Genomic DNA, 57671 nt, shown 5'->3' on the forward strand with positions numbered 1-57671 from the left:
GCTGTGGACCGTTTGTTCCGGTAGCCATTCGGTTACGTAGTTGTCATGATAACACCCGGACATAGGCGCTGGATCGCCAGCCCGGTCGGGCTACATTAGCGCACTAACACCTCATCGATAAAGCCATATTCCCTGGCTTCTTCGGCTTTCATCCAATAGTCACGATCGGCCCGGCGTTCGAGTTCTTCAGCTGACTGGCCGCTATGAAGGGCCATGATTTCGTACAGCTCAGTTCTAAGCTTGACTATTTCGCGGGCTGTGATTTCGATGTCTACCGATTGGCCCTGTGCGCCACCGTGTGGCTGGTGAATCATGACGCGGGCGTGAGGGAGAGCCGACCGTTTACCGGCCGCACCGGCGCACAACAAGACCGCGCCGAATGATAAGGCAATGCCGGTGCAGATAGTCGCCACGTCGGGCCGGATATATTGCATGGTGTCGTAAATGCCCAACCCAGCATAAACCGAACCACCCGGACTGTTAATGTACATCAGGATGTCTTTCCTAGCATCGACCGACTCCAGGAACAGCAACTGCGCGATGATGATATTGGCTATGTTGTCGTCAACGGCTGCGCCCATGAACACAATCCGGTCAGCCATCAGCCGCGAAAAGACATCGACCTCCCGGAAGTTCATCGGGCGTTCTTCAATGACCGACCGGGTCATGTTGTCGACTTGGTGTAGATACCGGTCGACCGTAAGGCCGTTCAGATGTTGATGATATACGGCAAACCGGCGGAACTCACTGCGGCTAAACTCTGGGTAATACATAAGGCAGGAAACTAAACAGGGGATGAAAATTGATTCCTGAAAAGACAGTCGATTCAGGGCAATACGAAGCTCGATGGCTCGTAAAAAGCCATTGTGCTCTCTCAAACAGTTGGGTAATTGCGTTATCCGAACAGGCGGACGTGGATGGCTTCTAACTCCGCGCGGAGTTGCCGACGGCCAAATAGACGCAGCGTCTTATAAGCCAGTTGCTGGTTGGCCAGCTTCTGTTGTACGTCCTGATCCCATAGCAAGCGAATTTCTACGTCGAGTTGCTGGTCTTCGGGTAAAGTGCCTTTGAGGTAGTTCTCCAACAGTTGCACTTCAGTTAACAGAGGACGCATGGGCTTTAGCTTTATAATTTGAATTGGTCGACAGACAGATGACTTACAGCTTTGCGCAGCCGTTCCAGGCACTTAAATTTCTGCACTGTAGCTGAGCGCACACTGCGGTAACCGCGCTGCTCAGCGATCTGCTCTAACCGATGACCGAAGTAATAGAAGTTGACCAGAATCGATCGACAGGTTTCGCCCAATTGCTCAACGAAGGCCATTAGCGTTGCGGTTGGCTGCTCGTCGTCTACCGCAACCTCTTCGCCGACTTCATCAACTGGTGCATCCATTAACCCTATTTTGCGGGCTCGCTTGCCCAACTCCTGCCGCCAGAGATTCTTGCAAATGCCCATCAGGTAAGTGCTCACTGATGATGTTAACGTCAGTTTGTCGTATACTACCTTCTCATAATAGGTGATGAGTGCTTCCTGAAAGATATCCTTAGCATCCTCGTCCGTGCCCCTATTTTCCTTCACATAATGCCGCACCATCGGATACGTTTTCGCATAGATCCGTTCCAGCGTTCGCTCCCGGTCGATCAGCAAGGCTGCGTCCATAGACAGTCTTTGTGTTGACATCATACGTTTACGCTTTTTATGGTTTATCGGAATTACGTGCAACTATCACCCAAGAAGAATAAAAAAATTTCCAACGTAGCCAGATAGAATCTGGTTACTTCTAGGTACGCAACCAAATCAATAGTACCTAAATAGGACCACCTCAGCTTTCCTACTAACTACTAAAAAGATCTGATCGGCTCAGATACGTACTTGTTTACGGGTTTCTGCAGACGGGTTTAGCCCCACAAGCTCATTGTAGTAAAAAATGTAAATTTGATTATAACCTGACAGAGCCTACTTCTAAAGTAAAGTCATTAATGTAAAAACTGATTCAGTAAACGCCCATTGTATGAGGTCAAAACAGCGAATCTCTCCCACCGCTGCTTTGCGATATACCCTATCTCAAACTGCCAGCTCATAACTCTATGTCTCATTTACAAAACCATGCCTGAGTATGTGAGGCATAGGATAGTTATTTGGGAAAACTGATCTTGCCCATCGATACCGTCGGAACGCCCTGCCGATCACCAAATGAGGTATGTCCACCAGCCAGACTTTCGTTTGCCAGTACCGCAAACAGTACAGCCTCTTTCGCATCACCATCTATACCCAGATCATCGGTGCGACCAAATGTACAATCAGGCAGTAATTGCCGTAAGGTTTTGGTTAGTACCGGGTTGTGCATCCCTCCGCCACTCATGTAAATACGATAGGTTTCGCCGGGAACAATAACCCGTTTGATTGAATCGACAATCGTTTCGGCACTAAACTGAACAAGCGTAGCCATCAGATCAGCCTCAGATAGACCTGTGGTTTGGCTACGAACCTGCGCATCCTCTACATAAGGCACATTAAAAACTTCTGGCCCGGTCGTTTTAGGAAAGGGGGCATCGAAAAACGGGTTCTCTTTTAAGGCGTCAATCAGGGCTATATTTACCTGCCCCTGTGCGGCTAACTGCCCATCTTCATCATACGGCCGATTGAGAAACTTCCGGGCATAGGCATCCAGCAGGGTGTTCCCCGGCCCTGTGTCAGTCGTAAAAACGGCATTGGCATCACCATTGGCCGGGAGATAGGTAAAATTGGCGATGCCGCCCATATTTAACAGAATTCGGTTTTCACCAGCCTTTGTGAACATGAAGTAATCGCCATATACTGCTAATGGAGCTCCCTCGCCCCCAAGAGCAATATGCTTTTGCCGAAAATCGCTCAAGGTAATAACGCCGGTTGTGGCTGCAACATGATCGCCATCACCAATTTGCAGGGTAGCATTTGGGAACTTATCACGTCTGTGCTGACTTTTGGGGGCATGATATACCGTTTGGCCGTGGCTGGCGACAATATCGATCTCGGCCGGCTGGATGCCCCAACTCTGAAGACAATCCAACACCATCTGACCATGCAACCGTCCAATAAACGGATTTAGCAAACAGAGTTTTTCAAAATCGATAACTGATTTCGCAAAAATAGTCCGAATATGGGCCTTAAGCTCCTCTGGATACGGTACCGTAGCAAATCGTTCTACGGAAACAGTAGTAGCTAGTCCACTTCCAGCAATACGGCATAATGCTACGTCGAGACCGTCGAGTGAGGTTCCTGACATAAGTCCGATAATCCTACGCTCATTTTTTTGAGCAATAGTATATAAGTGCTGTATTTGATCGTTCATAGTTAGGTAACTATCCACTAATTTTGGTTAATTCGTAAGAACGGCTGTTAATAAATGGAATTCTGGGGTAACGAACAATTTACCTTCTTCGAAAGCATTCTATTTTCGGCATTGGGTAAACCGGTTGATGTTTTGGAAACCCAGTTTCTATCTGGGGGCAATATTAACACCGCAGCCCGTGTATTTTCGACTGAAGGTGTTTTCTTCATTAAATGGAATCAAAGCGATGGCCATCTCGAACAGGATATGTTCGAGGTAGAAGCTATTGGGCTTGATTTACTCCGCCAGACCCATACGTTCCCCATTCCCGAAGTGGTTAGCTGTGGGCATTTTCAGGGCAAATCATATCTGATTCTGGAATACATTGACTTCGGCAAACGCCCCAAAAACTATTGGGAAACACTAGCCCAGCGATTGGCGGCATTACACGCAAATACCCAGGCACAATTTGGGCTTCATTTTAATAATTACATAGGCTCTCTACCCCAGGCCAATCCACTTACTGAAAACGGCTACGATTTCTTTTTTGAACAGCGATTGCTCCCTCAGGCAGGTCTGGCGCTCTACAAAGAATTACTCTCCAAGCAAACCTACGACGCGTTGCTGCGACTTCGCGACCAGTTGCCCAATTTACTTCCTAATGAACCGCCTGCCCTCTTGCATGGCGATTTATGGTCAGGTAATGTACTGGTTAATGAAGATGGCCTGCCCGTTCTGATCGATCCCGCCGTTTATTACGGTTTCCGGGAAGCCGAACTGGCCTTTACGAAACTCTTTGCCGGATTCGATGAGCGCTTTTACGATGCATACGATGAAGCCTTTCCGATGGTAAGTGGCTTCAACCAACGTGTAGCCATCTACAATTTATACCCATTACTCGTTCATGTGAATCTGTTTGGCTCTGGTTACGTTAGTGGCGTAGAACGAATATTGAAACAGTTTTAAAGTCGTTAGTCGCTGGCCATCAATTAATCGTGGTTATTGAAATTACAGTTGACCCATGATTAGCGATTAACGACTGATAATGTTTATGGACATTACTTCTTTTGAGCAGTTCGACCTGAACCGCCAACTACTGAATGCGGTGGCTGAACTAGGCTATACAGAGCCCACGCCTATTCAACAAAAAACGATTCCCTTAAGTCTGGGCAATCATGATGTGTTGGGTATTGCCCAAACGGGTACGGGCAAAACAGCAGCCTATTTGTTACCTCTGCTGATGAAAATCAAGTATCCGCAGGGGTCAAACCCCAGAGCCTTGATTCTGGCCCCCACGCGCGAACTGGTCATTCAGATCAATCAGGCTATCAGCGAACTTGGCAAATACACAGGCTTACGCCATCTCGCTTTATATGGTGGACTTGGCCCCAAAACACAGATTGAAACCCTCCAGCAGGGTGTTGATGTGCTGGTGGCTACTCCTGGCCGATTCATGGATCTGTACCGAATGGGCGAAATTGCCACGAAAGATATTCGGACAATGGTCCTCGACGAAGCCGATAAAATGATGGACATGGGCTTCATGCCTCAGATTCGATCTATTTTGGAAGTGATTCCCACAAAACGACAGAATCTGCTGTTTTCGGCTACATTTGGCGGGCGAGTAGAGCGGCTTTCGGCCGAATTTCTGGAAGCCCCTATTAAAGTAGAGGTCACTCCGCAGGCCTCTACAGCCGATATGGTGACCCAGGTGCTCTACGAAGTCCCCAATTTTCGCACTAAAATCAACCTGTTGGATTACCTGATTAGCAAGGACGCGTTTCAGCGCGTTATCATCTTTGCCCGTACCAAGGGAACTGCCGAGAACATCTATAAATTTCTGGCACGCAAAGTGATAGAGTCTGATAAGATTCGGGTTATCCATGCCAACAAAGGTCAGAATACACGCATCAATGCTATGGAAGCCTTCAAAGAGGGAAATATCCAGGTGTTGGTGGCTACTGATGTGGCAGCAAGAGGGATCGACGTTGCCGAAGTTAGCCATGTCATCAATTTCGACCTGCCATTAATCTATGAAGATTATGTGCATCGAATTGGTCGTACAGGGCGAGCAAACCGATCGGGCGAAGCCATCACCTTTTTGACAATGGCCGAGGAATATCATGTACAGAAGATCGAAAAAATCATCCGCATGACCATTCCCCGTAAACCGCTCCCTCCCGAAGTAGAGGTTACTGAAACGCCTTTCGATGAGCAGCAAGCCATGTTACGGCAGGTTGACGAACAACGTCGGAAAGAAGACCCTACTTTTCTGGGTGCTTTTCATGAAAAAAAAGCAAAAAATTTACCGGGTGGTAAAACAAAATTAATCAACAAAAGTAAACAGGGTGGAGCGAAGAAAACAGCTTTTTCGGCCAAAGGGCAAGCTTCTGGCGGCACAAAGCGCAAATCAGGGGCATCGCCAGGCCATAAAACCAGTACGGGAAAAAGCCCAGGATCTCGGGGAGGACGACGGTAATTTCCCTGTAATGTACTAACTTGGTTTCCCGTTTCGTTGTATCGTAACACATACCTGCGTGTAGTACATGCTTCCGATGAGCGTTCGCATAAAGCTGATACAGTGGACTTTACTTGGGCTACCGTTTTTGTCGGCAGCCCAACCTAAGCAGTTCATTACATCGGCACGTTCGGGCGATACGGTTCGGCAATCCAAATCCGAGCACGATCATACAGAAACACTGGCTCACCCTACCGAATCTACTTTAGATGCATCGGGAGGAGTGGCCATCAATACTATCCCTTTATTTGGCGAACGGCCTAAAACTGCCGAACAGATTAGCGAAGAAATTCACTTTTTGAACGACTGCGACCGAAATTTCGCTAACCGGTCCGAAGCCAGTGAGTTCTTTGCCAATCGCGGGTGGGACTACATCGATAAGCAACAATTAGACACAGCTGCGCACCGCTTCAACCTGGCCTGGCTGCTCAACGATAAAAATGCAGATGCTTACTGGGGCCTGGGTGTCGTTTGCTACCAGAAAAATCAATTGTCGGAAGCCATTCGGCTGATGAAGAAAGGAGTCGCTATTGACGAAAACAATACGGTGCTTATGACCGATCTGGCAACCCTGGAAATCAAGCATTACCAGGAAAAGCCGAGCGAGGAAGTACTGACGGATGCTGAAGCGAATTTACAGCGTGCGATTACCGTAAACCCAAATGCGTTATCCTATCAAAAGCTTTCGGTGGTTTATTATTTACGAGCCAATTATCCGAAAGCCTGGGATTATTTTCATCAGGCCAGTTCGCTCGATTTTTCGGCCATCGACATCAGTTACCTCAACGAGCTTCTGGCCAAGCAACCTGATCCTAAAGGAAAATTCAAGTAGGTACGCAATCCCTGATATCTATGACCGAAAGGTTCAAACAGTTTTGCATTGCTGACGTATACTAGAAGCAATTGCGCCTTTACATTAATTCTCTGTTTCCTCTTCCTGAACCACTTTTTCTTTTGAGCGTTCGTAGGTTACCTTCCCTTTTTCGTCCCACTCGGTGAGAATATAGGACTCGAATTCGGTGTCCCACTGGTTGCTGGCATGTTGCGTAAGTTTACGGCGCATTCGACGGCCACCCGGATTTATAGGATAGTATTCCGTCCAACGACCTACTTTCACTCCGTTCTCATATTTTCCTTCTTCCGCCAGTAGCCCATTCTCATGAAAGGCCATGTAGGTACCTTTAATTTTACCATACTCCATCGGGACAATCTCTTTAATCTTATGATGGGTAGAGTCATAAAAGGTCAGTTTTGATTCGGCCGGAACTCCATGATGCCAACGAGACTTATCCAGTAACATAAAATGGCTGTCGTACTTTTCCCAGCGACCATCTTTCATTCCAGCATAATAGTATCCCTCTTCTATTAGATCGCCATTCTGATAGCGTTTGTATGGCCCATGTAACAATAACCCTGAGCCTTCATCGCGTACAATCGAGTTAGTCACACGGCCCGACTTCTGGTAATACCGATAAATGTCCCGAATGTAGGGTAAAGGCTTAGCGGCATCGTTATCGCGCAATATATGAAACTCTTCTACGATGGTCCGATCACCACTACCAAACTTCGTATACGCTTTTACCATCGAAAATCCTTCATATTCAGTTTTTGACTGCTTATTTTTAGATTTCTGGTCAGCTTTTATTTTTTTTAATTGCTTAACTTTCAGACCTAAGTCGGGCATTATGCCTGACAGGTATGCATCCTTCTGTTCTTTAAGATCATTAACATAAGCATCTTTTTTCTCTTTCAATGACGACATCGTAGGCAAACCCAAGGTTGTCATCGAGGAAGGTACTGAGGAAAAAGGAGCAAAAGGGGACGATGAAGCCCCCGATGATTCGAGTACAGGCTTAGATGCGGTTGTTAAGGAAGCCGGAGCAGTTTGAGCTGGCTGCGCCCATCCAATCGATAAACTTGTTACCGAAATTACCAAATTGTATATAATTAGTTTAAATTCATTCACAATCATGGCAATTTGACTAAATGGAGACCTAAGTTTGTTAGTTTTGCAACGATTTACCTCATTGCAATATTTTATCAACCTGTCCACCAGACCTTCCGGTGGTTTATCTATAACGTATACTCGTGGAAAAACAAGCTCGTATTTATGTAGCCGGACACCGGGGGATGGTCGGTTCTGCTATTGTTCGTAAACTTCAACAGGAAGGCTATACCAACATTATCTCCCGAACCTCATCCGAACTTGACTTGCGTAATCAGGCCGCTGTTGCTGATTTTTTTGATCAGGAACGCCCTGAATATGTATTCCTGGCTGCGGCTAAGGTAGGTGGCATTATGGCTAATAACACCTATCGTGCCGAATTTTTGTACGACAATCTACTGATTGAATCAAACATTATTCACTCCGCCTATAAAACAGGTGTCAAGAAATTGTTGTTCCTTGGTTCGTCGTGCATTTACCCCAAATTAGCTCCTCAACCGCTCAAGGAGGAGTATCTGCTGAGCGGCTACCTCGAAGCGACAAACGAGCCGTATGCCATTGCCAAAATTACGGGCATCAAACTATGCGAAGCCTATCGGAGCCAATACGGTTGTAACTTCATATCGGCTATGCCAACCAATCTGTATGGCCCGAACGATAACTACGACCTACAGGGTTCGCACGTACTGCCCGCGCTAATTCGAAAATTCCACGAAGCTAAAATCAATGATCTGCCCACGGTAGAAGTTTGGGGAACCGGTTCGCCCATGCGCGAGTTTCTGCATGCCGATGATCTGGCCGATGCCTGCTTCTACTTAATGCAACATTACAGCGACGAACTGTTTGTGAATATCGGAACGGGCGAAGATGTAACCATCAAGGAATTGGCTGAGATGATTAAAGAAACAGTCGGTTACGAAGGCGAACTTCGCTGGAATACCGATAAACCCGACGGAACGCCCCGCAAACTGATGGATGTTTCGCGGCTTCATGCAATGGGCTGGAAACACAAAACCGAATTAAAACAAGGCCTTGAACTCACTTATCAGGATTTCCTGGCCAACGAGGTTTTATATGTCGAGTAGAGACGCGATCCCTCGCGTCTCCTAACCGAATGGTTTTGTTTCAAATGAATTACTGACGTATAGGAGACGCGAGGGATCGTGTCTCCTATAGTTTTGCCGCGGGATTTCCAAATACCGTTGCCCCGGCAACCACATCTTCAACAACTACAGAGCCCGCACCAATACGAGCATTTTTGCCGATTGTGATACCGGCTACAATGGTGGCGCCAGTACCAATAAAAGCCCCTTCGCCAACAGTTACTCCACTATTGATTACACTTCCTGTTCCGAGTTGAACGTAGTCGCCGATTTTAGCCTGACTTTCAACGATAGTACCCGACTGAATAATGCAGTGCTGGCCAACTTCGGCATATGGGTTGATAACAGCACGGGCAGCAATTAAATTGCCATGACCAATGCTCGCCAGTGCCGATACAATAGCTGTATCATGAATGGCATTGACGGGCTGTACTTTGCGCCGTTCGTTCAGCATCTTCACCAGGCGCTTGCGCACGCGCACATCGGCAATAGCCACAAAGGCTTCGCACTTTTGCCCAATCAGTTTCAGGAAACCGTCATCATCCGTTTCGCCTAGCACGGATACATCACCAAACTCTTTACCATGCAGGTCCTTGTTATCATCAAGTAAGCCGTAAACGACTACACTATTGCGTTGAAACAGGTCTAAAGCGGTCACGCCCAGGCTTCCTGCTCCCAAAATCAGCACTGGATTTTCCATTTACTGTGGTTTATTATGTCAATGTGAATAACTATTCTAATAGAGCACTAATCTTGTCAATTTGGTAACAATCCCATAAATCCTAAGTCATATAGCCTGGGTAACTTCGTCCATGCAACCAGGTACGCAATTCCGAACGATTGTTCTTTCCGACATTCACCTTGGCACAGCCGGTTCGAAAGCGAAAGAAGCCACTGAGTTTTTGCGCAATTACTCGTGTCAGAAGCTCATCCTCAATGGCGATATCATCGACGGCTGGCAGTTGAAACAGTATGGTACCTGGAAGAAAAAACACACTGCTTTCTTTAAAACGGTTTTAAAACAAATCGTTCACTATAATACCAAAGTTGTTTATCTACGCGGGAACCACGACGATTTTCTGGATCAGGTAATGCCCTTAAAAGTGGGCAAAAACTTCTCTATCCGCAAAGATTATATGCTCAATTCGGGCAATAAGAAATTCTACGTCACGCATGGCGACGTGTTCGATTCAATTACGTCGCAAATGAAGTGGCTGGCTTATCTGGGCGATTTAGGGTATACATTCCTGCTTTGGGTAAATAAGTTTTATAATAACTACCGTACCTGGCGCGGACTGCCTTACTATTCGCTTTCTCAGCAGGTTAAATCGCGCATTAAAAAGGCCGTCAGCTACATCTCCGATTACGAACAAAAGCTGACCGAACTAGCCCGAGCCCGTCATTGCGATGGGGTTATCTGTGGGCATATCCACCAGCCTGCCATTCGTGAGTTTGACGGAATTATGTATATGAACTCAGGCGACTGGGTTGAATCGCTTAGTGCGCTGGTCGAAGACCACGAAGGCCAGTGGAGCTTGCTTTATTATACATCTGAACTGGGCGAAGATGACGAACCGATTCAGGCTGTAAAACCTGTCGGCCAGCCCTTCCAACTCACGGTTAAGTCCATGTCGGCTTAACAACGGCCATCCTTACTCAGGCGAACTATAGAAATCAAACTACTCACAGATCGTAATTCATACTTCATGCGGGTTTTATTTTTAATACAAGGCGAAGGTCGTGGGCATTTAACACAAGCCCTTTCACTCCATCAAATGCTGAAACAGGCTGGACATGACGTTATAGGCGCCATCGTTGGTGTAACAGCCGAACGGGATGTACCTGCTTTTTTTAGTTCAGCGTTTACCGCTCCGGTTACACCAATTTTCAGCCCCGGTCTGGTGTATAATGCGAAGACGAACGCGCTTGAACCCTTCAAAACAACGCTGAAAGCCATCAGGACCATGCGCCCGTTCTGGCGTAGTCTGAAGCAGGTTCGCAACATGATCGAAACACAACAGCCTGATGTAGTCGTCAACTTTTATGAAATGCTGGGTGGTATGACGTATGCTCTGCTACGCCCGTCTGTTCCTATGGTGTGTATTGCCCATCAGTACATGGCTTTCCACACCAATTTTCAATGCCCCAAAGGGCAATGGTTTTACCGACAGGCGTTTAAAATCAATACCCGGCTCACTTGTTTTGGTGCTAATGAACTCCTGGCCCTTTCTTTCGATAAACAACCCGACGAACCCAGTCAGCGTGTGCGTGTAGTGCCTCCTCTTCTTCGGCAGGAAGTTACAGAATTAAAGCCCATCGAGGGTCATTCGCTGCTGGCTTACGTTACGCAACCCGGCCTTAAAGTTGAACTGTTAAAAGCTCACGAACAGCACCCCGGAATTCATATGGATGGTTTCCATTCGGGCACTACTCTACCTGACCAGAAAGTTGACGACACACTTACCTTTCATGCCATTGATGGGAAGCGTTTTCTGGAATTTATGGCACAGTGTAAAGCGATTGTGACAACGGCCGGGTTTGAATCGGTTTGTGAAGCTGCTTATCTTGGTAAGCCTGCTCTTATGATCCCTCAGGCAAATCACTATGAACAAGCCTGCAATGCGATCGACGGCCAACGGGCAGGCGTTGGTACAGCTTCCAGCCGATTCGACCTGGACAAACTAATCGACTATTTACCGAAGCATAATGCAGCTGTCAGCGAACAATTCCGCGCCTGGCATGCACAAGGGTATTTCATGTTTATGGCTGCTCTAAACCGGACTCAAATGCCAGCCAGTCGCCCGTCGGGTGGTTTTTTCTGGACACGAATGCGTCATCTTCTTCGGTAACTGCCTATGAGGAGATCCCATAAATTACCCCCGCTTCTATCCCGTTAGTTCGTTTTCTGGTAATAGTACTGCAACGGGTCGGGATATCGATACGGGTAGTGGATTGCCTGAATAAGCTTGGTTGGGCTAATCAGTTTGTAAGGCACCGGTTCAATAGGCTGGACAAAGATTGGTAATGTATACCCAAATTCGGCGCAGCTTTTCCGATAGATAGCTTCCCGCGTTGGATGGATAGGGGAAACAGCGTTGAACGTCCCGCCTACTTGATCATGTATAAGTTTAAGCAAAATACCCACAGCATCATCACGGTGTAGATAATTAACAGGAACATCGCCAGTATCAACGGTTCGTCCAGCGACGTATTTGCCGGGAATGCGATCGTATCCCATCAACCCGCCACAACGCAGGATCGTGACGACCCGTTCTTCAGCTTTTTCAAGTGCCTGAACAAGTTGTTCAGCCCGAACCAATCCCGGAGCGGCCGATTGCTCAGGAGAACGCACATCTTCCTCAACAACTTCACGATTTAGCTCTGGATATACAGACGTAGAGCTAACATAAACAATATGCTTTATGGAAGTACCCTGCACCGCATTGACTATATGTTGGATCTGGGCCGGATGGAACTCATCACCTAATTTCCCTGCTTTGGGCGGTATATTGATCACCAGCGTATCGGAATCCAGTAACGCACGTAAGTCCCCTATTGGCTCCGGGTTAAGCTGGAATTCATAAGTGGCAATAGCTTTTTCTTTTAACGCTGTTGCTTTTTCAGCCGACGTTGTGCTTCCCTTTACCGAAAAGCCCTCATTCAGCAAACGCTCAGCCAGTGGTAGCCCGAGCCAGCCAAGACCAATAATAGATACGCTTTTTACGAACATACTCAGAAACCTATACCAAAACTTAATGTCCGTACATCGGGTCCTTTACCAGTCTGGAAAAGCGGGCTCATATCATATTTGACAAAGAAATCCAGGCTGCGAATACCTAAATGAGCCATTAACCCATACCGAAAATTGTTCAGGTAAAAATCGGAATGGCGACGGTCTTTACTCCCATCGGCTTCTTTGATTTTCCGGTAGCTGTCCAGTCTATAATTAGCGTACCCGCCAAGACCAATATGACATACTTTTTTGCCGCTGCTGTTGTAAAAGGTTACGCGAGGCACCACAGGAATGCCGATTGTACAAACCGTCAGCTTACTTTTTTGTAAATCGCGCCCTGCATCTGGAAACTCTACGGTTGTACTTCCTTTTTGGACAATATTATTCCCTTCAAACATAAAGTTATTCCAGGCTAATTCCACGCCATAATACAGCTTGAGAGAAGCGTATTTGCCTCGAATGATCGTTGGCATAGCCCCTACTGACAACGCCACATAACGCGAACCGATGGGGCGTAAATCGTAACCATCTTCAGGGAAAGCGGTCATTGACTTCTCCTGAATAAAATTATTCAATCCAATACTAAAATTGTAGTCAAAACTTCCCTTATCCCGGTCACGTCGCTCACGACGTTCCCGTTCATAATCAGTCTCTTTCTTTGATGCTGCCTGGGTAGAATCAGTATTTCCCTTAACAATAACTGTTACGCCGTCTTTCTTCTTTGTAACTACCAGAACCGTATCTTTCAAGTAACGATCTCCATCTTGCGAAATACGCGTTTGGCCACCGGGTACGGAATCGAGCTTCATACCCATTTCCCGTACAATTTTATTCAGATCGTAATTCGACAAAGCCTGAATAGCAGCTTTATCGGGCGCATAAATAACCAGTCGGGTGCGATTGGCAAACCGAATCACCAGCGAATCGGTCGGACTCATTGGCTTCGCCTGTGCCAGCGAAGCCAGTAAGCATGCCGTTACCGTAACTAGTGCACGTAGTACTTTATTCATTGCTTACTAGATTTATCTTTATCGAGGCTGTGTTTAAGGCCGCTATAGGCTCGACCCAAAAGCCCACGGTCTTCACTGCTCGAATTATCGTTGTCGCGACGAGCAAACAGTTCACCTTCTTTAAAGCGTTTTACCTGCTGCCATAAACCGGTTGCTTTAGGATCTTTTTCCTGCTTTTCAGTAGAAGCTACAGTCGCTTTTTCTTCGCCAGAAGCTTTTGCAGCCTGACGCGCAGCAACCAAAGCTTCTGGCTCTGCAATCGTTACAACCAATACCCGCTCAGCTGGAGCCGTAGGCTTTGTTGTCGGCTTGACGTCTGCTACTTGCTCAGGCACAGTTGGCTTCTCTATCGACGGAGTAGTGTTAACATCCTGTTTAGTAGGTGCTTCAACTGGTTTGTTCTGTGCTAAAACAGGCTCTTGAGTCGTCGAGGGAATACGTTTTGTGCTGGGTTTATAGTCCTTAACAGGTTGCCGAACGGAACGATCTGCCTGTTTTACCCGAACGGCAGATTTTTCAACTAATGCTATTTGTTCTTCCTGCGTAGGCAGACTTAATTCGGTCGCCTTTTTCCCCTCCGATGTCGCTTGGCTCTCTTCTGCCTTTTGCGTTATTCCGGTCTTTGGACGCAGTTTCTGACGGCCTGTTTGGTTATGAGGTGTATTAGTTGCCACCTGATTTTCTCCACCTGTCGGTGCGGTACCAACTGGCCGGTAGAGCCACCCAAACAGACCAACCAATATCAGACAGGCGGCTGCCGCCATATACCGTTGTATGGTCGGATTTTGCCAGAATACGACCCGTGCTTCAGGTATACGTTTGCCCATACGTGCCTGTAACCGCTCAAAGCCATCGGCACTCGGCGGCAATGACATATTGCCCAGCTTCCGGGCAAATAAGTCATCGATTGGCTGCTTTTCCGACTGATTTTTCATAATATTCACGTTGCCCAGCCCATTTACCCTGAGCGGAGTCCTGTTCTAATTTCTTTATATTCGCCTGCAACAGCATTCTTGCCCGACTCAACTGCGATTTCGATGTCCCTTCCGAAATACCTAGCATTTCGGCAATTTCGGCATGACTATATCCTTCGATAGCATACAGGTTAAAAACTGTACGATAGCCGTCGGGTAATTGATTCACCATTCGTAATAAATCATTTTCATTAACGGCAGTATCGGCCCATGCGTAGTCTGGTTCAACAGTAACGTCGTCGATAGATACTTCCTGACGCCATTGCTTATTTTTCCGCAAAAACATCAGCGATTCCGTTACCATTACCCGCCGGATCCAACCCTCAAAGCTCCCATCCTCCCGAAACTGCTCAATTTTCTCAAACACGCGCATAAACCCATCGATCATGACTTCTTCGGCATCGTCCCGGTTGGCACAATAGCGTGTACATACGGCTAGCATTTTACCGGCATACCGCTCATATACGACCTTGTGGGCGCGGCTTTCCCCACGCTTTAAGGCAGCTACTAACTGCGCTTCAGTCGTAAAAAACGGTATAAGTCGGAGCATAATCGTTTAGGTTCGTTGAGAAGATGCAAATTACTCAGATGCAGGTTGCATGAGCTGACATTTTTTTCGAACTATTTTTCCTCAACCGCCCAGGTCTATTCTCTTAGCAGTTAACAAGCGCCAGTCTTTAACGTATAAAAGGGCCTTTAAAGCCCTTTTATATACTTAATCCCAGCCACGTAATGAAGCCAGATTACTCGTGATATTCGAAAATTAATTGGCGCTATGATAACCATTAAAGGGGCTATTATTGCTGCATATACCCAACCTTCAGGGTCGCCTGCCAGGTAAAATAAAAGAAAACCTACTACCAAAGCCACACCTCCGGAAATAGCGTAGCTCACATACATAGCACCGATAAAATAGCCCGGTTCTACTTCGTAACGCAAGCCACAATGTGGGCAATGCTCATACATGTCGTCGAAGCCACGCAACGAATAAAAGGGTTTTCTAAAAATTTTCCCCTTTCTACACCTGGGACATAGCCCGCTTAATGCGGCCTGCAATTTCGAGACGTCTTCCATGCTCCTGTTTACTATTCCGATACCACAGATAGCCAATCGAAGCAACAATGAGGTAAGGAGCTAATAATAAATATAAAATGCCAAAATTAAGGTTCGACGCTACAACACTCCGACCGTTACTAACCGTACTTTCAACCGTACCGCGACACATAGCGCATTGAGCCATTAAATCGGGGCTAGCCACAACAAACAGCATTGCTAGTGTAAACCAAACTTTCCAACTTTTCATTGCTTTTGCCGATTAATGAAGGTAATAAGGCTTTATCATCAAATACACAACAACCCCTGTTATACTAACGTACAGCCAGATTGGATAGGCATATTTTACAGTTTGTTTATGCTTTAAAAATCGGCCACTGAGGGCAAAGTAAACTGCCCTTAGTACAAACCACACCACTACCACTGAAAGTACGATATGGGAGATCAACAAAAAGTAATATACCGGACGTATCCAGCCCTTCCCTCCATAGGGTGTTGAGTCGTTTGTCAGGTGATATAACACATAGCTTACCAAAAACAGCGACCCAAGCGTAAAAGCCGTCAACATTGTAATCTTGTGTGCCCGTATATTTTTCTGTTTGATGAAATAAAGACCAAGCAGAAGTAATACCGACGTTATCGAATTGATAATTCCATTAATGTGTGGCAAATAAGCCGTCCAGCTACCCAGATCAATCTTCTGACGAATGCCCAGAAGTACAGCTACGGCCACAGGAATGGCAATAGCCAGCACATTAATGACTCGATTTGCTTTCTGCTCCTTAACAGGTTGCAACACTTCCATAGCCGTTAATCTTTATTATAAATATCCAGAAGTACTCGAATTTCAAGAATCAGTCGATCCACGTCTTCTTTATTAGTACCGTCATAGAACCCTCTGACAATCCCCTCTTTATCTACCAATACCAACTTTTCGCTGTGGATAAAAGTTTCGTCAGGTTTGCCCTCTTTCACACCTGCATCGACCGTTGGAAGGTAGTATCCATGCATCGCTAAATCATAGATCTTAGCCTTGTCTCCAGTTAGAAAATACCACTTCCCGGGAATAGCCTCGTATTTCTGGGCATAGGCTTTTAACTGTGCTGGCCGATCGTGTTCCGGATCAACGGTGTGCGATAAGAAAACAATAGAGGGATTCTCTCGAAAAATATCCTGAACACGAGTAAGCTGAGAGGAAATGCGTGGGCAGATAGTACCACACCGTGTGAAGAAGAAATCAGCTACGTAAATCTTACCCTTAACAATCGACTGATCGACCGTTTTACCATCCTGATCGATTAGTTGGAACGGTGGGATATGATTATAAACTGTGTCGGTCATTACGCTACCATCTGGTAACGTCACCTTACCCATTAATGGTTCTCCTTTCGTTGAGTCAATTTTGGGCAGATAGCGCGGCAAAACATAATGATTTTGCGTACCAAACCGAAGGAATAAATACAACAAAGCCGGGACCAGCAGCGTAGCGAGCAGGATCCCGGCTTTTTGATTAGTACTCATAATATCAACCGAATACTGAGATTCCTATCCAGGCTCCTTCAGTCATTAAGGCAACTAATAACCAAATAACAAAAACAATTGGAACTACAATTGCCCAGATCAGGCTCTTCACTTCATGTTTCAGGTGCATAAACTCGCCAACAATATAGAAGGCTTTCACCAATGTCATGATAACGAAGAACGATGTACGTAACCCGCCTGCTTTCATTAAATAAGCAAGGGTAAATTCGACAGCTGTGATGGCTGAAAGAATCCAGAAAGTACGCCAGATTGCCCCTGTATTTGCGGGTGGGATTTCACCAACTTCATGGGTCCCGTGTGTGTGATCAGACATGTTGAAAAGTGGTTGTTAAACCAGATAGAAGAACGTGAATACAAATACCCAAACCAGATCGACAAAGTGCCAGTAAAGACCAACCTTCTCAACCATTTCGTAATGACCCCGTCGAGCATACAGGCCAGTAGCTGCCCGGTAAAAAATCAGAATATTCAGGATAACACCACTAAATACGTGTGTACCATGGAAACCCGTGATAAAAAAGAACAGGTCAGCAAAAGCCGGAGGACCATATTGGTTTTCGACCAGATTAGCCCCAAAAATGGTACGTTGAATGGTTTGGCCATTGACAATTTCACTGATTGTAGTACCTGTTTCTGTTCCATGAATAAAGTGCGACCACTCCCAGGCCTGGCTTCCAAGGAACGTAAAACCACCTAAAATAGTCCAGAGCATGTATTTTTCAACATCAGCCTGATCCATCCGGTGACCCGCTTCCACGGCTAATACCATTGTAACACTACTAAAAATCAGGATAAATGTCATGATCCCTACGAAAATCAGCGGAGCATGAACACCATGTAAGAAGGGAACGGCTGCGTACACCATTTCAGGTGTCGGCCAGTAGAGGTTTGAAAATTTGAATACCTCTCCATAAATAGCTGGGTCCCAGGCTGGATAGCTAAACCGAATCAGACCGTACGTTACCAGCAAAGCTGAGAACGTAAACGTATCAGAGATCAGGAAGAACCACATCATCAGCTTGCCGTAGCTCACTTTCATTGGTTCAACACCACCCATCCAGGTTTTCTTATCGAAAATAGCGTCCGAGTCGGTTGTTAGGGTATCGTGTGTTACAGTAGCCGCCATGCGTCTAAGAGATTATCAATGAAAATAGACTAAAAAGAAAAACAAATACAACCACAAAATATCTAAGAAATGCCAGTACGTAGCCGCAATCTCAATTTGATTTAGGCTCTTGGCATGAATTCGGAGCCGGAACGCAGCTACCAGCGCAAACACCAGCACGATAATACCGGAGATGAGGTGGAAACCATGTAATCCTGTAAAAATGTACATAAATGAACCCGCCGGATTGCCTACGAAAAACACGTTTTCATTGACTAGATCAACCCATCCCAGGAACTGCATGTACAAAAAAATCGCTCCAAGCACAAAAGTAATAGTTATCGCAATTTTCAGATTGCCAAAGTTGTCTTTTTTTGCAGACAAGTAGGCCCAATGCATGGTCAAACTACTAAGAACCAACACAACCGAACTATAATAAAAAATAGACGGTATAGCATACTCCAGCCAATTCCCTTCTGCCCTACGAACCAGGTAAGCGCTGGTCATAGCAGCAAAGAGCATAATGATACTCACAATGAACAGCCATAAAATGAATTTACGGGGATTCATTGAGAGCGTTTCTTCCGGCTCTTCAACTAAGGTTATATTATTTACTAATTCGCTCATGATTTGTTGTTATACTTTATCTAACAGATACACAATCTGCACGATAGGCAAGTAAAGCAATGAGCCAAACATCATTTGCAGGGCTGCCTTATCCGTACAGGTTCTCATTAAATGGAACGTTTGCGCCAAAAACAAGATTCCGCCAAACATGGCTACTAATGCCGAATTAATACCAGTCATACCTAGAAAATAGGGTAGCCAGCCGATTGGAACCAGAAACAGCGTATAAATCATGATACGAAACGCTGTTTCCGTTGTTTTACCATCACCGGGCATCATCTGTATCCCTGCTTTTTTGTATTGATCGAAAGCAAGCCAGCCAATTGCCCAGAAATGCGGAAATTGCCAGAAAAATTGGATAGCAAACAGAATACCAGGCGCCCAGCCAAAATGGTTTGTTGCAGCTACCCAGCCGATCATTGGAGGAAAAGCGCCAGGTAAGGCACCTACAAATACGGCGATTTGCCCTTTCCGCTTAAGCGGAGTGTAAACAAACCCATACAGCAGCAATGATAAAACAGCTAACGCAGCTGCCCGTATATTGAAAACTTCTACAAACAGGTAACAGCCAATAGCAAACAACACGAACGCAAATGTGGCTGCTTCCCGCACTGTCAGACGTCCTGTTGGTAAAGGCCGCACTGAAGTACGCTTCATCAGCTTATCTGAATCTTTCTCGATAATCTGATTAATAATATTTGCCGAACCTGTTATAGCAATAGAAGCAATAACTAAAACGATAAGCTTTATCCAATTGACCTGACTGCTCGCTAAGCAATAGCCAAACACACCCGAGAAAACAACGGCCAGCGTTAGCTTTAACTTTATTAACTCAACGTATGCCCTTGCCTTATCGCTAAACGTACCTATCGTTACTACTCTCTCCGTATCAAGCATGTGCTACTTCCATATTTCGCTTAACAGCCTTTGGTAAACTAATACCTGGTGTTAAGGCGAGTACTGCAATGAATTGTAAGCCGACTAAAAGAATAGCCAACAATAAATGAACTGGTTGAGCTACGGCTGGCACATTTAAATAAGCCATAACAACCCCTGTCCCTATTTCTAATAAGAGACAAGCAAGTAAACCGTTCGCTACCCAGGTCATTTTTTTTAAGTTCCCTAACTTACGTAGCTGATAGACTAGGGTTAAATGCCCGGCTAATACTACCAGCGAAAACGAACGATGAACATAGAAGCGCCAATCCAGGCTACTGATCCAATTTTGGCGTTGATCATAACCCAGTTTTTTAACAACAAGATCCAGCGCTTCTCTCACTTCAGTTCCTAATACAATCTGTCCGATTGTTATGATAGTCAACCCTAAAGCCAACCAGCGTATTCCGGCTTCTTTTTGTTGTGCCAAATTAATGACTACCTGAGAAGCTCGTGAACGAACCCAGACAAAAAGTAGAGCAAAAACAACTAAGATAGCCAGCAGCATATGAATGGTAATCATATACTGGGCTAACTCCGTCGATACTACTTTAGATCCCAGCCATCCGTTTAGGCCAATTAGGAAGAAAGCAGTAAAGCTCCCCCAAACAATGACTTTGTCTTTTCGCCAAAAGGAAAGTGATGCCAATAGGGTGGCGAACACCAGGAAACCGGACAGGACACCTACTAACCGGTTTACATACTCAATCCATGTCTTTACAGGATTGAATTCAATCTCACCCTTCAACTTTGCCCCGTATATCTTCTGGTAGTTAGCTGGAAGCTGGGAAATTTCGGTTGGGGGAACCCACCGGCCAAAGCACTTTGGCCAGTCTGGACAGCCCATTCCAGAGCCAGTCCCTCTGACAATGCCGCCTGCCAAAACAAGTATGTAAATGGCAATGATTGTCAGTAAAGCTAGGCTCTGGAAGCGCCGTTCCTTTTTATTAGTGAGGCTGTTTGAACTGATCATTCAGATTTTGTGCCTCAATTTCCTTCTCTAAGCCAATCAGCTCATTTTCATGAGGCAGGTTTGATTCAGGGGTTTGTGAGTAAGGCACGTTTTGAGGAATGAAATCATCCTTAGCACCTGGCTTACTATAATCATAGGCCCAACGATAAACAGCAGGAATTTCGCCAGGCCAGTTACCATGTCCCGGATTGATTGGTGCTGTCCATTCCAATGTATTTGATTTCCATGGATTTTGCGGAGCCTTCCGACCTTTAAACATGCTATACACAAAGTTCCAGATAAAAATCCACTGGGCGGTAAATGTGAAGATAGCAGCAAGGCTAATGAAGCTATTCATATCAGCAAAGATGTTCTTCGTGAAATCATAGCTCGTAAAGGCATAATACCGACGCGGGAAGCCCGAAATTCCAATGTAGTGCATCGGGAAGAACACCAGATAGATTCCGATAAAGGTGAGCCAGAAGTGAACGTAGCCAAGCTTTTCGTTCAGCATTCGACCAAACATCTTTGGGAACCAGTGATAAACTCCGGCTAACAGACCAAATGCAGAAGCAGCACCCATAACCAGGTGGAAGTGAGCCACTACAAAGTATGTGTCGTGTAGCTGGATATCTAATGCTGAGTTACCTAAGATGATACCCGTTAAACCACCCGAAATAAAGAATGATACAAGACCGATTGAGAACAACATTGCTGGTGTAAACCGGATGTTCCCACGCCACAGTGTCGTAATGTAGTTGAACGCTTTTACAGCCGATGGAACCGCAATGATCAGTGTCAGGAACATGAAGATTGATCCCAAGAATGGATTCATCCCCGTCACGAACATATGGTGTGCCCATACGATAAAGGCTAGAAAGGCAATACCCATCATGGAGGCAATCATAGCCCGGTAGCCGAAAATAGGTTTACGCGAGTTGGTTGCAATGATCTCTGAAGTCATACCCAGAGCTGGAAGCAGTACGATATATACTTCTGGGTGACCCAGGAACCAGAACAGGTGCTGGAACAGGATTGGGCTACCTCCTACATTAGGCAGTGCTTCACCTTTAATATAGATCTCAGACAAATAGAAGCTTGTGCCGAAGCTACGGTCGAAGATCAATAACAAAGCAGCCGAAAGAAGTACTGGGAATGAAATCAAGCCGAGAACAGCTGTCAGGAAGAAAGCCCAGATCGTCAGCGGAAGTTTGCTGAACGACATACCCCGTGTACGCAGGTTGATTACAGTTGTGATGTAGTTGATACCACCTAACAACTGTGATACAATGAATAAAGCCATGCTAATCAACCATAAGGTCATTCCTAATTCAGACCCTTTATGCGCTTGTGGCAACGCGCTCAATGGTGGATAAATTACCCAACCACCAGCCGCAGGACCTGTCTCGATGAACAGTGACCCAAGCATAATCACACTGGCCAAAAAGAAGAACCAGTAAGAGAGCATGTTCAGGAAGCCTGATGCCATGTCCCGTGCGCCTACTTGTAGTGGAATCAGAAAGTTCGAGAAAGTTCCACTCAAACCAGCCGTCAATACAAAGAACACCATGATAGTTCCGTGCATTGTTACTAATGCCAAATAGAAATCTGGGTCAAGTTTACCAGTTTCGTTGATCCAGTTGCCTAGAATTGGCCGCAGGAAATCGAGCTTCATGGCAGGGAAGCCTAACTGAAGCCGGAACATTACTGACAGGCTGATACCAATAATTGACCAGAAAATCCCTGAAATCAGGTATTGCTTAGCAATCGTTTTGTGATCTTCCGAAAATATGTATGTGCGCCAAAAACTTTGTGGCTCATGGTGGTCATGCTCTTCTGCATGGGCCACAGTTGCCGAGTTAGCTGCTACAGTCGCCATAGTATTTGGTTCTTGTAAGTTTAGAAATTAACGGACTGAAGCGGTGGCTACAGTCTCTCCATTTTTAACAATTGATGCCGTAGTAGTATCAGCAGGAGCAGCCGTTTCTGGTGCTGACAGATATTTAGCCGCTTTTGCTTTCAGATTAGCTGGAATACGCGATGCCAGCTCTGGTGACGAGGAGAGTAAAGGCTTCTGCTCTTTGCACCAAGCCTGCCAAGAAGCTTCATCTTCAACAACCAGACGAATTCGCATCGAGAAGTGGCCTTGGCCACACACTTCCGTACAAGCAATCTCATACGTAAAATTCGGATTGCCTGTGATATTCTTCATTTCATCCGTTGTCTTATCAGCGGTGAACTGAAAACGAGTAGGCATACCAGGCACAGCATCCATTTTCACCCGCAAGTGAGGAATGAATACGCTATGCAAAACATCGCGAGCCCGAATTTTAAGCAGAATGGGCTTATTAACTGGAATATGCAGTTCAGAAGTTGATACGAAATCATCGAACGACGACTCATCTGTATAATCAATCCCCGTTTCGTTATTACTGTCGATCAACTTATAATTAAACGCACCCAGTTTATTATTGTCAACCCCTGGATAGCGAGCAATCCAGTTAAACTGCTTACCAACCAATTCAAAGACCTGTGCATTTTCAGGAGCTTCGGCCATAATATCACGCCATGCCCGCCATCCCGTAAATACGAGTAACGCCATCACTACAGCTGGAATGACTGTCCAGATCAACTCCAGCTTGTGGTTTTCTGGATAGTAAGACGCTTTATGCCCTGGCCGATATTGATAACGCCAGGCAAAGAAAAACAATAGGGCATTCGTTACAATAAATGCAACGGTAATGATACTCATCGACAACCAGAACAGAAAATCTGTATGACGACCATGAGGACTAGCGGCTTCAGGCAGGAAAAACTGCCGGGCGTGTAGAAATGACCAAATTGCAGCAATCAGCCCCACAACGAAGAAAACAACCATCATGCCTGCATTCAGGCGGTTACTCATACCAATTCGGTCTTCATCGACTGGACCGCTGGCAGTCTGTACCACGGAAGCCATCCGAGAAATGACCATTACTGCCAGTCCCAGAAAGATTACCGATAATATAGCAATTATATAAACCATTGTTCTGTACAGTTATTGATTAAATATCGTGGTGCAGCGTCTCTTCCAGCATTGGGTGATTCTTTGGAATCAGATTTGCCTTGGCCAGTTGAGAATAAAGCGACCAAACAAAGCCAGAAGCAAAAATCAAAATCATCCCAAACTCGATAGGACCAAATCCTGCATGTTCTCCTACTGTACCAGGCATGATATTGTTGTAAAAATCAAAGTAGTGTCCAACAATAATACACCAGGCAGCCAATTTAAGAATAATATGTGTCCGCTTCGCATCCCGCGTCATTAAGATAAGGAACGGAAAAACGAAACACAACAACAAATTTACGAGAAATGGAGCTTTGTAGATTCCTCCATATCCACTAAAACGTTCACGATAATAAATGGTTTCTTCAGGCAGGTTAGCATAGTAGATCAGCATGAACTGTGCAAACCAAACGTATGTCCAGAAGATTGTAAAGGCAAACATGAACTTACCAAGGTCATGTAAGTGGCTTTCATTAATCCATTTCAGATAACCCTGCTCCCGGAGTGTAACTACGGTTAAGGTAATAATGGCTAGCCCAGTCACGTGCCAGCTTGCAAGTGTATACCAACCGAACATGGTACTGAACCAGTGAGTATCGATCGACATGACAAAATCCCAAGCTGAAGTAGAAGAGGTTACGCCAAAAACCAACAAGAAGGCAGTACCAAACTTGATACTTTTTTCATAATAATCGGTTCCCCCGTATAAATCTTCCTGCAGCGAGAAATTACGCAACACTCGCCATAGACCGTACCATAGTACGAAATACAATACAACCCGAATGAGATAGAAAGGCGTATTTAAAAATCCTTTTTTACCATTTATAATCGGATCAAACTCAGGGCTGGCTTTGTCATATAACCCTGGGTGAGTCCAGTGGAACAGGTCATGACCAGCAATAAAAAAAACAAGCAAAACAGCGATTCCTGTAAAGGGCAGGAAAGCGGGCATTGCTTCAGGAATTCGTTTAAAAGCAACTGACCAGCCAGCCTGTGCCAAATAATTATACGACAGGAAAAACATGCCTATGACTGAAGCGCCTGTAAAGTAAATGGCATTCAGCCAAACATTGGCCCATAAGCGATTGGTCCATTTATAGGCATGATGTGCGCCCTCATGGGCTTCATGTCCACCAGCACCATGAGCCGCAACATGGGTTTCGTGTGAACCTGCACCCGAAGCCAGGAGATATGCGCCGATTGCTACCAGCACAACGCCAACTCCAAGGCTAATCATTATTCGACGCTTGGACTCTGCGGTAAATTCAAATTCTTCGTCTAAGGACGGTATTGCGTGAGCCGATGCCATTCTTAACAGTTTTCAGTTTTCAGTTTTCAGTCATCCAGTAGGTTCATCTTTTTCAAGTGCCCCCTAACCTATGAACTCAAAATTATCCTTGTTGTAATTTGTGTACGTATTGCACAATTTTCCAGCGATCTTCTGGCGTGATCTGTGACCCATGGGGCCACATCCGACCTTTACCATTCGTAATTACGTGGAAGATATGTCCATCGTTCAGCGTTTTTAAGGCATCCGATGAATAGTTAGGCACCCCCTTATACTCTTTGCCAACCAGACCATCACCTTTACCCGTTTCACCGTGGCAATGGCTGCAATAACGAGTATACAAGGTCTTACCTTCAGCCAACGATTGCTCAGTTTCTGGAATTGGATTGGTCAATACACGTTCAGCAATCTCAATGCTATCGGCTGGAATGTGATAAATCATCAAATCCGTTTTAGCATTGGCCCCTTCTCCAAAGGTTGTGTGATAGTTTGGGCGAGCAACTGTTCCTCGTGCTGGCAAACGCATATTTAACCCCTGAGGATTAATCGTATTTGGACGAATCTGACGGTATGGTTCGTAACCTACCGCATCGTACATCTGAGGTGCATATTCTACCCCGGTATTATCGTGACCTCTTTTACAGGCTGTTCCTGCAAACATCAGTCCGATAATAGCCAGCGCGGTTACACTCGTATGTTTAGTAATCATTCCCATCCTGAATATTAGAACTGCTTAACATTTACTTCAGCAGCGCCTGATTTCTTCAGAATCTGCTCAATATCACTTTCACCGATATTATTCTTGCTAAGATCAATAGCCATAGCAAACTTATTATCAGTTGTTCGGAGATCGTACATCAATGGTTTTACCGTGGGGCCGAGGCCATTCGATACGAGGAATGTACCAACCATGCCCAACGCACAGAAAAGTACTGTCAGCTCAAAAATAACAGGTACATATACAATAGGAGAATAAGAATCCTTACCCCCAACGATCATGGGCCAGTCAAATCCTTCCGTATAGAAGGTCAGCGCCAATGCGGTAAGCGTACCAGATAATCCGAATAAGAAAGCGGCAATACCCAGACGTGTACGTGGATGACCCAACGCTACGTCTAATCCGTGGATCGGGAACGGTGAATAGACTTCATGAATCCGAACACCTGCGTTTTTTACTTCTTTAACGGCCTGTAATACCACATCATCATCGTCGAAGATGCCGACCAGGAATTTGCCGTTATCGTGTGCGTCTGACATACTTTATTCGATTTACGGATTACAGTTTTCGGTAGAATGCAACCGAAAACTGTAATCCGAATAGGTTATTACTCTACGTTTTTGTTAAATGTTGGATTTGCAACGCGCTCGCCTTTCGCAACACCCGATACCGATACCGGCAATTTTTCAGACGACGATTTGATAATGGTTTTTACTTCGGCCATGTTCACTACAGGCAGGAATTTCGAGAACAGAAGGAACAGGGTAAAGAAAAGACCGAACGAGAAAATGTAGTCGCTTATGTCAAACAGAGTTGGGTGGAACATAGCCCAGCTTGAAGGCAGGTAATCGCGGTGGAGAGAAGTAACGATAATCACAAACCGCTCGAACCACATACCAATGTTCACGACTACCGACAGAACGAAAGTCCAGACAATGCTCCGGCGAATAGCCCGTGACCAGAAAAGCTGTGGTGTAATTACGTTACAGGTCATCATGGCCCAATAAGCCCACCAGTAAGGACCCGTTGCCCGGTTGATGAAGGCATAACCCTCAAATTCAACGCCCGAATACCAGGCAATGAAGAACTCTGTCAGATACGCTACCCCTACAATCGAACCAGTTAAGGTAATGACTTTATTCATCGATTCGATGTGCTCAACCGTAATGTAATCTTCCAGTTTAAACACAACCCGGATGATAAGCACCAGGTTCTGCACCATGGCGAAACCGGAGAAGATAGCACCGGCTACGAAGTAGGGCGGGAAGATGGTCGTATGCCATCCTGGAATTACCGACGTAGCAAAGTCAAAGGATACAATCGTGTGTACTGAAAGTACAAGCGGAGTAGAAAGGCCAGCCAGAATCAAGCTCATGTATTCATAACGAGCCCAGGTTTTTGCTGAACCGTTCCAGCCCATCGCGAAAGCACCATAGATGTAACGCGATACTTTACTTTTTGCCCGGTCGCGAATGGTAGCTAAGTCAGGAATAAGACCCATATACCAGAACACCAGCGATACAGTAAAGTAGGTGCTGATGGCGAATACGTCCCAAACCAGTGGCGATTTGAAGTTAACCCACAGCGAACCTAGTGTATTTGGAAGAGGCAAACACCAGTAAGCGACCCAAGGACGACCAGCGTGCATCATAATGAAGCTGGCCGCACAAATAACAGCGAAGATCGTCATGGCTTCAGCCGCCCGGTTTACAGCCGTCCGCCACTTTTGACGGAACAGAAGCAAAATAGCCGAAATCAGCGTACCTGCGTGACCGATACCTACCCACCATACGAAGTTGGTAATATCCCAGGCCCAGCCGACGGTTTTATTCAGCCCCCAAACGCCCAGACCTTCCCACCACGTCCAGAACAGACAGGCCGTTCCGTACGTGAGAACAATTACCGCAATCGTGAAGGCAATGGTCCATTCACGAGTCGGATTGCCCTCAACCTGCTTACTAATATCCTCCGTTACGTCGGCGTATGTTTTGCCACCGGTAACGAGAGGGGTTCTTACAGCTGATGTAACATGCGACATAATACTTACTGTATTTACGATTTACGATGTACGAATTACGATATCAGACGTTGAACCTGTCCACCGTAAGTCGCAATTGAGTTTATGCAGGCGTTTCCTGCTTCGCGTTTTTGTTATCTTTTGGCTCTTCGTCCTTATTCCGAATTTTCGTTAAGTACGAAATTTGCGGCCGCACGTTGATTTCTTCCAATACATGGAAAGCTCGTCCTTCCTGCTCACCCATAACCACCTTAGAAACCGTACTTTCCGGGTTGTTCAAATCGCCGAAAATAATTGCATTGGTTGGACAAGACTGGGCACAAGCGCTCTGAACTTCATCCGGCGCTAACCGACGACGCTCTTTTTTGGCGGTCAGTTTACCTTCCTGAATCCGTTGTACGCAGAAGGAACACTTCTCGATAACCCCCCGTGAACGAACCGTTACATCTGGGTTAATGACCATTTTACCCAGATCATTGTTAAAATGATAATCGAAATTATCATTATCAAAGTACTTGAACCAGTTGAATCGGCGCACTTTGTACGGACAGTTGTTCGCACAGTAACGAGTACCGATACAACGGTTGTAAGTCATCTGGTTCAGCCCTTCCGTACTGTGCGTCGTTGCTAATACCGGACATACCGTTTCACAGGGAGCATTGCTACAGTGCTGGCAAAGCATCGGCTGGAACGTTACCTCCGGATTTGCCGAAGCTACTTCCAGGGCTGTATAATCCTCGACATCGGCATCGCTACTATAGTATCGGTCGATCCGCATCCAGTGCATTTCACGACGACGAAGTACTTCTTTACGTCCAACAACCTGAATATTATTTTCAGCATTACAAGCAACTACGCAGGTACCGCAACCAATACAGGAGTTCAGGTCAATAACCATACCCCATGAATGGTTCGGCTTACCATACCCATTCCAAAGCGTAATATCGGTTGGATTAACTGGCCCCTCGGAGGTTTGTACTTTAGGTTCGTAACGACCTGCTTTCGGATTCTTCTGATAAGCGGCCAAAACCGTTTCCTGCAATACAGCCTTACGGCCCATCACTGTCTCGTGCGTCTGAGTCTGGGCAATTTCATGAGAACCGCTGGCTTTTTCTACTTTCGCGCTGAAAGCTGCATAGGTAGCATAACCGCCAGTCAGGCTAACGAATGGGAAAACATTTTTCCCAACGCCATTGGCTGATTTACCAGCCTTTTCACGGCCATATCCAATCGCAATCGACACCGTGTTATCGGCTTGTCCAGGTTGGACCAGCACAGGCAACTCGACCGACTTACCGTTAACCGTTACAGTTACCATATCATTCTGAGCAACACCCATTTCTTTCGCCGTTTTCTGGGAAAGGCATGCGTAGTTATCCCAACATGCTTTCGAAACGGGGTCTGGTAACTCCTGTAACCAGGGGTTGTTAGCCATAGCGCCGGAGCCTACACCAACTTTCTCGTAGAGAGACAACTCCATACCCGTGGTTGGCTTATACCGTTGTGCAATGGCAGCCGCAGCCTGGGCTACGTTTCCAGTGAAGGACGCACCACCTGCTGAAGCAGCTCCAACATTGGGCTCCAACACGCCGTCGTTCAGGCATTTTACCCAGAACGCGTCAAATGAACTAAAGCCCGATGCCTGCGAATAGTGATTAGCCCGCCAGTAGTTTTTCAGGTAAGCCTGATAATCGGCTGGTTTACCGGCCCATTTCAACAGGCTTGACTGATATTGACGAGTTTTGAAGATCAATGTGATCGCTGGCTGCATCAGGCTAAAGTAACCTTGCTTTGGCTCAGCATCGCCCCAGCATTCCAGATAGTGCGGAGCGGGTGTAATGTATTTGGCTAACGATGCAGTTTCATCGGCCCGATCAGCAAACGAAACCGACAGTTGAACTTTGGGTAATGCTTCGGCCAGTTCAGCACCACGAGGATGATCGTAAACAGGGTTAGCGGCAATGAAGAACGCTGCACCAACTCGTCCACCCTTGACCTCATCAATGAAGGCATTCATCTGCTGATCGTCACCCTGGCGATAATTTACCGGGGTATTGATGTCGATCGTTGTGCCATAGCTGCCCAACAGATTATTCAGTGCATTAACAATGGTCTGAACGTTCGGATCATTCGAACCAGACACAACCAATGCTTTACCACGTGAATTGGCCAGATCCGTAGCGGCCTTATCCAGATGAGCGACATCAACCGATGGTGTGCTTAACGCCCCGCCACCTACTTTAGCCGCTACCTTATTATAAAGCGCTGCAACAACTAATCCTTCTTGCGATGGCTTAATGGCTGTACGATAGTCCGCATTAGCACCCGTCATTGAAAGGCCGGTCTCAAATTGATAATGGCGCGACATGGTTTTCTTTCCACCTGCCATAGCACCAACCTGACGACCCTTTGCGTAGGCCCCCATGTATTCGATCGGAGCGATCCAGGTTCCTAAGAAATCGGCACCGACGCTAACGATGGTTTGCGCCTTGCTGAAATCATACGATGGAATGACAGCCTTACCAAACGAAGCCTGATTAGCCTGTTTGATTCCAAATACCGAGTTCGCATCGTACATGATATGACGAGCGGTTGGGTATTTCGCTACGAAATCAGCGATAACAGCTTTGGTAGCTGGGCTAAGAATCGTAGACGAAACAATACGAATGGCACTACCTTTGGCAGCTACTGAACTCAGTTGGCTAAGGATTTCGCGGTCGGCTGTATCCCAGTCAATATCAGTGTCACCACGTTTAGGGCCTTTCAGTTTATCAATATCGTAGAGTGAAAGCACCGAAGCCTGAGCCCGTGCGGTTGTTTTCCCTTTCGATATAGTTGAAGATGGGTTACCTTCTATTTTAATAGGCCGACCTTCGCGTGTTTCTACCAGAACAGAAACATAATCGCCACCCTCTACGAAGGTGGATGCGTAATAGTCAGAAATTGAAGGGAACGTAAATTCCGGTTTGTTGATATACGGGATGGCTTTATGAACCGGCGTTTCGCAGGCGGCCAGCGACACAGCAGCCATACCAAATCCCATTACTTTCAGAAAGTCACGGCGTTGGGTGTTTGAGCCACCGAGCAGACCTTCTTCCAGGTCATTCGACGATTCGCTCAGGTCGGGGTTGGCAAATTCGCTGTCAGCATTCTTAACAAATGTAGCGTCGTTGCGTAACTCCTCGAGCCCTTTCCAATACCGTTTAGATGTATTTTCCATGCGTGTTGTATGCGGTAAGTACCCTATTGGTTGAGCTGGCCTACACGGCCCGGTGGATTAATAGTGACATTTTGAACATTCAAGGCCGCCAATGTTAGCTACTTTGAGCGGCTCTTTGCTTTCTTTCCGGTGCAACGCCACCAGCTTGTCGTAGTAAGCGTTGTCTTTCGTGTTCACATCCGTCCGGCGGTGGCAATCAATACACCAGCCCATAGTTAATGATGAACGGGCTTCAACCACTTCCATTTTTTCAATTTCACCGTGGCAGGTCTGACAAGCTACATTCCCAACGTTTACGTGCTGTGCGTGGTTGAAATAAGCCAGATCAGGCAGGTTGTGAACTCGAACCCATTCGATAGGCCGATTCTCTTCAATAGCCGTATAAATCTTCTGAATTTCAGGCGACTCTTTTTTGATAACGCCATGGCAGTTCATACAGATGTTGGCGGCAGGAATAGTAGCATTCTTCCCTTTTTGTGCGCCCGTGTGGCAGTAGTTACAATCAATTTTGTACTGACCAGCATGCAATTTGTGCGAATACGCAATAGGCTGCTTAGGCGCATAACCTTGCTGAATACCTATGCTATAAGCACCATCGATGGTTTCTTTAGCAACCACTAACAGAAACAACCAGATGACAATTGAGCGAAGTGTAGGATTATTGAATGCATTCGAGAGACCTGTCTTTAACCGTTGGCCAAAGTTCGACGACTCCTCAACCCCGCCAGCTGTGGCAGGTGCTACTGCTTTCGACAGTATCGTTACGATAGCCAATAGAACCCCGAGCACAAGGAGCATAACAATCAGCAACGCAACCAGTACAAACGTGAACAGTTCCGAAGGGCCAGAAGCAGATGCAGCAGGAGCAGGATCGGTAGTACCACCGCCACCGCCACCATTCGTCACTGCAGGTTTGTTGGCTTGATCGATGTACGCCAGGATACCGTCGATGTCGGCGTCTGTTAAGCTTGGGAAGCTCGACATCTGCACTTTACCATTGGCATTGAATACCTGGTTCGCATACTGATCACCCGAAGCAATCAGAGCCGATGAATTCCGAATCCACTTGTGTAACCAGTCTTTGCCAGGTGTGCGAGACTCTACGCCTTTCAGGCCAGGCCCTACAACCTTCTCGTCTGTAACCGCGTGACACTGAGCACAGTTGTTTGTGAATAAGGTTTTCCCTTTTTCAGCATCGGCACCACCAGCAGGTGCAGCGTCCTGTGCTCTCAACTGACTATTGGAAACCAATAGCATGAGCGATAGGATCAGGGCCCCGCCAAGCTTGTATAAACGACTCATTTTATGAACTATATTAATTGAGTGAATCAACATAATCACTACCGCTTTTTATTTAGCGCCCAAAAGTACGACACGATTGCTGTATAGGCAAAAGTTGGTGTTTAGTTATTTGAGCACTCTTTTTTATTTATATTCTTTCTAATTAAGAACCTTTTATCAACTCCTACGCCCGTTTAACAAATTCTTACTTGGTTGGGAGAAAATAAAAAATACCATCCCGTGCGAGTTCAATTGAAGTCGGACAAGATGGTAAAGTTGACAATGTACTTATTGATTATGAAGAGGTTCCGAGCGGATTCGAACCGCTGTACGAGGTTTTGCAGACCACTGCCTAGCCACTCGGCCACGGAACCTTATTTCCCTTTACATGAAGAGTCATGCTTTCGGGACTGCAAACATACGATTTTATCTCGTTTTGTGAAAATTGACCCTAAAAAAAATACTCCTGCCCATGACAGGCAGGAGTATTTTTTAAACCAAAATTAATCCGTATTAGTTACGGCCTTCCATTTGTTCTTTCAGCGCAGCCAGTGCATCAAGGTCGCCCAGGGTAGCACCACGCTCAGGAGCTGATGTTGAACCGGTTTTCGAAGCAGAAGCTTTTGGTGCTTTTGGCTCTTTCACAGGCTCGTTCTTCTCCTGCCATGCTTTCGTGTGCGACAGCATGATACGCTTCTCTTCTTTCGAGAATTCGGTTACTTTGAAATCGAGCGTTTCGCCTACTTCGGCAAACGTTCCATCTTCTTTCGCCAGATTTTTCAGCGACGAGAACCCTTCGATACCGTATGGCAGCTCAAGAGTGGCCATCTTATCGTTTTTGCTCAGGATGGTACAACGGTGAATCGTACCTACTGCAAATACGGTTTCGAACGTATCCCATGGGTTCTCTTCAAGTTGCTTGTGACCCAGGGCCAGACGACGATTGTCGACGTCCAGTTCCAGAACCACTACTTCGAGTTCGTCACCAACCTTGATGAAGTCCGAAGGATGCTTGATCTTCTTCGTCCACGACAGGTCGGATACGTGTACCAGACCATCGATGCCTTCTTCCAGTTCAAGGAACAAACCGAAATTAGTTAGGTTACGGACCACGCCTTTGTGCTTTGTACCAACCGCGTATTTCGTACGCAGTTCAGGGCGAGTCCATGGATCTTCGGTCAGTTGCTTAATGCCTAACGACATTTTCCGATCGGCACGGTCGAGCGTCAGCACAACAGCCTCTACTTCGTCACCCACTTTCAGGAACTCCTGTGGGTTACGCAGGTGCTGCGACCATGACATTTCCGAAACGTGGATCAGACCTTCTACACCTGGCATGATTTCGAGGAATGCACCGTAATCGGCTACATTCACGATTTTGCCTTTCACTTTCGAGCCAACCTGAATATCTTCGGCCAGAGCATCCCATGGATGAGCCTGAAGCTGCTTCATGCCCAACGAGATACGCTTTTTGTCTTCGTCGAAGTCCAGAACCACCACGTTGACTTTCTGGTCGAGGTGCAGTACTTCTGATGGGTGGCTGATGCGGCCCCACGAAATATCCGTGATGTGCAGCAGACCATCGACGCCACCAAGATCGATGAACACACCGAAGTTGGTCATGTTCTTGATAACGCCTTCGAGTACCTGACCTTTTTCGAGGTTGTTCAGGATTTGAGCACGTTGTGCTTCGAGGTCTTTCTCGATCAGGACTTTGTGCGAAACGACTACGTTATCGTTTGCATAGTTGATCTTGACGACTTTAACCTCCATTTTCTTGCCAACGAAGATGTCGAAGTCACGAATCGGCTTCACGTCGATTTGCGAACCTGGCAAGAACGCTTCTACACTATAAATATCGACAATCAGACCACCTTTGGTCCGGCGTTTTACGAAACCATCGATTACGAGGTCTTCGTCGAGCGCACGCTGAATTTTCTGCCATGCGGTAATCACTTTCGCTTTCTTGCGCGAGAGTACCAGCTGGCCATTCGGGTCTTCCTGATTTTCTACGTAAACTTCAATTTCATCACCCATCTTCAGGTCGGGCATATCCCGGAATTCTGAAGCAGGCACCAAGCCATCCGACTTAAATCCAATGTTGAGTAATACTTCCCGGTCCGTTATCCCAACGACGGTTCCCATTACTACTTCTTTTTCTTTAACTTCCGACAGGGTATTGTCGTACAGTTCCATCATCCGGTTGCGCTCGGCATCCGAATAGCCACTCCCAAACCCTTTGTTGTCTGCGCGGTCCCAATCAAATGCCGGCAGTTCGCGTTGCTGCGTTTTGCTCATAAAAAATGTTTTCCTGACCCACTCAGTACATCAGCCCGTAGGTCAATGGCGAGCTGACTTTTGGTTATAAGTTGATTACCTGTAAAAAAGGCCTGCAAAGATAGCAATTGCTTTCAGAAAAAAGTTTCGGAAGGCGCAAAACTCTTTGAAAAAGAGGAGAAAAGCAGAACGGGACGAACAGAATGCGGGAAATGCGGTAGGCAAATCCTTTATTCTGTTCGTCCCGTTCTGCTTTTCTCTCCTCGGTTACTGGAATGCCTTCTCTTTTTTCGCCAGGAAAGGCATCCAACTTTGTTCGATAGAGCCAGAAAATTCGCGTAAAAAAACCAGAAACGTAGGTTTGAACGGTTTCTGGCGCAGTTTCATGTTAGCTTCATCAGGCGTGTAGTCACCTTTCCTCGAGTTACAGCGTTTACAAGCGGTAGCGAGGTTGTCCCAACTCGTTTTTCCTCCCCTCGACTTAGGCATTACATGATCCAGCGTCAGATCTTCAGTGGTACCGCAATACTGACAATGATTGCCATCTCGCTTGAAGATATTTTGCCGGGTGAGCATGACGCCTTTGTAAGGCAGATTGACGTATCGGTGAAGCCGGATAACGGACGGCATTGGGAACTCAGCGGAGACAGTTCGCAGGGTGAACTGCTCAGATTCGGCAACGAGTTCAGCTTTGTCTAAATAAACCAGCAAAAATGCCTTGGGAACGGAGCAAATGCTGAGAGCACTGTAATCTTGATTTAAGACTAATACTTTCCTACCCATATCGCGTTTAGATGCCTCTGTACGGTAGCAAGTTACAGAGTTATCTACATAACGACAAGAGTTTAGAAAAATTTAGTTAACAATAGGTTATCATCAGTCACCAGCCCAAAACGATGGATAGAAAGGTCACAATTGCCTGACGGCTGGTGACCATTGACTATTGATTAGTATCGCTCCCGCTGCAAATCCCGTGTTACATCGCGTTCTTTGATACTTTCGCGTTTATCGAAAAGTTTTTTACCCTTCGCTAAAGCTATTTCAATCTTGGCAAACCCTCGTTCGCTAGTAAACAACCGGACCGGAACGATAGTCAGCCCCTGATCTTTCAGTTTTTCGGTAAGCCGTTTTATTTCTCGCTTTGTCAGCAATAGTTTACGGTCACGGAGGGGTTCGTGATTGTAGTGTGTACCTTCTGTGTAGACCGAAATACTCATTTGTCGAATAAACAACTCGTCGTTATGAATCAGGCAGTAGGCGTCCTGCAAATTGACCTTGCCCTGTCGAATGGATTTTATCTCGGTACCTGTCAGGACAATACCCGCTGTATACGTTTCCAGAAACGTATACTCGAACGAAGCCCGACGGTTTCGGATATCAACCTGTTTAACAATTGAAGCAGATGCCATTATTGATATAGGATGTAGGATATATGAAGCATTAGCCTTCTGGTGAGTGAACTGCCTCAAAAATGACTTTAGTTTACCAGATCATTACTTAACCGGGTAAGACCAACAACGTTGAAATTCCTCGAGAGGTTTATACCATACAGAAAATTTCAGACTTATATGCAAAAAAACCCGACTTACTGAGGCACATGTCCAGTAAGCCGGGTTTAAAGGAACAAAAGCGTTACATCTTACTTCTTTGTCTGTCTTGCCTGGTATTCTTTGTTCAGACCATCCAGAATGGCTTTGGTCTGATCAGCCTCAGGATTAGCAAACAGGATACCGCCCCCTTTTGTATAGCCAAGAACAAATTCGTATTTGTTCTGAGCATTTATTTTTTTGAGGTAGTTGTAAATTTCGTCGTAAAGCTCTTTGTTTTTGGTCTGCTCTTCAAGCGCCAGATTTTGCGCAGCGCGATCGCGGTAGGCCAGAATATCCTGCTGTTCTTTCTGCAAAGAGGCTTCTGTTGCCCGGCCTTGCTCCTGCGTCATGGTAGCAGCTCGTTGCTGGAAGAAAGCAACTTTGTTTTGCAGGTTCCGACCCTTAGAGGCTATGTCATTTTCCAATTGAAAGCGCTTACTTTCCAGCACTTTCTGAGTGTCTTTAAAGAAATCGTATTTATTCAATAGTGAATCAACATTGACATATACGATGGCTTTGCCTTTGGCTTCAGCAGGAGTAGAAATAGCCGGGGTGCTTTCGGACTGGGGGCCTTTAAAATGCAGGTAGTACAATACAGCTACGGCAATCGTCAAAACGACGTTTAGAATTAACGAGGCATTCTTCACAGGAAATAATTCAGTTAGTTATCAGTTTATCCTACAAAGGTAGAGGGATTTACGATTTTACTAGCTACGAGCCGTGATTTGATTTTGGGTAACCTGACGAACGAAATAACCTGACAGGCCAGCCAGCCCGCCAACCAATCCACCAACAATAGCCGTTACTAGTCCGGGAAGAATAGGGCTATTTGTTTTGAAGAGTAATTCTCCCATACGCCCGGTAAATATGCCATCGGTACGTAAATGAAGCATAACGGCATACGCCAGCCATACGAATGCTACGCCATAAAACCCTGCAAAAAACGCCTGACCTGCGCTTGGGCTACGCCACAAACAAACCAGAAAGGCAACGACAGCCAAACTCCACCAGGGTAATATAAGCTGAGCCAGCAAACTCAAAATCGCAATAAGAATAATTTGAATCATGGTAGTAAGGCGGCCAGGAAGCCGCTTTTTATGTGCTTAAATCGGCGGCTTTCCAGACGCCTTACTTCAAAACAAGTTTCTGCTTAATCCGAGGTGTTTTATCCTGAGCGGTTTGCAGATAGAGCAGTTCGTTCAGTTGGCCGGTTCGCCAGGTTTCCAGCAGATCCTGATAATGCGGACTACCGGGGTTACCCGACTGCCCACCTGGGAAAACACCATAGGCTTTCGGCTGGGCGCCAAGCGCAACAACCATTCGCCAGGAAGGTCCTGCTCGCTCGCTGGTTGCATTGACAATACCACTACCACCGCCAATCTGTACATTCAGCGCACTGAACGCATCGACACCGGGTAACAAATGTCGAATTGATGTGCTTTTATGCGGCCCCCAAGCCCAAGAAGATCCGAAGACTCCATGCTTTTTAGCCAGTGTATCACAGGCCGCCTGAAAACTTTGCGTCAACACATCGGTCATGCGTTCGTGAGCGGGTGTTTTTACATTGTCGAACCAGCGCGCTTCGGGGTCGCGCTGCATCATGGTCAATGTACGATCAAAAGTAGGGTTACGCATAGGCAACGAATCGCCCATGTCGAATTCATCAGCCCAGATCGCTTCCAGTAATCGCTGGGTCCATTCCGAAAAGACTGTTGCTCCCGTTTCAGACACATCGTTATTCATTTTCCAGGCTTTCAACGAAACCAACGCTTTTTTCTGATCGGCATTTAATCGGCTGACATCAATGTTCGGTAGCATGACCGGCAAAGCGTCGGCGGCTCGCAGATTAAAATTGTCGTTTTGCAGCATCCGAAGGCTATCAACTGTAGCATGCTGCATAGCCGTCAGCCGTTGGTTGATGCGCCTTCCACGTTCAGCAGGAGCGAATTGCCAGTTGAGGTAATAGGGATACGTCCGGTCGGTAGAAAATTGGTTAGCCGAACTCACAAACCCTCTGGGCGGATTCTTCACCAATGGGTTCTGATCGGCTGGAATAAAACCTTGCCAGTCATCAGCCGGGTCGGTGCCATCCAGCAGAAACTTACCCTGGTCCATCCATTTCATCGGAAAACGCCCATTAGGGGATATGGCAATGTCGTTTTGATTACTGGCAAAGATAAAGTTCTGGGCTGGTGCAACATAAAGAGCGAGTGCCTTACGATAATCATCAAAATTTTTAGCCCGATTCAATCCATAAAAGCAGGCAAGGTCATTCGATGATTCATGCGCGATCCAGCGAGCAGCGTAACCAATTGGAATATTTTTTCGAAATGCCTTCGCACCGGGCAGATAAACAACCGGCCCATGATGGGTGTAGAATACCGTATCGACCACATCAGGCTTTCCTTTTACTTTAATGACTTCGATACGGGCGCGGGTAGGCTTCCATTTGTTATCATGCCAATATTCCCGGTGGGTAGCGTCCTTAAATTTTACCGTATAAAAATCCAGAACGTCAGCCCCTACATTTGTTACGCCCCAGGCCACATCCTTATTGAAGCCAATAATTACATTGGGAGCGCCCGGCAGAGTAGCTCCATATACATTAACTGTCGGTGAAACCAACTGCATCTGATACCAGATTGATGGCAAGCTCAGGGTAAGGTGTGGGTCATTAGCAAGGATAGGATGACCAGTAGCCGATTTTGACGAACCCACTGCCCAGTTATTCGACCCGATTTCAGGGTTAGGCCGTCGGAAACCAGCAGTAAACCAGGTAATCATGTCGTTAACAGTGGTATCATTCGGAGGAGACGGGCGGGATGATACCGGTTTGAAATTCCAGGGAGTACCGGCAGGGATGATAGGGTCTTCAAGGGTTGGATAATCCGGGAACAGATCAGCGGTAATAACGGAGCCATATTTCCGTAATATATTGGTCATCAGCAAATCATCGGCTCCACTAGCGAGGGTGCTAGTCATCTGCTTCAAAAGCAGCGCACATTTGAGCGGTGTCCAGGATTCGGGAGCGTACCCGAGAAGCTTATACTCAATAGGGTATTTCGCAGGCGACAACTGATCGATCCAGGCATTAACGCCAGCCGTGTAGGCATCGAGAGCAACCTTCGAAGCCGGGTCGGCCTGCATCCCTTTCAGCGTCTGCTCGGCTCCATAGCCCATGCCCATATGCCGGTTGTAGCGATCCAGTTCAAGCGCCCGATCGCCAACTAATTCGGATACCCGTCCAGCGGCTGCATGCGTCTGAAACTCCATTTGCCAAAGGCGATCCCGGGCGGTTAAATAGCCCTGAGCGAAAAATAAGTCATGATCATTTTGGGCAAACACGTGTGGAACCCCTTTATCATCGATCAGAACGGTTACGGGAGCTTGGGTTCCCTGTATGGCTATCTCTTCATCGGAAACGCTTGTGGATTCTGCATTTTGCCAAAACCCTACAAATGGGCTCAATAGTGGGCCAAAAGCCGGAATACCTCCCCAGGGTCTGTTTAACCCCCAGATCAGTAGCACAGTCAATAGAGAAATAACAATAGCTTTTGTATAGCGCATAGGTAAGTTAAGGAGCGTGGGCTTGTTTTTCTGCAAGTTTACTATTGCACTCAACAAATAAAAAGTATTCTTTTCTTTACCAGATTAAAAGGTTTATATTTGTACACTACAAGGCCTCGAACACCCATTTTAACGACCATTGTTTCCACTCATCTGGTGACAAAACGTATGGATCAGACCGATACAGCAGTAAGGCACCGTTTACAGAAAGAAGGCAAAACGGCGTTCGAAACTCTGTTTCGGAGTTATCATCACCATACAAATAGTGTTGCACGAGCGTATGAAAAAGACCGCTCCCAGGCCAACTACACACGTCCGCAAATTTGTTTACACGTAATGGGCACTCATGTCCATAACAGGTTTTATATAATCCGTTAACAACTATTTAGCAACAGCCATGTACCAGGTAGCAGACACCATCAGCAACGACAACCGGGAGCTTTTAGCCACCGAAGAACCGCTTGCCCTGAGTGAGTATAGCTCAGTAGTTCGTGACGGATTACGCCAACTTTCCGTTCAACGTCGATTAGTATTTACCTTACGTTCAGAACAAGGCCTTTCCAATGAGGAGGTGGCCGAGAAGCTACAGATTCCGGTTAGTTTGGTAAAGACGCAATATTATAATGCCTGCCGGTTTCTGCGCGACTACCTGCGCCAGCACGCGGGTGTAAAAGCCATGCTGGTCGTTATGACTACCTTCTGTAACTAATTTGCGGTTCTGCCTTGGTGACCAACCGATACGTCAATCGTTGGTCACCAAGGCTATACTGTCTTACTACCTTTTTTTCCTTGTTGCTTTACTACTGAGCGCCTGCTGATTGTGGGCGCTTTACTTATTTGACCACTGGTTAACTGAACAAACCGGTTTTATAGAGGTTCTAAAAGCGATTATGAATACACCCGCCAGTTTGCTATTCGTCACTCTATTGATTGCTATGGTGTTCCCTCCTCCGTCCAATTTCGATGTGCAGGGGCACCGGGGATGTCGGGGACTGATGCCCGAAAACACGGTACCCGCTTTTCTGAAAGCGTTGGATCTGGGCGTTACGACGTTGGAAATGGATGTGGTCATTAGCAAAGATAAGCAGGTAGTGGTTTCGCATGATCCGTATTTCAACGCCGATTTTAGCATCACACCCGATGGCAAACCCGTTAATAAGCGAAATCAGAAAAGTATCCTGCTGTATCAGCTCAATTATGCCGACATCCAGCAATACGACGTTGGCTCCAACGGGAATCCGGCCTTTCCCGAACAACAAAAGCTGAAAGTATACAAACCGCTTTTAAGCGAAGTTATTGATGAAGCGGAAGCGCATCGAAAAGCGAAAAATCTAGCTCCATTCGCCTATAACATCGAACTCAAAAGTGAACCGTCGGAATATAACCTAAGTCAGCCCGAACCAGCCGCCTTCTGCGAACTTGTTCAGGCCGTTCTCAAGCAGAGCCTTACCCCCGATCGAGTAACTATTCAAAGTTTTGACTTTGCCATATTACGGCAGTGGAAACGAGGAGCTGATGCTGGCAAATATCCCAAGGTGAAGTTGTCGGCGCTGGTTGAGAACCTACGAAGCCCGGAAAAAAACATTGAGGAACTGGACTTTAAACCAGACATTTACAGCCCATATTTCCGGCTCATTAATCAGGATAAAATTGCCCGACTGCATGATCAGGGTATTCAGGTCATTCCCTGGACGGTCAATCAACGTGCCGATATGATTCGGTTGAAAGAATGGGGGGTTGATGGTCTTATTACAGACTATCCCGATCGGGCCAAAGGATTATAAATCAAGCAGAATAGTTATATATTTGAAACCCCAGCCCATTCACTAAAGTTGTATTGCTTATTTTAGCCCCATGACTTTACTCAATACCACGCTTAAATGGCTTCTTCAACGGCGCATTCCGCGTATTGAAGCAATGATGCAACAGCCCGGCGTGGTGCAGCAGCAGGTATTTCGGCAACTCATCCGAGCGGGCCGTCGGACCGAATGGGGGAAAAAGCACCACTACAAGTCCATCCAAACCATACAGGACTTTCAGCGGCAGGTTCCGGTTTCCAGCTACGAAGATCTGTTCCCCTACATCGAACGGGTACTGAAAGGCGAAAATAAGGTGCTCTGGCCTTCGCCGGTTCGCTGGTTTTCTAAATCCTCTGGTACGACCAATGCTCGTAGTAAATTCATTCCCGTTACAATGGAATCGCTGGACGAAAGCCACTTTAAAGGAGGTAAGGATATGATGGCCATGTACATCGCCAACAATCCAGGCAGCCGGGCTTTTGAGGGCAAAGGGTTATCCATTGGCGGCAGTCTTCACCCAAATCCATACAGTTCTAACAGCGCGGTTGGCGACGTATCGGCTGTTGTGATGAAGAATCTTCCGAGTTGGGCACAGTACATTCGTACACCATCCCTCTCCGTTGCGCTAATGGATGAGTGGGAATCCAAGCTGGAACGGATGGCCGAAGTCACAGCTACCGAAAACGTAACCAGTATGCTGGGCGTACCTACCTGGGGGATGGTGCTGATTGATAAAGTGCTGGCCCGAACGGGCAAATCGAATATTCTGGAAGTATGGCCCAACTTTGAAGTGATGATGCACGGGGCTGTTAATTTTCAGCCTTATCGGGAATTGTTCCAACAGCAGGTTTTTCCTTCAAATCAGATTCGGTATCAGGAAATTTACAACGCTTCCGAAGGTTTTTTTGCCATTCAGGACGACTTGAGCCGTGTGGGTGAAATGCTTCTGATGCTGGATTACGGCATTTTTTACGAATTCGTCCCAATTCACGAAGCCGACCAGCCTTTCCCAAAAGCGTTGACCATTGAGCAAGTAGAGCTGGATAAAAATTACGCGCTGATCGTATCGACCAATGGGGGTCTGTGGCGCTATAAGGTTGGCGATACGGTTCGGTTTACCTCACTTTACCCCCATCGACTGAAAGTAAGTGGCCGGACAAAGCATTTTATCAATGCCTTTGGTGAGGAAGTAATTGTCGAAAATGCCGAAACAGCCATTACCAAAGCTTGTGAAGCGACGGGGGCCGTCATATCCGATTACACGGCTGGTCCGGTTTACATGGGTAACGGCAGCAATGGTTGCCATGAGTGGGTCATTGAGTTCACGCATGAGCCTACTAATCAGCAAACGTTTGAACAAATCCTCGACGAAACGCTGCGGCAAATCAATTCAGACTACGATGCCAAGCGCTACAACGATATGGTGCTCAAACGCCCGCGTATCCACGTTGTTCCACCAGGCACATTTTACGCCTGGATGAAACAACGCGGCAAATTAGGCGGTCAGCATAAAGTACCCCGGCTAGCCAATTCCCGCGAGTACCTGGACGATATTCTGGGCCAGGTACTTGAATTATAGCTCTGCCCACATCAGCGATTGGCTTCTGAAAGCCAGTGAAATTGGCGCTCTGCCAACTGAAAATGACGGTTCTGGCGTTTGAGGTCAACAATCACTGAATCAGTCCGGATTTTCCCACGAAGCAGAATGTGATTCGTATCCGGCATTGTATAGTGCATCGTAAATAGTGCTGTGGTATCAAACGAATTTTTCCTGAAGGTGATGGTATTTGTCAGCGAGTCAAGCTTGTAGTTGAAATACCCCCGTCGATAACGCTGTCGAAACAACGTATCCGCTGTTAGAATACTTCCTGATGTATTCGACTCAAACACGACATCCTGCCAGCGTAAGCTGTCGACTGGGCTTCCCTGAAACTGCTCAACGGAAAAGAATCCCGTGGCCAGTTTTTTGGCTATCGGTCCCTGAGTTGCCTCTGCACTGAATTTATAAATCGGCATGATCAGAAAGAGCAACACAAAAGTGGCTTTTAAAGCAAGCCGTGGCCGTTTCGACCATTCGCCAGGGAGACTATATTGAATGGAAGGTTGCGTAGGTCGGTTGAAAACGAAGAAATTCAGCAGTCGGTTAGCATCACCCAGCAATAAAAAATTACTGAACAAAAACAGGTGAATTGAAAACAGCTTGACGGGTATGTCGTAGCATAAGTTCATCATCATCACGTTGAGAAAGACACTGGCGGCTACAAAAGCACCTAATGTGCTGGTACGTCGGAATAAGAGCAGTAAACCCGCGACGACCTCAACGGCACCCGAAAAAAACTGATAGGGCGTAGAGTAGCCGATAAAATACCAGGAAAATCGCATGGGTAAAAAATCGCCCAGGGGAGTTGCCAGTGCACTCAACGGTGGAAAAATCATCTGCTGGCCAAACAATTTGATGATCCCGTATGTGAAGGCTACCATTGCCACATAATAGCGAACAGCTACCAGCAGCCAGTAATAAGCCTTAGTATACTGGGTTCGTTTATCGATAAGCGTCCAGACAACTGTTCCGGACAGGGCAACCAGCAAAAAAAAGCTTAGTTGTGCATATCCATAGGACGTATCGCCACTGCCATTTAAAGGAACCAGTACGTCTTTTATATGAAAGAGTGTCCTATTGGCAAGATTGACCAGCCAGCTTTCTACTTCGCCGTAGTACTTACCAAACCAACCTATACCCGCAACGACTCCCAGCCAGCTTAGGGGCGACATGTATAACAGCAGATAAATACAGCTAAATCGGAAGAGTACTTTACGCCACCAAGCCCAGTGGTCGGTAGCTTGCAAAGTCATTGATGTCATAACTGATTACGTTTATAAACGAGGTTGAACTGTAATCAAATATAACAAAAGCTCCTGACCGTAAGCGGCTAAGTCTATCATTCCTGGTTACCTTTGCACTGAACGAAGCTTCGGGCTCCACTGTTTTACATTAAACAATGCTTAAGGACAAGCGACGAGTTTTTGGATGCCTTCGCATCGCCGTTGCTTAGCTATTTTTCGCTCCATGAAATCTTTCGACATCCCTGAATATTACCGCAGCCGAATCATTACTCCTCTCAAAGAATTTCGTCGGAAGCGAGATAAACTTAAGCGTGACTTTACCCCTACTTTGCTCGATTTTGGCCCCATCCGGGTATTGCTTGCCCGCCATTTCGGCTTTTGCTACGGGGTCGAAAACGCCGTTGAAATCGCGTACAAAGCCATTGCCGAAAATCCGGGTAAACGCATTTTTTTGCTGAGCGAGATGATTCATAATCCCGATGTAAATGGGGATTTACAAAGCCGTGGAGTGCGTTTTCTGATGGATACCAAAGGGCATCAGCTTATTCCTTTCTCGGAATTGCACCCAGAGGATGTGGTTATCATTCCAGCCTTCGGAACTACCCTGGAAACCCAGCAACAGTTGGCCTCATTCGGTCTGGACGTAGTTAAATACGACACCACCTGCCCCTTTGTCGAAAAAGTATGGAACAAAGCCGGACAAATTGGTCAGAAAAATTATTCGGTTATTGTTCATGGAAAACCCAGCCACGAAGAAACACGAGCCACTTTTTCGCACAGTAAAGAAATGGCCCCAACGGTTGTGGTAAAAGACATGGCTCAAACACAGCGTCTGGCCCAATATATAACCGGAGAGCAACCTGCCGAACGCTTTTACAAAGAATTTGCCGGGCAGTATTCGATTGGTTTCGATCCTACCCGCGATCTACAGCGAATTGGTGTAGTCAACCAGACAACCATGCTGGCATCCGATACGCAAAGCATAGCCGATTACCTGAAGCAGGTTATGATTCAGCATTACGGTTTGACGGACGATTCTGTGGACGCGCACTTTGCCAATACCCGCGACACGCTCTGCTACGCCACCAATGATAATCAGGATGCTACGTATGCGTTGCTGACTAATCCAGCCGATTTTGCCGTAGTAGCTGGTGGCTATAATTCGTCCAATACATCTCATATTGTAGAATTGTGCGAAGCCAAACTGCCAACCTATTTTATTGAATCGGAGCAAAAAATCTTATCCGATAAGCTGATTTACCATTTCGATCATCATACAAAGCAGGAGGCAACGACCGAAAATTTTATCCCAGCCCATCGCCCCGTTACCGTTTTGCTGACCTGCGGAGCCTCATGTCCAGACGCTGTTGTCGAAGGTATCTTGCTGAAACTTGCTGGCTTTTTCCCTGACGGTAAATCGATTGACGAGGTACTGGAAACCATCATGCAGTAGTTAGCCATGTATCAATGGTAGGCTAATGTACTTTTATGACCATTTCCCGGCTTTCATTCCGTAGTCGATCCAGCGCCGTAATCGCATACAGATATTTCTTCTTCGGATCGGCGGTTTTATCGACAAACCGGGTCGTGCCTTCGCCAATACAGTGAGCGACAATATATCGTGGATCATCCAGTCGCAAGCGGGGGCGTCGGCCTTCAAATCGGTACACCAGATAAGCTTCGGCCCCATCGCCATCACTGGCTTCGGGCGATTGATCCCAAAATAGTTCGACACCCTCCGGCGTAATGGCTGCTTTCAGATCGCGGGGAGGCAATGGCGGAATGCTATCCAGCCAGGGCATGGGCGGTACTAGAGCTAAATGCCGATAAAAGTTGGTCTGTAATGAATCGCGAATAGCCAGCGGATTCAGTTTCAGATTCTTGGCACTAAACATAACACTGCCTTGTACAGCTTTCTGTTGCCGATTGTAGCGAAACTGATTCGGGAATTCGGTAGCCCGCCACCAGCCTGGATCCCGTTCTGAACCGCGCCCAACCCGATAGGCTCCGTGTCCTATATAGAGATGAACTTTGCCTGTATTTCGGCACCACCAGTCTACTAGTGTTTTATAAGGAACCCGCCCAAATTCTGAACTGAAATACACTTGTGGCACGATGTAATCAATTAGCCCTTCGCGTACCCACTTACGCGTGTCGGCATACTGATCATAATAGGCCTGCCCTCCGTTGGTAGCTGACCCTTCAGGATCACTAGCCTGATTCTTCCAGATACCGAATGGGCTTACACCAAATTTTATCCAGGGCTTATTCTCCCGAATTGAATCCCGCAGCTCAACAATCAGTTTATTGACATTATCTCGTCGCCAATCCGCTTTTGTCTGGCCATTGTTGTAGGCTTGATAGGTAGCATCATCACGAATCACCTGTCCAGGTTCGGCATAGGGATAAAAGTAATCGTCGAAATGAATACCATCAACATCGTACTCACGCACCACATTAGCCACAATGCCAGCAATGTAGGTTCGAACGGCCGGTATGCCCAGATTGAATAGCTTCTTGCCGCCGTAGCTCAACAGCCATTCGGGTTTCCGATGCATAATATTCGACGGCGCAATACTGGAATATTTGCTGAATGCTGCCCGATCAAGATTAAACCAGGCATGAAATTCAAGCCCACGCTGATGTGCCTGCTCGATCATGAATTCCATAGGGTCATAAAACGGGGTAGGTGCCAGGCCCTGCTGCCCCGTTAACCACTCCGACCATGGCTCCGAACTTTTAGCATAGAAAGCATCAGCCGCCGACCGCACCTGAACAATTACGGCATTTAGTCCCAGTTGCTGATACATGTCGAACATTTCCACAAGCTCACGTTGCTGGTCAGCTACAGGCAGTCCCTTTTTACTAGGCCAGTCAATATTGTCGACCGTTGCAATCCAGACAGCTCGAAATTCCCGTTTAGGCGGAGCAGGCGTTGGGAATGTTACTTCATCGTATCCCAAGGTATCGACTGGGTTCGTAATAACGGCCGTAGCTGGTTTGGGCGTCGTAGTTTTGGCAGGAACCGGTTGCTGAGCAGGTGGACGTGACGTTGGTTGGGGCACCCGAACAGATGGTCTTCTGGTCGCCACCGGAACAGGTTTTGCCTGACGGCAACTTATCCAGACAAGAATCCCAAGGAGTAGGGTCAATAAAGCAAGCGAACGCATTCGGAACAGTGGATTAACAAGCAAAAATAGCCATAGTCAACTATACTCAGCCTTATAAAACAGCCTTTTTGATATACATCTGACCTGTCATTACTACTAACGGTAAACGTTGCTGAAGTCTATACACAAAAGCGTTCTTTTTTATGTACTTACCAGAAAATCACCATATAATAAAAAGGGCATTTGGCAACCAGGCCAATTCACTAAATTTTGTGCCGCGTATCAAGTCAATACACTATATTTGTTTCGCTTTTTGGAAAAATTCAGTATGTTTTAAGAATTTTCTATTGCAAAAGCGGTAGCTTTGCACCGTCTTGTCAACAAGTTTCAACAGACTACACTATTTATGTCGGCACAGAAATTAGATCAGATAGATCGTCACGTACTAGAAATACTTCAAGCAAACGCTAAAATTACAAACGCACAACTCTCCAAGGAAATTGGTCTTTCGCCTGCTCCTACCCTTGAGCGCGTTAAAAAACTGGAAACCTCAGGGATCATTCAGAGCTACCATGCCCAGTTGAATCGGGATAAGATCGGTCTTGGCGTTACCACATTCGTTATGGTTACGCTGGTTGGTCATAAAAAAGATACTACCATGTCGTTCGTTGATCGGGTCAATCAGATCCCCGAAATCATTGAATGCCACCACATTACCGGCTCGGGCGACTTCCTGCTGAAAGTAATCGCCAAAGACATTTCGTCGTATCAGGCTCTGATGCTCGATGTAATCAATGAAATTGACGAGGTAGCCAGCACCCAAACAATGGTTATCATGTCGACCTTCAAAGAAAGCAAGGTGCTCCCAATTCCATAAGAAATGAATAATGGAAAATGTACAATGAATAATGATTGCGTTCCCTGTCATTATTCATTGTACATTTTCCATTATTCATTAACCGCGTTTTCTCCGCTCTTCCCGTCTAGCCTTTTTGGCGTCGTCCAGCGCTTTTTTCGCTTCTTTGTGTTGACTCGATTTTCGGTCGGCCTTGTCTAATACTTCTTTAAAGTAGGTCTGGGCCAGGTCGTAATCTTTCTCGTCCGTAGCAATTTTGGCCAGCCCCAGTACCGACGACCAATAATACCCTGCATTGGTTGCGTTTGTCTGCTTGGCGAAATCAATAGCCTGCTGGTAATACTTCTTAGCCTCCGACGTATTTTTATAAAATAGGTGGTTGATATAGGCTAAAATATAGGCCGCCGTTCGGCCACCCACCGCTTCATAGCCCGACTGCGATCGGCTGATTTTCTCCAGCATGTCTTTCGAGATACGTTCTGCTTCATTCAACCGGCCCGTCACAAAAGCCGATCGCGCGTAGTAACGTTCAAAAAACGGATTGTCAGGATATTGTTCTTTCATGTACTTCGACAACTCATATGCCTTATCGTACTGATTCTCCATGCTGTAGATCTGAACCAGAAAATAGCGGGCCTCAACACGCGTATAAAAAGCCGTATTGGCCGTTTTCTCCAACTCTTTAATCCCACTGGCCTTATTACCCTTCGGGAAGAAGATCAGAATCGGTTTTAGTAGCGGATAGTTTTCAGGAATCCACTGGGCATAATAATTATACATCCCATCGCCAAACAGCAGCTCAGGACTGAAATCGGCATTCCCTTTACATTTTTCGAAGTATTTCAGCGCGTTTTTGCCAGCAAAAGTCGCCTTTGCCCATTTCTTCCGCTCAGAATAAAGTCTGCTTTTAAAGGCATAAGATGCAGCCAGAAAGAATGCGGGTTCGAGCTTATTGTCGCTCTCATCGTACAACTTCTCTGCGAGCGTAATGGTCGAATCCATATACATCAGGCAGCGATCATCGTAATCCGTTACATCTGTATTCGGAACAATTTTCCACCATTCGGCCAGCCCCATCAGGAAAGTAGGCATGGGATGGTTCGGGTAGCGGATACGCAACCACTTAAATTCTTTATCAGCCTCGTAGAACTTGTAGTTGTACATCTGATTGATAGCCTCCGCCGACTCAATCTGCACACCAGGGTGCTTCAGCAAGCCATCATATTTCTTATCAAAAGCCGACGGGTCGTAGAGCTGAGCCTGAACCAGAAGCGCCACGCTCGTCAGCCATACCGTCAACAGGAGTTTTTTCATTAGCCTTCTTTATTGTTTGGTATTGATTACCAGTCATTAACGATTCTACCGGCTTATTCTGTTGTAAGGAATACTAAAAACCTGTACACCATCGCTAAATCCGATGAATTTGCTTTACTTACATGAACGCAATCTGACAGCAGTCCGTTTACAAACGGTTATTTTTACCTGCATTTTTTGTCTGCTACCCGCGTATGACCGTATCTTTGCGGCCCTCACAGACGCCAATGCAATGACCGTTAACGATAAAACGTTTGTCCCGTTTATCCCCGCCGAATCGATTCAAAGCCGGATTCAGGAATTAGCCAGCCAGATCAATCAGGATTATGCCGACAAAAAGCCGCTTCTGGTGGTCATTCTGAACGGTGCCTTTCTGTTTGCTGCCGACTTGATGAAAAATCTGACAATACCCTGCGAAATAACGTTTCTGCGAGTATCGTCTTACAAAGGCACATCATCGACCGGGCAATTGAAAGAAATTCTGGGCCTTACCGAACCCATCGCCAACAGAGACCTTATCGTTATTGAAGATATTGTCGATACCGGCCGGACCCTCAACGACATTTGCGAGCAACTCCGCGCTTTCCAACCTTCGTCACTCACCATTGCTACGCTCCTCTTCAAGCCAGAAGCTTTGCTAAAGCCAATGAAGCTGGACTATGTAGGTTTCGAGATCGAGAATCGCTTTGTACTGGGCTACGGCCTCGATTACGACGGCCTGGGTCGCAATAGCGCTGATATTCTGGTACTTGAGCAATAAAGTATTAGGAGCGAGGAGTTAGGAGTGAGAATACTGGCGCAAGCCAAAGAGAGTATGCGTCCGCCATTCTCACTCCTAACTCCTCGCTCCTAATACTTCATCGATCCACTTCCCCCATCACCACATCAATTGACCCAATGATGGCTACTAAATCGGCCAGCATGGCTCCCCGGCTGATTTCGCTGATAACCGAGAGGTTGTGGTAACAACACGAGCGGGCTTTGCAGCGGACAGGTATGTCTGATTTACCATCTGTTCGGAAGAAAAATCCGAGTTCCCCTTTGGCACTCTCACCCCGCACATAAAAGTCCATCGCCTTTGGACGTATTTTCTTCGGGACAACTGCCTGTGGATCATAATCACGGGTACGCCGATGATCGGAAGTTAGTTTATCAAGGCATTGCTCGATGATTCGAATAGACTCATAACATTCCAGCACCCGAACATAGTTGCGGTCCCAGCAGTCGCCTACCGTTCCCATTTTGCCTTCTCCAATTGGAATAGCAAAGTCCAGTTCGGGGTAGACCGAATAACCATCGACCCGACGTAGGTCGTAGCGAAGACCTGAGCCACGTAGCATAGGCCCTGTACAGCCGTAGTTAATCGCGACTGGCAAGGGCAAAACGCCCACGTTGGCCGTCCGCTTTATAAAAATTTCATTTTCGATAACCAACTGTTGCAGTTCCTGCAGTTTCGGTTTCAGGTAGGTCACAAACTCCCGGCAACGCTCCTCAAATCCGACGGGCAAGTCGTAAAATAAACCACCAACCCAAATGTAATTGTAGAGCATACGCGCCCCGCTCACCCACTCCAGCATCCGCAGAATATGCTCCCGGTCGCGCATGAGCCAGAGAAAAGGCGTGTAAGCCCCAATATCCAACGCATAGGTACCAATACCAACCATATGAGCGGCAATCCGATTCAGTTCCGCCACCAGCACCCGTATATATTCTGTACGCTTCGGAATGTCGTTCTGAATCCCCAGCATCCGCTCGACGCCCATCACAAAGGCATGTTCGCAGTTCATAGCGGCCAAATAATCGAGACGGTCAACGAACGGAATAGCCTGATTAAAAGGCAACGATTGAGCATGTTTCTCGAAGCAACGATGCAGATAACCCAGATGTGGCACAACATCCCTAATGATTTCGCCGTCGGTTACCACCTCGAGTCGTAGAACGCCATGCGTCGATGGGTGCTGAGGTCCCATATTAAGCACCATTTCACCTTCGCCGAGCATATCTGGCCGATATACATTCGGTTCGGAAGCCCGAAAATGGCCCGGCGCATACTCGTATTCTATTGTTGTTGTTGTTGTCATGTTTGGTTTAACCCACCCAAGGCGAAGCACGTACGAACAGCTTCCTAACTAAATAGGCTATTGCCTGATCCTAAATTTAGGAGGCCCGTATTTCCTCAAAGGTCGCCAGCTAACGACCGAAAGTCAAACCGGAACAAAAATTCCGACTTAATTCATTACAAATCATCTGTTTTTCTAAAAAACCTATTGGCAAAATAAAAGTAATTCCGTACCTTTGCGCTCCTTATCGAGAAAACGAACGTTAGCAATGGCAAAGAAAGGCGCCAATAGAATCCAGGTTATTCTGGAATGCACCGAGCAGAAAGATAGCGGTGTACCCGGCATGTCCCGGTACATCACCACGAAAAACCGGAAAAATACGCCGGCTCGTATCGAGCGGAAGAAATACAATCCGTTCCTGAAAAAAGTAACGTTGCATAAAGAAATTAAATAAGTTTGACGTTTACAATTTCAGTTTTCGGAGGCTAACGTATGGTTTTTAATCTTGCTTTAGCCTCCAAAAACTGAAACCGTAAACCGTAAACCATAAAAAGACATGGCAAAAAAGGTAGTTGCAACCCTGAAAACGAAGGATAACGGTAAGGCATTTGCCAAAATCATCAAAGCCGTTAAATCGCCAAAAACCGGCGCTTATACCTTCAAAGAAGAAATGGTCCCTATTGATGACGTACAAGCTGCGCTGAAAAGCTAGTTTGATACCTTCAACCGATACGGCGGAACATTTCCAGAAAAGATGCTCGTCCCACAGCCTCTACCAGGCTCTGTGGGACTTTTTTTGTTAGAGTTTTGTTGAAAAGAGTCGTCAGTCAGTAGTCGCTAACCTTTACGTTACTTTTGTAGCTATTATTACCGACTAACCAGTGACGACCGTACCGGCGACCCGGCATCGACTAACGATTATTTTTTATGGCTCTATTCGGTTTATTCTCGAAAGAAAAGAAAGAAACCCTCGACAAAGGCTTAGAGAAAACGAAAGACAGCTTCTTCTCGAAACTAGGGCGGGCTGTTGTCGGGAAATCGACCGTTGACGAAGAAGTACTGGACGAACTGGAAAGTGTTCTGATCTCATCGGATGTAGGGGTTGAAACCACTGTGAAAATCATCCGCCGGATTGAAGAGCGAGTTGCTCGTGATAAATACATGGGCACCAGTGAGCTTGACCGTATTCTTCGTGAAGAGATTGCCTCTTTACTCTCGGATACGAATTCCAAAACGCCAGAACGCAATGTTTTGGACGATTTTGAGTTGCCGACTACTACAAAACCGTATGTAATTATGGTGGTGGGCGTCAATGGAGTTGGCAAAACGACGACCATTGGCAAACTGGCCGCCCAATTTCATAAACGAGGCAAACAGGTTGTACTAGGCGCTGGCGACACATTCCGGGCAGCGGCTGTCGACCAGCTCAAACTCTGGGGTGACCGGGTCGGCGTACCTGTTATTTCGCACGGTATGAACACCGACCCATCGGCAGTAGCCTACGATGCCGTGAAGAAAGCAACGGATATGAACGCCGATGTCGTCATTATCGACACGGCTGGTCGACTGCATACCAAAGTCAACCTGATGAACGAGTTGACCAAAATTAAACGGGTCATGCAGAAAGTCACACCCGATGCCCCGCATGAGGTGCTGCTGGTTCTCGACGGTTCAACTGGCCAGAATGCGTTTATCCAGGCGACCGAGTTTACAAAAGCCACTGAAGTTACGGCACTCGCTATCACAAAGCTGGATGGAACCGCAAAAGGTGGCGTCGTTATTGGCATTTCCGATCAGTTTAAAATTCCGGTCAAATACATTGGCGTTGGCGAAAAAATCGACGATCTGCAAACATTTAACAAGATGGAGTTTGTCGATTCGTTTTTCAAGAAATAACGAATGCGATTATGGCAGTCATAACAGATTTAGCGAAAGTCAATCGGGACGTTACCGAGATGATGCAGCAAATTTATGGTGAACGACTAACCCAAATTGTACTATTTGGCTCATACGCTCGTGGCGATTACAATGAAGAATCGGACATTGATTATTTAGTGGTCTTAGACGAAGAGAATGTTTCACCATTCAAAGAAGTATCTACTACTATAGCTGCCCGGAATGATTATTACCTTAAAACATTCATTCCAATATCCGCAATTGTTGTATCCAAAAGCCAATTTTCTACATCAAACCGGATTTTCTATCGAGAGGTGCGAAAGGACGGTAAATGCATTTATGAGCGAAGATCTGAGCCATTGTATCAGCAAAGCCGAAGCGTATTTAGCTAATGCTAAACTAATCGTAAATACTGAGTTCCCAAACGGGGCGATTACATCGAGCTACTACTGTTTTTTCTGGCTCGTTCGCGGACTCCTTGCGGAAAAAAACATTGTCACCAAACGTCATTCGTCGGCCCGCGAAATGTTTTCACTGCATTACATAAAGTCTGGCGAAATACCAGAGACCCATAAAGACAGTTTCGCTGTGCTATTTGAGCATAGACAGATAGCTGACTATGATATTGATGGCGATTTCCCTGTAGAAGAAATTAAACGGCTGGTCAAGTTATCAGAGGATTTTCTAAGTTTTGTCAAACGAAATTATGCGTAGTCCTGGTAGCTTATTAATTCTTTTTGGCCTTTTATTCATTTGTTCTACTCAAAAAGCACCCGGCCATAAACTAATCCGACCCGTTTCGTTTCAGGGAATTTGTGGAGTTGTGTTGCAGAAAAAAGGGAATCACATGCCTGGCCCCGGTAAGACTTCTTCGCAGGAAACACCCATTGAACGCGAGGTTCTCATCTTCTCGTTGCTCAATATGAATCAGGTAAAAATGGGCGATAACGGATTTATTGACTCCGTCGGGAATATAAAACCTATAAAAACGGTTAAATCGGATAAGTACGGCAAATTCTGCGTCAGCCTGCCTGTTGGCCACTATTCGGTAGTGGTACGTGAGCCTAAAGGCTTGTATGCCAATCTATCTGATGCTCACAATAATCTTTTTCCGGTCAATGTTCGGAAGAATACCCGCGCTGAGGTAAAAGTAGAGATTACCCATCAGGCGGTGTTTTAGTGTAACGTGGTCAGACTGGCGTTCCAGCAGCCTGTCCACTTGTTGAAAGATTTAGCGGAGAGGCTGCTGGAATGCCAGTCCGACCACATTACGAATGAAAACCAAAGGATCACGTACCAATAAAATCAATATCGTCACGCTGGGTTGCTCGAAGAATCTTGTGGATTCGGAAGTGCTGTTTACGCAACTGAAGGGCAACGGCATGGACGTAACCCATGAATCGAAGAAAGACGACGCCAATATCGTAGTCATCAACACCTGTGGGTTTATCGACAATGCAAAAGAAGAATCGATCAATACCATTCTTCGCTACGTCGATGCGAAAGATGCAGGCATGGTCGATAAAGTGTATGTAACGGGCTGCCTGTCGCATCGGTACAAGGACGAGCTTGAAGTCGAGATTCCCGATGTCGATGCCTGGTTTGGTACCAACGAGATGCCCCGGTTGCTGAAAACCCTCCGCGCCGATTATAAACATGAACTCGTTGGTGAACGACTACTGACCACACCGGCTCATTTTGCCTACCTGAAAATTGCCGAAGGCTGCGACCGCCCCTGCTCGTTCTGCGCCATCCCGCTCATGCGTGGAGGACACGTATCCCGTTCGATAGATGAACTGCTGACCGAAGCCCGTTCACTGGCACGGCGAGGTACAAAAGAACTGATTCTGATTGCTCAGGATTTAACCTATTATGGGCTTGACCTATACAAAAAGCGCAATCTGGCCGACCTGATCAACCGTCTGGCGGATGTAGATGGCATCGACTGGATACGACTGCAATATGCCTATCCATCGGGCTTTCCACTCGAAGTACTCGATGTGATGCGCGACCGGCCAAATGTCTGCAATTACCTCGATATGCCGCTGCAAACCGGCTCGACCGAGTTGCTGAAATTGATGCGTCGGGGTATTACCCGTGACAAAACCGAAGCCCTGATCGAAACCATCCGGGCCAAAGTTCCCGACATTACCCTTCGGACTACGCTGATTGTGGGGCATCCGGGCGAAACGGAGGCCATGTTTGCCGAAACCTATGATTTCGTAGAACGGATGCGCTTCGACCGGATGGGCGTGTTTACCTATTCACACGAAGAAAATACGCATTCCTATTCTATGCCCGACGATGTTCCAGCCGATATAAAGCAGGAGCGTGCCGACGAATTGATGGAGCTTCAGCAGGGTATTTCGCAGGAGCTGAACCAGCAAAAAGTAGGAAAAACATATAAAGTATTATTCGACCGGAAAGAGGGCGGCTATTTCATTGGCCGTACCGAAGCCGATTCCCCTGAGGTTGATAACGAAGTATTAGTTCCGGCGAGCCAATATGTCCGTATCGGCGACTTTGCCAACGTCCGCATCGACCGGGCCGAAGATTTTGATTTATACGGTACAGTTGTGTAAAATAGCACGATGAAACTGACCACAGGCGAACTACAGGTAATTCGAAGTTATCTACGGGACAAACCCGTGTTGCGCGTTTATGTGTTTGGTTCTTATGCTCGCAATGAAGCTAATAAAGAGAGCGATCTGGATTTGTTGGTAGAATTGGATTATAGCCGCCCAGTTGGTCTACAGTTTGTTAGTATGAAACTTGATCTGGAAGAAAAGTTAAGTAAATCCGTTGACCTGGTTTCTATGAATGGATTGTCACCCCGAATCCGTCCATTTATCGACCAGGATAAACAACTCATCTATGAAAGGACGGTTCGGTAATAGGCAACGACTTGAGCATGCTCTTGATGCTATTGCCGAGATTGAGAATTATATAAACGATCAACCATTCCCTGAATTTCTGAACAACTCAATGATGCGGTTTGCCTGCATCAAACAGCTTGAAATTATTGGTGAGGCTTGCAATCACCTTGATGAAACTATCAGAGGTGAGTTTCCAGAAGTACAATGTCGTCAGGTTACTGGCCTCCGGCATGTTTTGGTACATTAATCTTTTGGTATAGATCCGTCTCTAATCTGGGATATACTCACGAATGATGTCCCTACACTAAAAATTCAACTGTCTCATATTTTGGATGTTATTTGAGTTTTATCGAATGCAATAACAAAGCCCTTACCCCTGACCGAACCTTGCGGAGCCTTCTGTTGTTGAGCCGATAAAATCCCAACCCTGCTCCGAATGGACTGTCAGTACCTGCCGCTTAGCTCTACCGGCCAGTTTTCGTCACTATTTCTCGATTACATTACTAAAACTGCTACTCTAGCCCCTTTTTATAATCGCTTTCCCGAACTAGCTGCCTTTGGTGGTCAGCTTAACGAGAAATCGTTCGATGAAGAAAAACGACGGGTTCTGGTCGATGCACTGGAACGGCAGTACAGCTCACTTGCCAACAAGCCTGACTTTTCGGTACTGCTCCAGCCGAACACCTACACGGTAACGACTGGCCACCAGCTGAACATTTTTACGGGTCCACTGTACATTATCTATAAGCTAATCACGACCATTAATCTGGCCCGGAAGCTTAAGGAGACTTATCCTGATTACAACTTCGTGCCTGTGTACTGGATGGCTACCGAAGACCACGACTTTGCCGAGATCAACCATTTTTCAATGTTTGGGCGAAGTTATACCTGGCAAACCGAACAGCGTGGAGCCGTTGGTCGGATGAACCCTCAGGAGCTAGCGGCCCTCTTCAAACAGATCCCTGAAAAATTGGCCTTGTTTGAAGAAGCGTATCTGAAGCACGATACACTTGCCAATGCAGCCCGCTATTATATAAACGAACTGTTTGGGGCCGAAGGGCTGATTTGTCTGGATGCCGACGACGCTGCACTTAAACGCATTTTT

Annotated in this window: 59 protein-coding genes and 1 tRNA gene (1 of these 60 only partly in view); 22 read left to right on the forward strand and 38 right to left on the reverse strand. The window is 46.4% G+C overall.

Annotated elements, in window-relative coordinates:
* Positions 1-95 precede the first annotated feature (95 nt).
* From BGO59_RS03870 to BGO59_RS03885, 4 genes are all read right to left on the reverse strand, one after another.
* On the reverse strand, positions 96-773 hold the full coding sequence (locus tag BGO59_RS03870; RefSeq protein WP_293681164.1) for a ClpP family protease: 678 nt from the start codon (positions 771-773) through the stop codon (positions 96-98).
* Positions 774-895: 122 nt separating this feature from the next.
* On the reverse strand, positions 896-1114 hold the full coding sequence (locus BGO59_RS03875; protein ID WP_293680810.1) for a hypothetical protein: 219 nt from the start codon (positions 1112-1114) through the stop codon (positions 896-898).
* An 11-nt stretch (positions 1115-1125) separates the two neighbouring features.
* Complete coding sequence (locus BGO59_RS03880; RefSeq protein WP_293680813.1) at positions 1126-1659, reverse strand: sigma-70 family RNA polymerase sigma factor; 534 nt, start codon at positions 1657-1659, stop codon at positions 1126-1128.
* A 475-nt stretch (positions 1660-2134) separates the two neighbouring features.
* Complete coding sequence (locus BGO59_RS03885; protein WP_293680816.1) at positions 2135-3331, reverse strand: anhydro-N-acetylmuramic acid kinase; 1197 nt, start codon at positions 3329-3331, stop codon at positions 2135-2137.
* 54 nt (positions 3332-3385) lie between these two features.
* Between BGO59_RS03885 and BGO59_RS03890 the strand changes: the two genes are divergently transcribed.
* From BGO59_RS03890 to BGO59_RS03900, 3 genes are all read left to right on the forward strand, one after another.
* Positions 3386-4276, forward strand: coding sequence for a fructosamine kinase family protein (locus BGO59_RS03890; RefSeq protein ID WP_293680819.1), 891 nt, complete (start codon positions 3386-3388; stop codon positions 4274-4276).
* An 85-nt stretch (positions 4277-4361) separates the two neighbouring features.
* Positions 4362-5789 (forward strand): DEAD/DEAH box helicase, encoded by a 1428-nt coding sequence (locus tag BGO59_RS03895; RefSeq protein ID WP_293680822.1) that lies wholly within the window; start codon positions 4362-4364, stop codon positions 5787-5789.
* A gap of 76 nt (positions 5790-5865) precedes the next feature.
* Positions 5866-6660, forward strand: a complete 795-nt coding sequence (locus tag BGO59_RS03900) for a tetratricopeptide repeat protein (protein WP_293680825.1) — start codon at positions 5866-5868, stop codon at positions 6658-6660.
* 84 nt (positions 6661-6744) lie between these two features.
* Here BGO59_RS03900 and BGO59_RS03905 read toward each other — a convergent pair whose 3' ends face one another.
* The gene (locus tag BGO59_RS03905) at positions 6745-7590 is read right to left on the reverse strand and encodes a hypothetical protein (RefSeq protein ID WP_293680828.1); all 846 of its coding nucleotides are present in this window, start codon (positions 7588-7590) and stop codon (positions 6745-6747) included.
* Between the two features lie 326 nt (positions 7591-7916).
* Between BGO59_RS03905 and BGO59_RS03910 the strand changes: the two genes are divergently transcribed.
* A complete protein-coding gene (locus BGO59_RS03910) occupies positions 7917-8858 on the forward strand; it encodes a GDP-L-fucose synthase (RefSeq protein ID WP_293680831.1) in 942 nt (313 codons plus the stop codon).
* A gap of 85 nt (positions 8859-8943) precedes the next feature.
* Here BGO59_RS03910 and BGO59_RS03915 read toward each other — a convergent pair whose 3' ends face one another.
* Positions 8944-9576 (reverse strand): acetyltransferase, encoded by a 633-nt coding sequence (locus tag BGO59_RS03915; RefSeq protein WP_293680834.1) that lies wholly within the window; start codon positions 9574-9576, stop codon positions 8944-8946.
* 112 nt (positions 9577-9688) lie between these two features.
* Here BGO59_RS03915 and BGO59_RS03920 point away from each other — a divergent pair, with 112 nt between their 5' ends.
* Together BGO59_RS03920 and BGO59_RS03925 are read left to right on the forward strand one after the other, a co-directional pair.
* The gene (locus BGO59_RS03920; protein ID WP_293680837.1) at positions 9689-10516 is read left to right on the forward strand and encodes a UDP-2,3-diacylglucosamine diphosphatase; all 828 of its coding nucleotides are present in this window, start codon (positions 9689-9691) and stop codon (positions 10514-10516) included.
* Between the two features lie 66 nt (positions 10517-10582).
* The gene (locus tag BGO59_RS03925; protein WP_293680840.1) at positions 10583-11725 is read left to right on the forward strand and encodes a glycosyltransferase family protein; all 1143 of its coding nucleotides are present in this window, start codon (positions 10583-10585) and stop codon (positions 11723-11725) included.
* Between the two features lie 44 nt (positions 11726-11769).
* Here BGO59_RS03925 and BGO59_RS03930 read toward each other — a convergent pair whose 3' ends face one another.
* The 28 genes from BGO59_RS03930 to BGO59_RS04065 form a co-directional block, all read right to left on the reverse strand.
* Positions 11770-12606: an NAD(P)H-binding protein gene (locus BGO59_RS03930; protein WP_293680843.1), complete on the reverse strand. Its 837-nt coding sequence runs from the start codon at positions 12604-12606 to the stop codon at positions 11770-11772.
* A 2-nt stretch (positions 12607-12608) separates the two neighbouring features.
* A complete protein-coding gene (locus tag BGO59_RS03935) occupies positions 12609-13619 on the reverse strand; it encodes an outer membrane beta-barrel protein (protein ID WP_293680846.1) in 1011 nt (336 codons plus the stop codon).
* On the reverse strand, positions 13616-14554 hold the full coding sequence (locus tag BGO59_RS03940; RefSeq protein ID WP_293680849.1) for a hypothetical protein: 939 nt from the start codon (positions 14552-14554) through the stop codon (positions 13616-13618). The genes BGO59_RS03935 and BGO59_RS03940 overlap by 4 nt, the downstream gene beginning before the upstream one ends.
* Positions 14520-15143, reverse strand: coding sequence for an RNA polymerase sigma factor (locus BGO59_RS03945; RefSeq protein ID WP_293680852.1), 624 nt, complete (start codon positions 15141-15143; stop codon positions 14520-14522). The genes BGO59_RS03940 and BGO59_RS03945 overlap by 35 nt, the downstream gene beginning before the upstream one ends.
* Positions 15144-15289: 146 nt before the next feature.
* Positions 15290-15667, reverse strand: a complete 378-nt coding sequence (locus BGO59_RS03950) for a DUF983 domain-containing protein (RefSeq protein ID WP_293680855.1) — start codon at positions 15665-15667, stop codon at positions 15290-15292.
* Positions 15612-15896: a hypothetical protein gene (locus BGO59_RS03955; protein WP_293680858.1), complete on the reverse strand. Its 285-nt coding sequence runs from the start codon at positions 15894-15896 to the stop codon at positions 15612-15614. The genes BGO59_RS03950 and BGO59_RS03955 overlap by 56 nt, the downstream gene beginning before the upstream one ends.
* A gap of 12 nt (positions 15897-15908) precedes the next feature.
* Positions 15909-16451 (reverse strand): DUF420 domain-containing protein, encoded by a 543-nt coding sequence (locus BGO59_RS03960; RefSeq protein ID WP_293680861.1) that lies wholly within the window; start codon positions 16449-16451, stop codon positions 15909-15911.
* A gap of 5 nt (positions 16452-16456) precedes the next feature.
* A complete protein-coding gene (locus tag BGO59_RS03965) occupies positions 16457-17167 on the reverse strand; it encodes an SCO family protein (RefSeq protein ID WP_293680864.1) in 711 nt (236 codons plus the stop codon).
* 4 nt (positions 17168-17171) lie between these two features.
* The gene (locus tag BGO59_RS03970; RefSeq protein ID WP_293680867.1) at positions 17172-17501 is read right to left on the reverse strand and encodes a cytochrome C oxidase subunit IV family protein; all 330 of its coding nucleotides are present in this window, start codon (positions 17499-17501) and stop codon (positions 17172-17174) included.
* A 15-nt stretch (positions 17502-17516) separates the two neighbouring features.
* Positions 17517-18314 (reverse strand): cytochrome c oxidase subunit 3, encoded by a 798-nt coding sequence (locus tag BGO59_RS03975; protein ID WP_020598557.1) that lies wholly within the window; start codon positions 18312-18314, stop codon positions 17517-17519.
* A 15-nt stretch (positions 18315-18329) separates the two neighbouring features.
* Entirely contained in the window at positions 18330-18920 is a 591-nt protein-coding gene (locus tag BGO59_RS03980) for a cytochrome c oxidase subunit 3 (protein WP_293680875.1), read from the reverse strand.
* Positions 18921-18929: 9 nt separating this feature from the next.
* Positions 18930-19817, reverse strand: coding sequence for a heme o synthase (gene cyoE / locus BGO59_RS03985; protein WP_293680878.1), 888 nt, complete (start codon positions 19815-19817; stop codon positions 18930-18932).
* Positions 19810-20829: a heme A synthase gene (locus BGO59_RS03990; RefSeq protein ID WP_293680881.1), complete on the reverse strand. Its 1020-nt coding sequence runs from the start codon at positions 20827-20829 to the stop codon at positions 19810-19812. The genes cyoE and BGO59_RS03990 overlap by 8 nt, the downstream gene beginning before the upstream one ends.
* Complete coding sequence (locus BGO59_RS03995) at positions 20804-22687, reverse strand: cbb3-type cytochrome c oxidase subunit I (protein ID WP_293680884.1); 1884 nt, start codon at positions 22685-22687, stop codon at positions 20804-20806. Before BGO59_RS03995 ends, BGO59_RS03990 begins: the two co-directional genes overlap by 26 nt.
* Before the next feature lie 27 nt (positions 22688-22714).
* Positions 22715-23833, reverse strand: a complete 1119-nt coding sequence (locus BGO59_RS04000) for a cytochrome c oxidase subunit II (protein WP_293680887.1) — start codon at positions 23831-23833, stop codon at positions 22715-22717.
* Between the two features lie 19 nt (positions 23834-23852).
* Positions 23853-25163: a quinol:cytochrome C oxidoreductase gene (locus BGO59_RS04005; RefSeq protein ID WP_293680890.1), complete on the reverse strand. Its 1311-nt coding sequence runs from the start codon at positions 25161-25163 to the stop codon at positions 23853-23855.
* Between the two features lie 82 nt (positions 25164-25245).
* The gene (locus BGO59_RS04010) at positions 25246-25851 is read right to left on the reverse strand and encodes a cytochrome c (protein WP_293680893.1); all 606 of its coding nucleotides are present in this window, start codon (positions 25849-25851) and stop codon (positions 25246-25248) included.
* Between the two features lie 14 nt (positions 25852-25865).
* Entirely contained in the window at positions 25866-26399 is a 534-nt protein-coding gene (locus tag BGO59_RS04015) for a DUF3341 domain-containing protein (protein ID WP_293680896.1), read from the reverse strand.
* Positions 26400-26467: 68 nt separating this feature from the next.
* Positions 26468-27898 carry an NrfD/PsrC family molybdoenzyme membrane anchor subunit gene (gene nrfD / locus BGO59_RS04020; RefSeq protein ID WP_020598548.1) on the reverse strand — a complete coding sequence of 477 codons (1431 nt, stop codon included), beginning with the start codon at positions 27896-27898 and terminating at the stop codon, positions 26468-26470.
* An 82-nt stretch (positions 27899-27980) separates the two neighbouring features.
* Positions 27981-31097, reverse strand: coding sequence for a TAT-variant-translocated molybdopterin oxidoreductase (locus BGO59_RS04025; protein ID WP_293680899.1), 3117 nt, complete (start codon positions 31095-31097; stop codon positions 27981-27983).
* Positions 31098-31154: 57 nt separating this feature from the next.
* Positions 31155-32432 (reverse strand): c-type cytochrome, encoded by a 1278-nt coding sequence (locus tag BGO59_RS04030; protein WP_293680902.1) that lies wholly within the window; start codon positions 32430-32432, stop codon positions 31155-31157.
* 249 nt (positions 32433-32681) lie between these two features.
* Positions 32682-32752 (reverse strand) — tRNA-Cys (locus BGO59_RS04035).
* A 139-nt stretch (positions 32753-32891) separates the two neighbouring features.
* Entirely contained in the window at positions 32892-34676 is a 1785-nt protein-coding gene (gene rpsA, locus BGO59_RS04040) for a 30S ribosomal protein S1 (protein ID WP_293680905.1), read from the reverse strand.
* Positions 34677-34922: 246 nt separating this feature from the next.
* Positions 34923-35438, reverse strand: a complete 516-nt coding sequence (locus BGO59_RS04045) for an HNH endonuclease (protein ID WP_293680908.1) — start codon at positions 35436-35438, stop codon at positions 34923-34925.
* 164 nt (positions 35439-35602) lie between these two features.
* Complete coding sequence (gene smpB, locus BGO59_RS04050) at positions 35603-36064, reverse strand: SsrA-binding protein SmpB (protein WP_293680911.1); 462 nt, start codon at positions 36062-36064, stop codon at positions 35603-35605.
* A 230-nt stretch (positions 36065-36294) separates the two neighbouring features.
* Positions 36295-36891: an OmpH family outer membrane protein gene (locus BGO59_RS04055; RefSeq protein ID WP_080053924.1), complete on the reverse strand. Its 597-nt coding sequence runs from the start codon at positions 36889-36891 to the stop codon at positions 36295-36297.
* A 60-nt stretch (positions 36892-36951) separates the two neighbouring features.
* Positions 36952-37311 (reverse strand): hypothetical protein, encoded by a 360-nt coding sequence (locus BGO59_RS04060; protein ID WP_293680916.1) that lies wholly within the window; start codon positions 37309-37311, stop codon positions 36952-36954.
* Between the two features lie 61 nt (positions 37312-37372).
* Positions 37373-39811, reverse strand: coding sequence for a penicillin acylase family protein (locus tag BGO59_RS04065; RefSeq protein ID WP_293680919.1), 2439 nt, complete (start codon positions 39809-39811; stop codon positions 37373-37375).
* A gap of 397 nt (positions 39812-40208) precedes the next feature.
* Here BGO59_RS04065 and BGO59_RS04070 point away from each other — a divergent pair, with 397 nt between their 5' ends.
* From BGO59_RS04070 to BGO59_RS04080, 3 genes are all read left to right on the forward strand, one after another.
* A complete protein-coding gene (locus BGO59_RS04070; protein ID WP_293680922.1) occupies positions 40209-40520 on the forward strand; it encodes a sigma factor-like helix-turn-helix DNA-binding protein in 312 nt (103 codons plus the stop codon).
* A 226-nt stretch (positions 40521-40746) separates the two neighbouring features.
* Positions 40747-41595, forward strand: a complete 849-nt coding sequence (locus BGO59_RS04075) for a glycerophosphodiester phosphodiesterase family protein (protein ID WP_293681167.1) — start codon at positions 40747-40749, stop codon at positions 41593-41595.
* Between the two features lie 70 nt (positions 41596-41665).
* Positions 41666-43189: a GH3 auxin-responsive promoter family protein gene (locus tag BGO59_RS04080; protein WP_293680925.1), complete on the forward strand. Its 1524-nt coding sequence runs from the start codon at positions 41666-41668 to the stop codon at positions 43187-43189.
* Between the two features lie 11 nt (positions 43190-43200).
* Here the strand turns inward: BGO59_RS04080 and BGO59_RS04085 are convergent, their stop codons facing one another.
* On the reverse strand, positions 43201-44472 hold the full coding sequence (locus BGO59_RS04085; RefSeq protein ID WP_293680928.1) for a hypothetical protein: 1272 nt from the start codon (positions 44470-44472) through the stop codon (positions 43201-43203).
* Between the two features lie 205 nt (positions 44473-44677).
* On the opposite strand from BGO59_RS04085, the gene BGO59_RS04090 reads away from it, so the two are divergent.
* Positions 44678-45907: a 4-hydroxy-3-methylbut-2-enyl diphosphate reductase gene (locus tag BGO59_RS04090; RefSeq protein WP_293680931.1), complete on the forward strand. Its 1230-nt coding sequence runs from the start codon at positions 44678-44680 to the stop codon at positions 45905-45907.
* A gap of 22 nt (positions 45908-45929) precedes the next feature.
* Here BGO59_RS04090 and BGO59_RS04095 read toward each other — a convergent pair whose 3' ends face one another.
* A complete protein-coding gene (locus BGO59_RS04095; protein ID WP_293680934.1) occupies positions 45930-47624 on the reverse strand; it encodes a family 10 glycosylhydrolase in 1695 nt (564 codons plus the stop codon).
* A gap of 346 nt (positions 47625-47970) precedes the next feature.
* On the opposite strand from BGO59_RS04095, the gene BGO59_RS04100 reads away from it, so the two are divergent.
* A complete protein-coding gene (locus tag BGO59_RS04100; RefSeq protein WP_020598533.1) occupies positions 47971-48441 on the forward strand; it encodes an Lrp/AsnC family transcriptional regulator in 471 nt (156 codons plus the stop codon).
* A gap of 78 nt (positions 48442-48519) precedes the next feature.
* Here the strand turns inward: BGO59_RS04100 and BGO59_RS04105 are convergent, their stop codons facing one another.
* Complete coding sequence (locus BGO59_RS04105; RefSeq protein ID WP_293680937.1) at positions 48520-49734, reverse strand: tetratricopeptide repeat protein; 1215 nt, start codon at positions 49732-49734, stop codon at positions 48520-48522.
* A gap of 232 nt (positions 49735-49966) precedes the next feature.
* Here BGO59_RS04105 and hpt point away from each other — a divergent pair, with 232 nt between their 5' ends.
* A complete protein-coding gene (gene hpt / locus BGO59_RS04110) occupies positions 49967-50494 on the forward strand; it encodes a hypoxanthine phosphoribosyltransferase (RefSeq protein WP_293681172.1) in 528 nt (175 codons plus the stop codon).
* 97 nt (positions 50495-50591) lie between these two features.
* On the opposite strand, the gene BGO59_RS04115 is transcribed toward hpt, so the two are convergent.
* Entirely contained in the window at positions 50592-51815 is a 1224-nt protein-coding gene (locus BGO59_RS04115) for an NADH-quinone oxidoreductase subunit D (RefSeq protein WP_293680940.1), read from the reverse strand.
* A 247-nt stretch (positions 51816-52062) separates the two neighbouring features.
* Here BGO59_RS04115 and rpmG point away from each other — a divergent pair, with 247 nt between their 5' ends.
* From rpmG to bshC, 10 genes are all read left to right on the forward strand, one after another.
* Entirely contained in the window at positions 52063-52248 is a 186-nt protein-coding gene (rpmG, locus tag BGO59_RS04120; RefSeq protein ID WP_012929817.1) for a 50S ribosomal protein L33, read from the forward strand.
* Between the two features lie 102 nt (positions 52249-52350).
* On the forward strand, positions 52351-52506 hold the full coding sequence (locus tag BGO59_RS04125) for a DUF4295 domain-containing protein (protein WP_080053913.1): 156 nt from the start codon (positions 52351-52353) through the stop codon (positions 52504-52506).
* A 215-nt stretch (positions 52507-52721) separates the two neighbouring features.
* Positions 52722-53690 carry a signal recognition particle-docking protein FtsY gene (gene ftsY / locus BGO59_RS04130; protein ID WP_293680972.1) on the forward strand — a complete coding sequence of 323 codons (969 nt, stop codon included), beginning with the start codon at positions 52722-52724 and terminating at the stop codon, positions 53688-53690.
* Between the two features lie 62 nt (positions 53691-53752).
* Positions 53753-54082, forward strand: coding sequence for a nucleotidyltransferase domain-containing protein (locus BGO59_RS36430; protein ID WP_365981596.1), 330 nt, complete (start codon positions 53753-53755; stop codon positions 54080-54082).
* Positions 54030-54404, forward strand: coding sequence for a HEPN domain-containing protein (locus BGO59_RS04135; RefSeq protein ID WP_365981595.1), 375 nt, complete (start codon positions 54030-54032; stop codon positions 54402-54404). Before BGO59_RS36430 ends, BGO59_RS04135 begins: the two co-directional genes overlap by 53 nt.
* Entirely contained in the window at positions 54397-54870 is a 474-nt protein-coding gene (locus BGO59_RS04140; RefSeq protein WP_293680978.1) for a hypothetical protein, read from the forward strand. Before BGO59_RS04135 ends, BGO59_RS04140 begins: the two co-directional genes overlap by 8 nt.
* Before the next feature lie 94 nt (positions 54871-54964).
* Complete coding sequence (rimO, locus tag BGO59_RS04145) at positions 54965-56272, forward strand: 30S ribosomal protein S12 methylthiotransferase RimO (protein WP_293680981.1); 1308 nt, start codon at positions 54965-54967, stop codon at positions 56270-56272.
* A 9-nt stretch (positions 56273-56281) separates the two neighbouring features.
* The gene (locus BGO59_RS04150; RefSeq protein WP_293680984.1) at positions 56282-56584 is read left to right on the forward strand and encodes a nucleotidyltransferase domain-containing protein; all 303 of its coding nucleotides are present in this window, start codon (positions 56282-56284) and stop codon (positions 56582-56584) included.
* Complete coding sequence (locus tag BGO59_RS04155) at positions 56565-56813, forward strand: HepT-like ribonuclease domain-containing protein (RefSeq protein WP_293680987.1); 249 nt, start codon at positions 56565-56567, stop codon at positions 56811-56813. The genes BGO59_RS04150 and BGO59_RS04155 overlap by 20 nt, the downstream gene beginning before the upstream one ends.
* Before the next feature lie 189 nt (positions 56814-57002).
* On the forward strand, positions 57003-57671 hold the 5' portion of the coding sequence (gene bshC / locus BGO59_RS04160; RefSeq protein ID WP_293680990.1) for a bacillithiol biosynthesis cysteine-adding enzyme BshC. It continues 879 nt past the right edge of the window; the window shows 669 of its 1548 coding nt (coding positions 1-669); it begins with the start codon at positions 57003-57005; the stop codon falls past the right edge of the window.

It is taken from the genome of Spirosoma sp. 48-14, assembly GCF_001898575.1.
Taxonomy (GTDB): Bacteria; Bacteroidota; Bacteroidia; order Cytophagales; family Spirosomataceae; genus Spirosoma.

Bases quoted from the DNA above. Each gene is read 5' to 3' on its own strand.
- BGO59_RS03870 (WP_293681164.1), bottom strand. From the start codon at position 773: ATGTATTACCCAGAGTTTAGCCGCAGTGAGTTCCGCCGGTTTGCCGTA.
- BGO59_RS03875 (WP_293680810.1), bottom strand. From the start codon at position 1,114: ATGCGTCCTCTGTTAACTGAAGTGCAACTGTTGGAGAACTACCTCAAA.
- BGO59_RS03880 (WP_293680813.1), bottom strand. From the start codon at position 1,659: ATGGACGCAGCCTTGCTGATCGACCGGGAGCGAACGCTGGAACGGATC.
- BGO59_RS03885 (WP_293680816.1), bottom strand. From the start codon at position 3,331: ATGAACGATCAAATACAGCACTTATATACTATTGCTCAAAAAAATGAG.
- BGO59_RS03890 (WP_293680819.1), top strand. From the start codon at position 3,386: ATGGAATTCTGGGGTAACGAACAATTTACCTTCTTCGAAAGCATTCTA.
- BGO59_RS03895 (WP_293680822.1), top strand. From the start codon at position 4,362: ATGGACATTACTTCTTTTGAGCAGTTCGACCTGAACCGCCAACTACTG.
- BGO59_RS03900 (WP_293680825.1), top strand. From the start codon at position 5,866: ATGAGCGTTCGCATAAAGCTGATACAGTGGACTTTACTTGGGCTACCG.
- BGO59_RS03905 (WP_293680828.1), bottom strand. From the start codon at position 7,590: ATGTCGTCATTGAAAGAGAAAAAAGATGCTTATGTTAATGATCTTAAA.
- BGO59_RS03915 (WP_293680834.1), bottom strand. From the start codon at position 9,576: ATGGAAAATCCAGTGCTGATTTTGGGAGCAGGAAGCCTGGGCGTGACC.
- BGO59_RS03920 (WP_293680837.1), top strand. From the start codon at position 9,689: ATGCAACCAGGTACGCAATTCCGAACGATTGTTCTTTCCGACATTCAC.
- BGO59_RS03925 (WP_293680840.1), top strand. From the start codon at position 10,583: ATGCGGGTTTTATTTTTAATACAAGGCGAAGGTCGTGGGCATTTAACA.
- BGO59_RS03930 (WP_293680843.1), bottom strand. From the start codon at position 12,606: ATGTTCGTAAAAAGCGTATCTATTATTGGTCTTGGCTGGCTCGGGCTA.
- BGO59_RS03935 (WP_293680846.1), bottom strand. From the start codon at position 13,619: ATGAATAAAGTACTACGTGCACTAGTTACGGTAACGGCATGCTTACTG.
- BGO59_RS03940 (WP_293680849.1), bottom strand. From the start codon at position 14,554: ATGAAAAATCAGTCGGAAAAGCAGCCAATCGATGACTTATTTGCCCGG.
- BGO59_RS03945 (WP_293680852.1), bottom strand. From the start codon at position 15,143: ATGCTCCGACTTATACCGTTTTTTACGACTGAAGCGCAGTTAGTAGCT.
- BGO59_RS03950 (WP_293680855.1), bottom strand. From the start codon at position 15,667: ATGGAAGACGTCTCGAAATTGCAGGCCGCATTAAGCGGGCTATGTCCC.
- BGO59_RS03955 (WP_293680858.1), bottom strand. From the start codon at position 15,896: ATGAAAAGTTGGAAAGTTTGGTTTACACTAGCAATGCTGTTTGTTGTG.
- BGO59_RS03960 (WP_293680861.1), bottom strand. From the start codon at position 16,451: ATGGAAGTGTTGCAACCTGTTAAGGAGCAGAAAGCAAATCGAGTCATT.
- BGO59_RS03965 (WP_293680864.1), bottom strand. From the start codon at position 17,167: ATGAGTACTAATCAAAAAGCCGGGATCCTGCTCGCTACGCTGCTGGTC.
- BGO59_RS03970 (WP_293680867.1), bottom strand. From the start codon at position 17,501: ATGTCTGATCACACACACGGGACCCATGAAGTTGGTGAAATCCCACCC.
- BGO59_RS03975 (WP_020598557.1), bottom strand. From the start codon at position 18,314: ATGGCGGCTACTGTAACACACGATACCCTAACAACCGACTCGGACGCT.
- BGO59_RS03980 (WP_293680875.1), bottom strand. From the start codon at position 18,920: ATGAGCGAATTAGTAAATAATATAACCTTAGTTGAAGAGCCGGAAGAA.
- cyoE (WP_293680878.1), bottom strand. From the start codon at position 19,817: ATGCTTGATACGGAGAGAGTAGTAACGATAGGTACGTTTAGCGATAAG.
- BGO59_RS03990 (WP_293680881.1), bottom strand. From the start codon at position 20,829: ATGATCAGTTCAAACAGCCTCACTAATAAAAAGGAACGGCGCTTCCAG.
- BGO59_RS03995 (WP_293680884.1), bottom strand. From the start codon at position 22,687: ATGGCGACTGTAGCAGCTAACTCGGCAACTGTGGCCCATGCAGAAGAG.
- BGO59_RS04000 (WP_293680887.1), bottom strand. From the start codon at position 23,833: ATGGTTTATATAATTGCTATATTATCGGTAATCTTTCTGGGACTGGCA.
- BGO59_RS04005 (WP_293680890.1), bottom strand. From the start codon at position 25,163: ATGGCATCGGCTCACGCAATACCGTCCTTAGACGAAGAATTTGAATTT.
- BGO59_RS04010 (WP_293680893.1), bottom strand. From the start codon at position 25,851: ATGATTACTAAACATACGAGTGTAACCGCGCTGGCTATTATCGGACTG.
- BGO59_RS04015 (WP_293680896.1), bottom strand. From the start codon at position 26,399: ATGTCAGACGCACACGATAACGGCAAATTCCTGGTCGGCATCTTCGAC.
- nrfD (WP_020598548.1), bottom strand. From the start codon at position 27,898: ATGTCGCATGTTACATCAGCTGTAAGAACCCCTCTCGTTACCGGTGGC.
- BGO59_RS04025 (WP_293680899.1), bottom strand. From the start codon at position 31,097: ATGGAAAATACATCTAAACGGTATTGGAAAGGGCTCGAGGAGTTACGC.
- BGO59_RS04030 (WP_293680902.1), bottom strand. From the start codon at position 32,432: ATGTTGATTCACTCAATTAATATAGTTCATAAAATGAGTCGTTTATAC.
- rpsA (WP_293680905.1), bottom strand. From the start codon at position 34,676: ATGAGCAAAACGCAGCAACGCGAACTGCCGGCATTTGATTGGGACCGC.
- BGO59_RS04045 (WP_293680908.1), bottom strand. From the start codon at position 35,438: ATGGGTAGGAAAGTATTAGTCTTAAATCAAGATTACAGTGCTCTCAGC.
- smpB (WP_293680911.1), bottom strand. From the start codon at position 36,064: ATGGCATCTGCTTCAATTGTTAAACAGGTTGATATCCGAAACCGTCGG.
- BGO59_RS04060 (WP_293680916.1), bottom strand. From the start codon at position 37,311: ATGATTCAAATTATTCTTATTGCGATTTTGAGTTTGCTGGCTCAGCTT.
- BGO59_RS04065 (WP_293680919.1), bottom strand. From the start codon at position 39,811: ATGCGCTATACAAAAGCTATTGTTATTTCTCTATTGACTGTGCTACTG.
- BGO59_RS04070 (WP_293680922.1), top strand. From the start codon at position 40,209: ATGTACCAGGTAGCAGACACCATCAGCAACGACAACCGGGAGCTTTTA.
- BGO59_RS04075 (WP_293681167.1), top strand. From the start codon at position 40,747: ATGGTGTTCCCTCCTCCGTCCAATTTCGATGTGCAGGGGCACCGGGGA.
- BGO59_RS04080 (WP_293680925.1), top strand. From the start codon at position 41,666: ATGACTTTACTCAATACCACGCTTAAATGGCTTCTTCAACGGCGCATT.
- BGO59_RS04085 (WP_293680928.1), bottom strand. From the start codon at position 44,472: ATGACATCAATGACTTTGCAAGCTACCGACCACTGGGCTTGGTGGCGT.
- BGO59_RS04090 (WP_293680931.1), top strand. From the start codon at position 44,678: ATGAAATCTTTCGACATCCCTGAATATTACCGCAGCCGAATCATTACT.
- BGO59_RS04095 (WP_293680934.1), bottom strand. From the start codon at position 47,624: ATGCGTTCGCTTGCTTTATTGACCCTACTCCTTGGGATTCTTGTCTGG.
- BGO59_RS04100 (WP_020598533.1), top strand. From the start codon at position 47,971: ATGTCGGCACAGAAATTAGATCAGATAGATCGTCACGTACTAGAAATA.
- BGO59_RS04105 (WP_293680937.1), bottom strand. From the start codon at position 49,734: ATGAAAAAACTCCTGTTGACGGTATGGCTGACGAGCGTGGCGCTTCTG.
- hpt (WP_293681172.1), top strand. From the start codon at position 49,967: ATGACCGTTAACGATAAAACGTTTGTCCCGTTTATCCCCGCCGAATCG.
- BGO59_RS04115 (WP_293680940.1), bottom strand. From the start codon at position 51,815: ATGACAACAACAACAACAATAGAATACGAGTATGCGCCGGGCCATTTT.
- rpmG (WP_012929817.1), top strand. From the start codon at position 52,063: ATGGCAAAGAAAGGCGCCAATAGAATCCAGGTTATTCTGGAATGCACC.
- BGO59_RS04125 (WP_080053913.1), top strand. From the start codon at position 52,351: ATGGCAAAAAAGGTAGTTGCAACCCTGAAAACGAAGGATAACGGTAAG.
- ftsY (WP_293680972.1), top strand. From the start codon at position 52,722: ATGGCTCTATTCGGTTTATTCTCGAAAGAAAAGAAAGAAACCCTCGAC.
- BGO59_RS36430 (WP_365981596.1), top strand. From the start codon at position 53,753: ATGCAGCAAATTTATGGTGAACGACTAACCCAAATTGTACTATTTGGC.
- BGO59_RS04135 (WP_365981595.1), top strand. From the start codon at position 54,030: ATGAGCGAAGATCTGAGCCATTGTATCAGCAAAGCCGAAGCGTATTTA.
- BGO59_RS04140 (WP_293680978.1), top strand. From the start codon at position 54,397: ATGCGTAGTCCTGGTAGCTTATTAATTCTTTTTGGCCTTTTATTCATT.
- rimO (WP_293680981.1), top strand. From the start codon at position 54,965: ATGAAAACCAAAGGATCACGTACCAATAAAATCAATATCGTCACGCTG.
- BGO59_RS04150 (WP_293680984.1), top strand. From the start codon at position 56,282: ATGAAACTGACCACAGGCGAACTACAGGTAATTCGAAGTTATCTACGG.
- BGO59_RS04155 (WP_293680987.1), top strand. From the start codon at position 56,565: ATGAAAGGACGGTTCGGTAATAGGCAACGACTTGAGCATGCTCTTGAT.